This window comes from Sinorhizobium meliloti (assembly GCF_017876815.1).
Lineage (GTDB): Bacteria > Pseudomonadota > Alphaproteobacteria > Rhizobiales > Rhizobiaceae > Sinorhizobium > Sinorhizobium meliloti.
The window spans coordinates 1,250,491-1,308,161 of record NZ_JAGIOS010000003.1; the positions used below are offsets into that span (position 1 = coordinate 1,250,491).

Annotated in this window: 45 protein-coding genes and 8 pseudogenes (1 of these 53 running past the window's edge); 21 read left to right on the top strand and 32 right to left on the bottom strand. The window is 58.4% G+C overall.

Translation table 11 applies throughout. The features are described from left to right. Window positions 1-12: 12 nt before the first annotated feature. Both JOH52_RS32520 and JOH52_RS32525 read right to left on the bottom strand, forming a co-directional pair. A complete protein-coding gene (locus JOH52_RS32520) occupies window positions 13-1,719 on the bottom strand; it encodes a peptidoglycan D,D-transpeptidase FtsI family protein (RefSeq protein WP_014530915.1) in 1,707 nt (568 codons plus the stop codon). A 33-nt stretch (window positions 1,720-1,752) separates the two neighbouring features. Next, window positions 1,753-4,191: a penicillin-binding protein 1A gene (locus JOH52_RS32525; protein WP_014530916.1), complete on the bottom strand. Its 2,439-nt coding sequence runs from the start codon at window positions 4,189-4,191 to the stop codon at window positions 1,753-1,755. A 310-nt stretch (window positions 4,192-4,501) separates the two neighbouring features. On the opposite strand from JOH52_RS32525, the gene JOH52_RS32530 reads away from it, so the two are divergent. Continuing rightward, window positions 4,502-5,386: a LysR family transcriptional regulator gene (locus tag JOH52_RS32530; protein ID WP_014530917.1), complete on the top strand. Its 885-nt coding sequence runs from the start codon at window positions 4,502-4,504 to the stop codon at window positions 5,384-5,386. A 75-nt stretch (window positions 5,387-5,461) separates the two neighbouring features. Here JOH52_RS32530 and JOH52_RS32535 read toward each other — a convergent pair whose 3' ends face one another. Together JOH52_RS32535 and JOH52_RS32540 are read right to left on the bottom strand one after the other, a co-directional pair. Continuing rightward, the gene (locus JOH52_RS32535) at window positions 5,462-6,574 is read right to left on the bottom strand and encodes an NADH:flavin oxidoreductase (protein WP_014530918.1); all 1,113 of its coding nucleotides are present in this window, start codon (window positions 6,572-6,574) and stop codon (window positions 5,462-5,464) included. 1 nt (window position 6,575) lies between these two features. After that, window positions 6,576-6,968 carry a RidA family protein gene (locus tag JOH52_RS32540; RefSeq protein WP_014528094.1) on the bottom strand — a complete coding sequence of 131 codons (393 nt, stop codon included), beginning with the start codon at window positions 6,966-6,968 and terminating at the stop codon, window positions 6,576-6,578. 125 nt (window positions 6,969-7,093) lie between these two features. Here JOH52_RS32540 and JOH52_RS32545 point away from each other — a divergent pair, with 125 nt between their 5' ends. After that, on the top strand, window positions 7,094-8,041 hold the full coding sequence (locus JOH52_RS32545; protein WP_015445527.1) for a LysR substrate-binding domain-containing protein: 948 nt from the start codon (window positions 7,094-7,096) through the stop codon (window positions 8,039-8,041). 130 nt (window positions 8,042-8,171) lie between these two features. Here JOH52_RS32545 and JOH52_RS32550 read toward each other — a convergent pair. Next, window positions 8,172-9,003 (bottom strand): annotated as a pseudogene (locus JOH52_RS32550) (hypothetical protein). Window positions 9,004-9,157: 154 nt separating this feature from the next. Here JOH52_RS32550 and JOH52_RS32555 point away from each other — a divergent pair. Together JOH52_RS32555 and JOH52_RS32560 are read left to right on the top strand one after the other, a co-directional pair. Further along, window positions 9,158-9,589 carry an antitoxin Xre-like helix-turn-helix domain-containing protein gene (locus JOH52_RS32555; protein ID WP_014528091.1) on the top strand — a complete coding sequence of 144 codons (432 nt, stop codon included), beginning with the start codon at window positions 9,158-9,160 and terminating at the stop codon, window positions 9,587-9,589. Beyond that, window positions 9,586-10,068, top strand: coding sequence for an RES family NAD+ phosphorylase (locus JOH52_RS32560; protein WP_014530920.1), 483 nt, complete (start codon window positions 9,586-9,588; stop codon window positions 10,066-10,068). Before JOH52_RS32555 ends, JOH52_RS32560 begins: the two co-directional genes overlap by 4 nt. Before the next feature lie 538 nt (window positions 10,069-10,606). On the opposite strand, the pseudogene JOH52_RS32565 reads toward JOH52_RS32560, so the two are convergent. Continuing rightward, window positions 10,607-10,835, bottom strand: a pseudogene (locus JOH52_RS32565) (site-specific integrase); the annotation flags it as partial. Window positions 10,836-10,899: 64 nt separating this feature from the next. Here JOH52_RS32565 and JOH52_RS32570 point away from each other — a divergent pair. Further along, entirely contained in the window at window positions 10,900-11,175 is a 276-nt protein-coding gene (locus JOH52_RS32570) for a ribbon-helix-helix domain-containing protein (protein WP_010968170.1), read from the top strand. Continuing rightward, window positions 11,156-11,506 carry a type II toxin-antitoxin system RelE/ParE family toxin gene (locus JOH52_RS32575; RefSeq protein ID WP_010968169.1) on the top strand — a complete coding sequence of 117 codons (351 nt, stop codon included), beginning with the start codon at window positions 11,156-11,158 and terminating at the stop codon, window positions 11,504-11,506. The genes JOH52_RS32570 and JOH52_RS32575 overlap by 20 nt, the downstream gene beginning before the upstream one ends. Window positions 11,507-11,834: 328 nt before the next feature. Here the strand turns inward: JOH52_RS32575 and JOH52_RS32580 are convergent, their stop codons facing one another. Continuing rightward, the gene (locus JOH52_RS32580) at window positions 11,835-12,179 is read right to left on the bottom strand and encodes a P-loop NTPase family protein (protein ID WP_234705615.1); all 345 of its coding nucleotides are present in this window, start codon (window positions 12,177-12,179) and stop codon (window positions 11,835-11,837) included. 186 nt (window positions 12,180-12,365) lie between these two features. On the opposite strand from JOH52_RS32580, the pseudogene JOH52_RS32585 reads away from it, so the two are divergent. After that, window positions 12,366-12,802, top strand: a pseudogene (locus JOH52_RS32585) (VOC family protein). 154 nt (window positions 12,803-12,956) lie between these two features. On the opposite strand, the gene JOH52_RS32590 reads toward JOH52_RS32585, so the two are convergent. The 6 genes from JOH52_RS32590 to JOH52_RS32615 form a co-directional block, all read right to left on the bottom strand. Then, on the bottom strand, window positions 12,957-13,442 hold the full coding sequence (locus JOH52_RS32590; RefSeq protein ID WP_014530926.1) for a nucleotidyl transferase AbiEii/AbiGii toxin family protein: 486 nt from the start codon (window positions 13,440-13,442) through the stop codon (window positions 12,957-12,959). A gap of 122 nt (window positions 13,443-13,564) precedes the next feature. Then, window positions 13,565-13,834, bottom strand: a complete 270-nt coding sequence (locus JOH52_RS32595) for a hypothetical protein (protein ID WP_017271873.1) — start codon at window positions 13,832-13,834, stop codon at window positions 13,565-13,567. A gap of 223 nt (window positions 13,835-14,057) precedes the next feature. Continuing rightward, on the bottom strand, window positions 14,058-15,215 hold the full coding sequence (locus tag JOH52_RS32600) for a site-specific integrase (RefSeq protein ID WP_017271872.1): 1,158 nt from the start codon (window positions 15,213-15,215) through the stop codon (window positions 14,058-14,060). Further along, window positions 15,212-15,550 (bottom strand): hypothetical protein, encoded by a 339-nt coding sequence (locus tag JOH52_RS32605; RefSeq protein ID WP_017271871.1) that lies wholly within the window; start codon window positions 15,548-15,550, stop codon window positions 15,212-15,214. Before JOH52_RS32605 ends, JOH52_RS32600 begins: the two co-directional genes overlap by 4 nt. Window positions 15,551-15,552: 2 nt before the next feature. Then, window positions 15,553-15,930: a type II toxin-antitoxin system VapC family toxin gene (locus JOH52_RS32610; RefSeq protein ID WP_017263206.1), complete on the bottom strand. Its 378-nt coding sequence runs from the start codon at window positions 15,928-15,930 to the stop codon at window positions 15,553-15,555. Further along, the gene (locus tag JOH52_RS32615) at window positions 15,927-16,217 is read right to left on the bottom strand and encodes a type II toxin-antitoxin system Phd/YefM family antitoxin (protein ID WP_014528082.1); all 291 of its coding nucleotides are present in this window, start codon (window positions 16,215-16,217) and stop codon (window positions 15,927-15,929) included. The genes JOH52_RS32610 and JOH52_RS32615 overlap by 4 nt, the downstream gene beginning before the upstream one ends. 348 nt (window positions 16,218-16,565) lie before the next feature. On the opposite strand from JOH52_RS32615, the pseudogene JOH52_RS36370 reads away from it, so the two are divergent. Next, window positions 16,566-16,885 (top strand): annotated as a pseudogene (locus tag JOH52_RS36370) (hypothetical protein). Window position 16,886: 1 nt separating this feature from the next. Here JOH52_RS36370 and JOH52_RS32625 read toward each other — a convergent pair. Then, a pseudogene (locus tag JOH52_RS32625) lies at window positions 16,887-18,553 on the bottom strand (IS66 family transposase). Window positions 18,554-19,061: 508 nt separating this feature from the next. Between JOH52_RS32625 and JOH52_RS32635 the strand changes: the two are divergent. Continuing rightward, window positions 19,062-19,325 carry a hypothetical protein gene (locus tag JOH52_RS32635; protein WP_234842743.1) on the top strand — a complete coding sequence of 88 codons (264 nt, stop codon included), beginning with the start codon at window positions 19,062-19,064 and terminating at the stop codon, window positions 19,323-19,325. A gap of 97 nt (window positions 19,326-19,422) precedes the next feature. Here JOH52_RS32635 and JOH52_RS32640 read toward each other — a convergent pair whose 3' ends face one another. The 5 genes from JOH52_RS32640 to JOH52_RS32660 all read right to left on the bottom strand — a co-directional run bounded on the left by JOH52_RS32640 (window position 19,423) and on the right by JOH52_RS32660 (window position 25,815). Beyond that, window positions 19,423-20,844, bottom strand: coding sequence for a hypothetical protein (locus tag JOH52_RS32640; protein WP_017265499.1), 1,422 nt, complete (start codon window positions 20,842-20,844; stop codon window positions 19,423-19,425). A gap of 37 nt (window positions 20,845-20,881) precedes the next feature. After that, complete coding sequence (locus tag JOH52_RS32645; protein ID WP_017265500.1) at window positions 20,882-21,982, bottom strand: FAD-dependent monooxygenase; 1,101 nt, start codon at window positions 21,980-21,982, stop codon at window positions 20,882-20,884. Beyond that, entirely contained in the window at window positions 21,979-23,922 is a 1,944-nt protein-coding gene (locus JOH52_RS32650) for a LodA/GoxA family CTQ-dependent oxidase (protein ID WP_164855819.1), read from the bottom strand. Before JOH52_RS32650 ends, JOH52_RS32645 begins: the two co-directional genes overlap by 4 nt. A gap of 269 nt (window positions 23,923-24,191) precedes the next feature. Further along, on the bottom strand, window positions 24,192-24,695 hold the full coding sequence (locus JOH52_RS32655) for a hypothetical protein (RefSeq protein WP_017265502.1): 504 nt from the start codon (window positions 24,693-24,695) through the stop codon (window positions 24,192-24,194). Between the two features lie 52 nt (window positions 24,696-24,747). Further along, window positions 24,748-25,815, bottom strand: coding sequence for a catalase family protein (locus tag JOH52_RS32660; RefSeq protein WP_017274259.1), 1,068 nt, complete (start codon window positions 25,813-25,815; stop codon window positions 24,748-24,750). A 1,131-nt stretch (window positions 25,816-26,946) separates the two neighbouring features. On the opposite strand from JOH52_RS32660, the gene JOH52_RS32665 reads away from it, so the two are divergent. The 5 genes from JOH52_RS32665 (at window position 26,947) to JOH52_RS32685 (ending at window position 34,194) form a co-directional block, all read left to right on the top strand. Next, on the top strand, window positions 26,947-27,378 hold the full coding sequence (locus tag JOH52_RS32665; protein WP_017265504.1) for a hypothetical protein: 432 nt from the start codon (window positions 26,947-26,949) through the stop codon (window positions 27,376-27,378). Window positions 27,379-27,439: 61 nt separating this feature from the next. Further along, window positions 27,440-27,655 carry a hypothetical protein gene (locus tag JOH52_RS32670; protein WP_017265505.1) on the top strand — a complete coding sequence of 72 codons (216 nt, stop codon included), beginning with the start codon at window positions 27,440-27,442 and terminating at the stop codon, window positions 27,653-27,655. 455 nt (window positions 27,656-28,110) lie between these two features. Next, window positions 28,111-29,067, top strand: a complete 957-nt coding sequence (locus tag JOH52_RS32675; protein ID WP_017265506.1) for a hypothetical protein — start codon at window positions 28,111-28,113, stop codon at window positions 29,065-29,067. Between the two features lie 18 nt (window positions 29,068-29,085). After that, window positions 29,086-29,418 carry a hypothetical protein gene (locus tag JOH52_RS32680; RefSeq protein ID WP_017265507.1) on the top strand — a complete coding sequence of 111 codons (333 nt, stop codon included), beginning with the start codon at window positions 29,086-29,088 and terminating at the stop codon, window positions 29,416-29,418. A gap of 720 nt (window positions 29,419-30,138) precedes the next feature. Further along, window positions 30,139-34,194, top strand: coding sequence for a hypothetical protein (locus JOH52_RS32685; protein WP_192937080.1), 4,056 nt, complete (start codon window positions 30,139-30,141; stop codon window positions 34,192-34,194). Here the strand turns inward: JOH52_RS32685 and istB are convergent. Together istB and istA are read right to left on the bottom strand one after the other, a co-directional pair. Then, window positions 34,098-34,835: an IS21-like element helper ATPase IstB gene (istB, locus tag JOH52_RS32690; protein WP_012477343.1), complete on the bottom strand. Its 738-nt coding sequence runs from the start codon at window positions 34,833-34,835 to the stop codon at window positions 34,098-34,100. The two genes, JOH52_RS32685 and istB, sit on opposite strands and share 97 nt — an antisense overlap. A 12-nt stretch (window positions 34,836-34,847) precedes the next feature. Then, on the bottom strand, window positions 34,848-36,377 hold the full coding sequence (gene istA / locus JOH52_RS32695) for an IS21 family transposase (protein ID WP_107010529.1): 1,530 nt from the start codon (window positions 36,375-36,377) through the stop codon (window positions 34,848-34,850). 82 nt (window positions 36,378-36,459) lie between these two features. Between istA and JOH52_RS35650 the strand changes: the two genes are divergently transcribed. From JOH52_RS35650 to JOH52_RS32710, 3 genes are all read left to right on the top strand, one after another. Continuing rightward, complete coding sequence (locus JOH52_RS35650) at window positions 36,460-38,694, top strand: hypothetical protein (protein ID WP_234942948.1); 2,235 nt, start codon at window positions 36,460-36,462, stop codon at window positions 38,692-38,694. Window positions 38,695-38,803: 109 nt separating this feature from the next. Beyond that, window positions 38,804-39,049, top strand: coding sequence for a hypothetical protein (locus tag JOH52_RS32705; RefSeq protein ID WP_017266195.1), 246 nt, complete (start codon window positions 38,804-38,806; stop codon window positions 39,047-39,049). A gap of 122 nt (window positions 39,050-39,171) precedes the next feature. After that, window positions 39,172-40,527: a hypothetical protein gene (locus tag JOH52_RS32710; RefSeq protein WP_017266196.1), complete on the top strand. Its 1,356-nt coding sequence runs from the start codon at window positions 39,172-39,174 to the stop codon at window positions 40,525-40,527. Between the two features lie 442 nt (window positions 40,528-40,969). Here the strand turns inward: JOH52_RS32710 and JOH52_RS32715 are convergent, their stop codons facing one another. From JOH52_RS32715 to JOH52_RS32740, 6 genes are all read right to left on the bottom strand, one after another. Further along, on the bottom strand, window positions 40,970-41,854 hold the full coding sequence (locus tag JOH52_RS32715; protein WP_234842738.1) for a hypothetical protein: 885 nt from the start codon (window positions 41,852-41,854) through the stop codon (window positions 40,970-40,972). Window positions 41,855-41,865: 11 nt separating this feature from the next. Next, window positions 41,866-42,825: an nSTAND3 domain-containing NTPase gene (locus tag JOH52_RS32720; RefSeq protein ID WP_017275014.1), complete on the bottom strand. Its 960-nt coding sequence runs from the start codon at window positions 42,823-42,825 to the stop codon at window positions 41,866-41,868. A 1,015-nt stretch (window positions 42,826-43,840) separates the two neighbouring features. Continuing rightward, window positions 43,841-44,239 carry a hypothetical protein gene (locus tag JOH52_RS32725; protein WP_017266201.1) on the bottom strand — a complete coding sequence of 133 codons (399 nt, stop codon included), beginning with the start codon at window positions 44,237-44,239 and terminating at the stop codon, window positions 43,841-43,843. Between the two features lie 81 nt (window positions 44,240-44,320). Then, window positions 44,321-44,740, bottom strand: coding sequence for a hypothetical protein (locus JOH52_RS32730; protein WP_017266202.1), 420 nt, complete (start codon window positions 44,738-44,740; stop codon window positions 44,321-44,323). A gap of 480 nt (window positions 44,741-45,220) precedes the next feature. Further along, window positions 45,221-46,252 (bottom strand): hypothetical protein, encoded by a 1,032-nt coding sequence (locus tag JOH52_RS32735; protein WP_017266204.1) that lies wholly within the window; start codon window positions 46,250-46,252, stop codon window positions 45,221-45,223. After that, window positions 46,242-47,906, bottom strand: coding sequence for an HsdM family class I SAM-dependent methyltransferase (locus tag JOH52_RS32740; RefSeq protein ID WP_026030471.1), 1,665 nt, complete (start codon window positions 47,904-47,906; stop codon window positions 46,242-46,244). The genes JOH52_RS32735 and JOH52_RS32740 overlap by 11 nt, the downstream gene beginning before the upstream one ends. Window positions 47,907-48,364: 458 nt before the next feature. On the opposite strand from JOH52_RS32740, the gene JOH52_RS32745 reads away from it, so the two are divergent. Continuing rightward, window positions 48,365-51,199 carry a tetratricopeptide repeat protein gene (locus JOH52_RS32745; protein ID WP_017266206.1) on the top strand — a complete coding sequence of 945 codons (2,835 nt, stop codon included), beginning with the start codon at window positions 48,365-48,367 and terminating at the stop codon, window positions 51,197-51,199. 206 nt (window positions 51,200-51,405) lie between these two features. Continuing rightward, a complete protein-coding gene (locus JOH52_RS32750) occupies window positions 51,406-52,779 on the top strand; it encodes an RNA helicase domain-containing protein (RefSeq protein WP_234896701.1) in 1,374 nt (457 codons plus the stop codon). On the opposite strand, the gene JOH52_RS32755 is transcribed toward JOH52_RS32750, so the two are convergent. Further along, on the bottom strand, window positions 52,731-53,564 hold the full coding sequence (locus JOH52_RS32755) for an IS5-like element ISRm4-1 family transposase (RefSeq protein ID WP_013851057.1): 834 nt from the start codon (window positions 53,562-53,564) through the stop codon (window positions 52,731-52,733). The two genes, JOH52_RS32750 and JOH52_RS32755, sit on opposite strands and share 49 nt — an antisense overlap. 91 nt (window positions 53,565-53,655) lie before the next feature. On the opposite strand from JOH52_RS32755, the gene JOH52_RS32760 reads away from it, so the two are divergent. Together JOH52_RS32760 and JOH52_RS36705 are read left to right on the top strand one after the other, a co-directional pair. After that, the gene (locus JOH52_RS32760; protein WP_234896654.1) at window positions 53,656-54,435 is read left to right on the top strand and encodes a P-loop NTPase family protein; all 780 of its coding nucleotides are present in this window, start codon (window positions 53,656-53,658) and stop codon (window positions 54,433-54,435) included. Between the two features lie 381 nt (window positions 54,436-54,816). After that, entirely contained in the window at window positions 54,817-55,287 is a 471-nt protein-coding gene (locus JOH52_RS36705) for a transposase (protein ID WP_162145869.1), read from the top strand. Between the two features lie 85 nt (window positions 55,288-55,372). On the opposite strand, the pseudogene JOH52_RS32770 reads toward JOH52_RS36705, so the two are convergent. From JOH52_RS32770 to JOH52_RS32780, 4 genes and pseudogenes are all read right to left on the bottom strand, one after another. Next, a pseudogene (locus JOH52_RS32770) lies at window positions 55,373-56,121 on the bottom strand (carbonic anhydrase). Between the two features lie 2 nt (window positions 56,122-56,123). Then, complete coding sequence (locus tag JOH52_RS32775; RefSeq protein WP_234705655.1) at window positions 56,124-57,008, bottom strand: pectate lyase family protein; 885 nt, start codon at window positions 57,006-57,008, stop codon at window positions 56,124-56,126. After that, a pseudogene (locus JOH52_RS36840) lies at window positions 56,960-57,160 on the bottom strand (hypothetical protein); the annotation flags it as partial. The gene JOH52_RS32775 and the pseudogene JOH52_RS36840, both read right to left, overlap by 49 nt. Window positions 57,161-57,214: 54 nt before the next feature. Beyond that, a pseudogene (locus JOH52_RS32780) lies at window positions 57,215-57,671 on the bottom strand (putative bifunctional diguanylate cyclase/phosphodiesterase) (it continues 1,177 nt past the right edge of the window).

Here is a 57,671-nt window from a genome sequence, read left to right on the forward strand (position 1 = left end):
AGCATTCACATGTCAGTCGCTTGACGAATCATCTACGGACGGTTCTCCCGTCGCGACGGGAACGGCTTCGGCACTTGAAGGGGATGGAAAAACGGGCTTGAGGAGCATTGGGAGGATGCGATGCAAGAGGGCGCCGCCGAGCGGCACGGCATTCCACCCGGAGGTGCGGTTGCCATAGGTTTCCGCCAGGCCACGGGGCTCGTCCAGGAGGGTGAGCAGCAGGTACCTGGGATTGTCCGCCGGTACGATGCCCATGAAGGACGTCACGTTGAGAACCTTGGAATAGCGGCCCTGGACCACCTTTTCCGCCGTGCCGGTCTTGCCGCCGATTACGTAGCCGGGGACATCGGCCTTCGTGGCTGAGCCGACGGCGGCGTTGAGGCGTAGGAGGTGGCGTATCGCCTCACTGGTGTTCGCAGACAAGAGACTCTCCGCTATGGTCCGTTCGGACACGGGACTGTCTTTTATGAAGGTGGGCCTGATCAGCCTTCCGCCGTTCGCCAGAGCGGCGACGGCCATGCTGGCTTGCAGTGGCGTGACGGCGATCCCGTGGCCGAAGGAAACCGTTGCCGTGGTCACCTCGCTCCAAGAGGATGGCCGCAGCGGTGCGGCGCTCTCCGGCAGCTCGGTCGCAAGCCGAGACAGAACGCCGAAACGTCCGAGAAAAGTCCGCAACGCTTCGGGGCCGAGCGTCATTGCCATTTTCGCCATGACGATGTTCGAGGAGTGAATGAAAGCTTCGGGAACGGTGAGCGGCCTATATTTCCCGCGATAGTCATGGATGCGTTGCCGGCCAAAGCTCAAAGGTCTGCTTGCATCCACGACGGATTCGAGATCGAACCGGCCCGACTCCAGCGCCATTGCCGTCGTCAGAGCCTTGAAGGTCGATCCCATCTCGAAAACGCCGGCGGTAACGCGATTTATCCGGTCGGGCTTGAAGGCATCCACGGGATTGTTCGGGTCAAAGGCCGGATAGGAGGCGAGCGCCAGTATTTCGCCATTCGTGACGTCGAGGAGGAGCCCGGCACCCGCAGCAGCTCCGAATTTCGTGACGGCTTTACCGAGTTCCTGCTCCATGGCGTACTGAACGCGCAGATCGATTGAAAGCTCGACCGGCTGGAGATCACGCCCTTTAAGGGCAAGGCCGGCGCCGCGTAGGTCGGCAAGCCAGTTTGCATCGATCCATTTTTCGATGCCGGCGATGCCGAAATTGTCGATGTCCACGGCGCCAAGGATATGGGCAGCCAATGAGCCGTTCGGATAGAGCCGTTGATTTTCTGGCCGAAAGCCGACCGCCGCCAGTCCCGAATCGATGACCGCCTGCTGCTTGTCCGGAGGTATCTGCCGCTTGATCCATGTGAAGGCATCTTTGCTACGGAGGCGAGAGTGGAGTTCGCCCGCGTCGAGTTCCGGGAAGATCGCCGTGAGTTTCTCGACCGCCTCGTCCAGATCGGGAATCGATCGCGGCTCGATGTAGAGTGACGCGATCGGAATGTCGGTCGCGAGCAACTGCCCATTCCTGTCGACGATTGCGGGTCGTCCACCTGGAGCCCTGTCATAGGGGAGGCGGGTTTCGCGGCCTGCCTCTTCCTTCATACCGAGTTGCACAAGTCGTATGAACGCGCCGGCGAAAATGGCCGCAAATGCTGCCATAATGCAGACGATGCGTAACCGCCTGCTGCGTGCCCTGCTCCGCAGGGCGAAGGCGTGCTTCCTCATTTCGATCCCTCGACGAGATAAGAGGCAATTGGCTCAATAGAGGCCGTGGGGGGCGGTCAGAAGCTGCTCGCGCAGCGCGGCAGGGAATTCGGCTCCCTCCGCTCCGAACCCGTCTATGACGGGACATTCCGTCAAGCACGGCCCGGTTCCCGGTTTGAATACCTCGACAGCCGAACCGGGATCTCCTGAAGCGGCTCGCTTGCCCGTGCGGCGGTTTACGCTCGCGAAGGTCAAGCCTTGCGGAACGGGAAAGTCCACGGCAGGTCTGCCGCTCATCGCCACCTTCATGAACTCAATGAAGATCGGGGCCGCAAGTCCGCCGCCCGTTTCGCCATAGCCCATCGGCTTCGGTGCGTCGTAGCCCATGAAGATGCCGGTCACGAGCGTCGGGGTGTAGCCGACGAACCAGACATCCTTCTCGTCGTTGGTGGTCCCGGTCTTGCCGGCGACGGGGGCGCCGAGCTGCGACACTCGGTGCGCCGTTCCACGCTCGACCACGCCGCGCAGCATCGATGTCACCTGATAGGCCGTCATTGGGTCGAGCACCGGCTTGCGGGTGTCGCGAAGCACCGGCTCTTCCTGATGCAGCCACTTTGTGGCGTTGCATCGATCGCAGGCGCGATCGTCGTGACGGAAGATCGTACGACCGTGACGATCCTGGATGCGGTCGATCATCGAGGGCTGCACGGCGTGTCCGCCATTGGCGAGGACCGCATAGGCCGAAACGAGCCGCGTCAGCGTCGTTTCGCCGGCTCCGAGCGACATCGGCAGGTAGGGAGCGAGCTTATCGTAGAGGCCGAAGGCGCGGCCGTATTCGGCAACGAGGTCCATGCCAAGATGTCGGGCGAGGCGCACCGTCATCAGGTTGCGGCTCATCTCAAGCCCTGTGCGCAGAGTGGAAGGACCGCCGAATTTTCCATCGTAGTTCTTCGGTTTCCACAGACGGCCCGCCCCGTCCGGCATCGAAAAGGGTGCGTCCATGACCAGCGTCGCCGGGGTGTAGCCGGTATCCAGTGCGGCCGCGTAAACGAACGGCTTGAAGGCTGAGCCGGGCTGACGAGATGCCTGCGTCGCACGATTGAAGCGTGACTGTGCAAAGGAAAAACCGCCAACGCTCGCCAGCACGCGCCCTGTATTCGGGTCCATCGACACGATCGCGCCCTGTACTTCCGGTATTTGGCGCAGGAGATAACCGTTTCCCGCCTTCTCGACATAAATGACGTCCCCTGGCGAGAGGACCTTGTCGATGGAGTCGACCTGCCTAATCTTGCCTCCGGCAGCAAGCTTCAATGCCCAACGCATGGTATTTCTGCCGATAAGGCCCGTTTCAGGGCTGGTCGCCGAGTGCTCGGGACTAAGCTTTGCACGGCGCAGTCCGATGCCCACACCTGCATCGGAACAGGAGAGCACCACGGCGAGCTGCCATTCCTTCACATCCGTGAATGTCTCGTGCTTAGCCAACGCCGTCGCCCAGTCTCCGGAAATGTCGATATGCGCGACCGGCCCCCGAAAACCCCGCGCTTGGTCGTAGTCGACGAGGCCGGCGCGCAGCGCCATCAGCGCAGCCGCCTGAAGGGTCGGGTCAAGCGTCGTGCGCACGGAAAGCCCGCCATCATAGAGAGCCGCCTCGCCATATTGCCCCGCGACTTCCCGGCGCACTTCCTCAACGAAATAGTTTGCCTCTGCCATGACGGGGTTTTTGGCCTGAGGCTTAACCCCGAGAGGTCTCGCCATCATGTTGCTTGCCTGCGCGGCGCTAACGAAGCCGTTGCGTTGCATCTGGCCAATCACCCAGTTGCGCCGGCTGGCCGCGCGTTCGGGATGCCGGTGCGGGTTGTAGTTGTTGGGTCCCTTCGGCAGGGCAGCGAGATACGCTGCCTCGGCAACGGTCAGCTCGTTGACGGACTTGTCGAAATAGGTTAGCGCACCGGCGGCGATGCCGTAGGCCCCGAGCCCCAGGTAGATGTCGTTCAGATAGAGCTCGAGGATTCTGTCTTTGCTGAGCGAGTGCTCGATGCGGATGGAAAGCGCCGCCTCCTTGATCTTGCGTCGAAGGGTGCGATCCGAAGAAAGCAGAAAGTTCTTGGCAAGTTGTTGCGTGATTGTCGAGGCGCCGATCAACGGTTGGCCGGAACCCAGGTTCACGGCATTGGACCAGGCAGCCTTGACGACACTCAGGACATCAATTCCGGAATGGGAGTAGAAGCTCTTGTCTTCCGCCGAGAGAAAGGCTGCCTTCACGCGCTCGGGGATCGCGGCGATGGGCAGATACAGACGCCTTTCCCTGGCGTATTCGGCAATGGGCGTTCCGTCATACGCGTAAAACCGTGTCATGAGCGCCGGCTCCCATTCTGCAAGCTTGCGGTGATCCGGCAGGTCGTTCGCGACTTCCCACAGATAAACGGCGCCGATGCCGAAGATACCCAGCAATGCAGCCGAGGTGATGCCGAAGATATAACCAATGAGCTTCATGCTGATACCAATGGTTCAGACCAGACAAAAACTTGACACAAGGAATAGGCGCCGTCCGTCGCAGATGCCGCGAAGGTCGTGATTGAATGCATAGAGCGGGATGAAGAAAGTGTGCGGTTTTCTGCTCGAAGCCCGATCTAACCTATTGGAATCGATCACTTTCATGATTTTAGGTCGACCCGGCCTAAGATCATCGTGATCTTGTGTTGCCTTGAACTGCGGGGAGAATGGCAGAAGCGATAGCACTCGACAAACGAGCAATCTTGCGGCTAGGCATGAATCAGATTTGGCCTTAACCGAAACTGATTCCATGGAACTCCCAAAACTGCCCCTCAATGCATTGCGTGCCTTCGAGGCATCGGCGCGGCACTGCAGCTTCACCCGTGCGGGACTGGAGCTACGGGTTTCGCAGACTGCAATCAGCCATCAAGTGAAGTCGCTCGAGGATCTGCTTGGCGTCAAATTGTTCCGCCGGCTGCCCAGGGGCCTTGCCCTCACCGATGAGGGGTCGGCGCTTGCCCCGGTAATGAGCGATGTATTCAAGCGCATGTGCGCGACCCTAAGCCGTTTCGAGGAAGGAAACTTCCACGAAGTCGTGACCGTTGGCGTCGTCGGCACTTTTGCAATTGGGTGGCTCATGGAGCGGTTGCCGGATTTTCATGATGCACATCCGAACCTCGACCTGCGCATCCTGAGCAATAACAACCGCGTCGATCTGGCCGGCGACGGTCTCGACTTCGCGATCCGGTTCGGCGACGGGTCGTGGCATGGCACGGACGCAATGCACCTGTCGGCCGCACCGCTATCGCCAGTCTGCTCGCCTCAGATTGCCGTTCGGCTGAAGGAACCGGTCGACCTCGCTAGAATCGAGCTGTTGCGTTCGTACCGATCCGATGAGTGGGCGCAATGGTTCCGGGCAGCGGGAGCCCAGCCTCCAATCCTGCGCGGCATGGTTTTCGATACCTCGCTGGCGCTGGCAGAGGCGGCCGCCCGGGGCTCAGGTGCAGCCCTTCTGCCGATAACCATGTTCGAGCATTATCTCGAGAGCGGGCGTCTGGTGCAGCCTTTCGACATCACGATTGCAGCGGGTGACTACTGGCTGACATGGCTGAAGTCACGCCAGTTCACCAGGGGTATGATCGCGTTCAAGTCGTGGCTGAAGCAACAGTTGCCCGACCCTTCCGGCGTGCTATAGGCGGCAGCGTGGCGGCGAGGTAGGCACGCCTGCTCTCGCGATCTCTGCCTTCAAGCTGGTCGCCGCGCCCTCATATTAAAGGGCGAGCTCGCTGTCCTTGATGTCGCTGATCGGTGCGAGCATCGAAAGTTCGAACGGGCGCAACGCGCTGCGGGCGGCTGTGAGGTGCGGCCAATCGGGATTGACGAGCGCGCCGCGGCCCAGCGCGATCATGTCCGCTCCTGATTCCATCACCTGTTCAGCGCGCGCAAGCTCGTGCAGGCTGCCATTGGCGATGAGGAAGAGACGCGGCGCATGGCGGCGGGCAAGCGACACGAGAGAAATTTCGCCCCCTTCGAAGGCCGGTCGCCATGCTTCGAACTCCGTCACATGAGCGAAATCAGCCGGGCTCTCGGCCAGTGCCTCGAATACTCTCGCCGCGCCCTGTTCCCGCTCTGCCCATTTGTGCCGGAAGTCGTTGACCTTCCCCTGAGAGAGACGCAGTCCGAGCGGCACCGATGGGCCGATCGCCGCGCGCACGGCCTTGAGCACTTCGAGCGACAGGCCGAAGCGAGCGACGATGTCGCCACCCCAACGGTCCTGGCGATGGTTGGTGTAGTCTGTGAAGAACTGATCCAGGAGATAGCCGTTGGCGCCGTGGATCTCGATGCCGTCGAATCCGGCGACCTCGATCGCCAGGCGCGCCGCACCGGCGAAGCCCTCAATCGCCGCGGCGATCTCTGCTTCGCTGATCTCGCGCGGCATGGCATAGGGACCGTCGCCGCGGTAGCCGGTCATCTGACTGCCCTTCGGGCGGATCGCCGAGGGACCGATTGTGTCGGAACGATAAGGATTGCCCTGCGACAGCGCGCCGCCATGCATGAGTTGTGCGAAGATGCTGCCGCCGGCCGCATGGACCGCATCGACGGCGCGGCGCCAGGCATCCGCCTGTTCCCGGTCGGTCAGGCCAGGCTGACCCGAATAGGTCTGCGCATAGGCCTTGTCGGTGTAGATGCCTTCGCTCGTCACCAGGCTGAAGCCGCCGCGTGCGAAGCGCTGATAGTAGCGCACCATGCGTTCGCCCGGCACACCAGCGCACGAGGCGCTGATGCGTGTCATCGGCGCGACCGACAGGCGGTTGGCGAAATCGAGACCTTTGAGGCTGGTACCGGTGAAGACCGGTGAGGGGATGATCGCCGGTGCGTTCATGTCAGTGGCTCCCGTCGAGCGCAATCGCCTCGATCTCGATCATTGCTTTTGGCGAATAGAGCGAGGAAACCTCGATGATGCTGTCTGCGGGATAGGGCGCGGAGAACCACTTGCGGCGCAGCTCTACGATCTTTGCGAAGTTTTCCATGGAGCGCAGGAAGATCGTGACCTTGACGACTTTGTCGAGCCCAGAACCGGCGGCCTTCAGGGCGCGATCGAGATTGCCGAAAGCCTGCTCGGCCTGGCGATCGAAGTCGCCTTCGCCGACGATCTCGCCATTGTCACCGATCGCCGCCTGACCCGAAACGAAGACGAAGCCGTTAGCCTTGATTGCCTGCGAGAGCAGGAACGGCGCATAAGGATCTGGCTTCGTGACGACCTGTTCGAGAAACATGGGTGTCCTTTCATGCTTGAGTCTTTCTCAGCTCGGCACTGTCGCCTTGCTTGTCGAGGGCAATATGTTGGTCCCTTCGTGCATTGACAAAGGAACATTTCTCAGTCGATACATGAGATGTACTCATGCGTGGGGAAGTGATGAGAAAGCTGCCGCCACTTGGCGCATTGCGCGTCTTCGAGGCTGCTGCCCGCCGGCTGAGCTTCAAGGACGCTGCCGAGGAACTCAACGTTTCCGCGACCGCCGTCAGCCACCAGATCCGCCAGCTGGAGGAGATGCTGAACGTCAAGCTCTTCGAGCGCGCAACGCGGCAGGTGCATCTGACCGCCGCGGGAAAGACGCTGTTTCCAGTGCTGCGCGAGGGCTTGGATCGCTTCGAACAGGCGATCGCAGACGTGCACCGCCAGCAGGCAGGGCAGGTGGCGCGGCTCACTTCCACCGTCGCGTTCGTAGCGAAGCGGCTGGCGCCGCTCGCGGGTTCGTTTCGCGAGATGTATCCCGATTGGACGTTGCGACTCGACGCCTCTAACCGGGCCGTCGATCTGGAGGCAGATGCGGACGCCGCCATCCGTTTCGGTGGTGGGAACTATCCGGGCCTCGTCACGGAGCCGCTTTTTGCGGATCGCTTTGCGCCGGTCTGCGCGCCGAGCCTCGCTCAGACCAGCGCTGCTGATCTCCGGCTTGCGACGCTCATCCATTTCGATTGGGGTCCGGCACGGCGTGACGATCCGCGCGCACCTGTGTGGCGGCAATGGCTGGCACGGGCCGGCGTCGAGGACATTGACGCGAGTGCGGGTATTTCCTTCACCGACGAGATCCATGCGGTCCAGGCCGTGGTGGCCGGGCAAGGGATCGGGCTGCTGAGCCTTACGCTGGTGGCGGAGGAGCTTGCCTCCGGCATCCTCGTCCAACCATTCGAGTTATCGCTTGAAGGCGACCGCTACGATCTCGTCTACAGCCCGCGCATGGCGGACCGGCCTGCGACGCGCGTGCTGCGCGACTGGGTGATCGCGCAGTTCGGCGGCACGGTCCATCAACTCGGCCCACGGCCAGCTTCGCAGCCTCGCGCTTAGAGTAGAGCGTTGAAGCTACGCCCATCCGCACGGAAAACCGTTTCGCCCTTTCCTGGAAGTGCTCTAACGGACCTCAGGCATCGTGACCGGCATGCCAGCCGACAGCGCCTGTATCGTAGTTCGCTGCCAGTCAGATCAGCAACCGTGCCGCTCGTCCTTGCTTGCGTTCCGCATTGTTGTAATAGGTCGCCGCCTGCATCACTGACTTATGCAGTGACTGCTGCATCGCTTCACGCCGCGGTTTGCCGCCCCGGTCAGATAGCCGGATCTTAGGCCATGAGCCGGCCGGGTCGCCAAGTACAGGATCGTCGTCAACGAGGTTATCTACACGCAATCCTGCAACTTCGGACCGAGGCCGCCCGCCAGAAGCAAACGCGGTCAAAAACAGCGCGCGATGACGCACGTCAACCAGCCGATCGCTGGCACAGGCTTCGAGAAGTTTTGCGAGTACGTCGCCGGTGACTGCCTTCCGGCTCTTGCGCTGCCGTGGTCGAGCGCTGGCGAGGACGGCAAGCCGCAGGGCGGATTCCAGCGACGGCGCGCCGAAAGCGCCGGTCAGGCCGCGCCAGCGGGTGAGGATCGACCAGGTGGTCAGCCGGCGGCGCACCGTCCCCGGTGCGTGCGGGCGCAGGGCACGCAATCCAGCCGCGGACCTCCGCCGGCATGCCGTGGGTAAGGTCCTCCTTGCGCTTAACCGGATGCCACAGGTGATGGGCAACGAATTCCGGGGGCAGCGATTCCGGCGCAGGCCCGGGGAGGGCGCTCCCGTTGCGAGCCGGCACCAGGCCTGGATAGCCGAGCTCCGTGAGCGTATTTTCGCCCATGCCCTCACTGGCGAGGTGCTTGAGGGTCGCCAGGTCGTCGTCGGTCAGCAGCGCGGCGAGCTGGTCGCGCCGGTCGAACGGCAGTATGGCGTCGAGCGGCGCGCCGCGGCTGGCAATGGCTGTCGATGGCACGATCATCGCGGCAGCCCGTCTTCGTCATAGAGATCATCGTGCGCCGACGTCATATCATGTTCCCGGCCCGGCTTTGCTTCCGCAGCGCGCAAATGGCGTCAGTCTTGCCAGATGCCTCACGTGCGACTATATTTCGCCTCAAGTGAGCGGAGATCAACAAATGTTAGCTTTTGAGAATGTTGCCGATGTCTTGGGTTTGCCGGCGAAGGAAGCGGCGGCCCGCTCTCCGCTCGGACTGATTACGCGCATAGAGGGAGGGTTGCCCGTCGCGGCATTGGAGCGCGTGGTCCACCTTCTGGCTCCCAATGACAGCCAGTTCAAGTATCGCTTGGTGCCGAAGGCGACCTATGAACGCCGAAAGGCGACGCTTCGGCTCTCACCGGACGAGGGGATGCGCGTCGCGCGTGTCGCCCGTGTCTGGAATCTGGCGCTGGATGTTTGGCAAAGCGAGGAGGAGGCCCGTGATTTCCTGTTTCGGCCTCACCCCATGCTTGAGGACAAACGTCCGATTGATGTGGTCATTCAGAGTGAGATCGGCGGCGAACTCGTCCTGGAAACCCTCGCAAGCCTGAAGTACGGCAGTGCTGCGTGAGCGCCCAGATTCTTGATCGGACGCTGTCGGCGTTTCGAATAGGCGACCCGAAAGGGACCTATCCCATATTCGACGCAACCGGCTCAACCATAGCCCCGGGGCGCTGGAACACGCCGGCAGGTCCGATCATCTACAGCAGCGAGCACTATTCAACGGCGGTGCTCGAAAAGCTGGTGCATGGCAGCGGCCGATTGCCGCCAAACCAGCACTACGTTGAAATCACAATACCGCGCGGCTTTACCTATGAGGTCTTTTCGCCGCCGGACATCCCAGGCTGGGATACGATGCCGCCAACAGTGAGCAGGGGATTTGGCGAGCAATGGTGTCTCGAAAGGAGGAGCGCAATCTTGCTGGTCCCCAGCGTTGTCGCCCGGCTCGACCAGATTATTTTGATAAATCCAGCTCATCATGAGTTCCCTGAAATACAGGTCAGCCTGCATCAGCCGGTTTACTGGGATCGGCGCCTCTTCGGATCGTAACTGTGCGGGTCACCGCGCCTGCTCGGCTCAGATGATCATACTGGCCGCTCTGCCCTGGTTACGGTCGGCGTCATCGTCTTTGTTCGCCACCTGCGTGGCAGGCTTTGCTTTTATCGTTTCCGCAGGAGGTCTAGCGCGATTTTGCCACTCTCATTGATCAATTTCCCAATGAGGAATTCCAAGGAGGAGGGATCGTGGAAGTCAGCGCCAGTGACAGTGAGCTCGTTGCGGTGATGAGACAGTATTTGTCGCCAAAGCCGAGCTGGAGAGCTTGAAAGCACAACTGGACGCGGCACGACAGAGCCGGCGAGGCGATCGCGTACTCCACGCTTCTCGTTAGAACGCTGAGCACGCCGCCGACCTGCAGCGCTCGCATCGCCTCAAGAGAGAGAGGGCGTCGCTGATGCAGCGTGCTGAAGTCTGGGGCAGGGCAGCATCGGGTGCTGACGAGCACGATAGATGGGACGCGGAAGCGGAGTCGGAAGAATTGCGGTCGTTTGAGAAGCGGACCGATGCTCTCTTCCGTACTTAGTCACGCTTAGACGATCAGCCGGGCCGCTCGTCCATTCTTCGCTCCGCGTTGTTGTAGTAGCTCGCCACTTGGGTCACCGATTTGTGCAGTGACTGCTGCCTCGCTTCCGGCAGGGAAACACCGCGGTTTGCCGCCTCCGTCAGATAACCGGATCTCAGGCCTTGTCCCGAAAACAGCGCCGGATCGAGGCCGCCTGTTTGCAGCGGGCTTTCAGGACCAGGTTGCGCCCTGCCGGATCATCTCGTCAGATTGACAAACGTGCTACTGAGTAGCAAATTAGGCTCAAAGGAGTTAAACCGATGAGTGTCAAATCGTCGATTTCGCTGACCGACCAGCAGGATGCGTTTGCCCGTTCGCTGGTGGAGAGCGGCCGGTATTCCAGCATGAGTTCCGTTCTTCAGCAGGGCCTAGAACTGCTTCGCCAAAAGACGGAAACTGAGACCGTCGAAACGGCAGCGCTTGGCGAATTGGTCCAGCGGCGATTGAACGGACCAATGATTTCTGCGACGGAAATGGAAAGCCGCGTCGCGGCAATGATTGAGCGGAAGCGACGGGTTGTTCGTGTGGACTCTTGAATATTCTGAGGATGCCGAACGCGATTTCGAGTTGATCTTCGATCATCTGTTTGACGCCTATGTCGAACTCGGGGACTCGCCTGACGAGGCTGTGGAGCGCACAGCTGAACGGATCCGCAAATTGCGTGTCGAAATCGATCGTCTAGTCGATACGCCCTATATCGGGACTCTGCGGCCTGATATTCATTCCGGAATCCGGTTTCTTCGGCGGGACAAGGCGGCTATTTGGTTTCTACGGGCAGAACATAGCCGCACAATCATTGTCGCGGCAATTTTCTACGGCGCGCAGGACCACATCAGAAATATGCTCGCACGTATGCTTGCGGGATAAGGTCCCTACAGCCCCGAGGCCGTCGTCAGATTGACCCTAAATCGGTCGCGTCGGCGCTGCGATTTGCGGGTCATGGCCGAGCTGCTTTTGCACATTTCTCTCCGCCTTTGGCATGGAGACGCTGCGCGACTTGCCCGACCTCGAATGGTTGGAGGAAGCGGTACTGCTCAGCTCGGCCGGCAGGCGCTCGTAGAGGAGGAGTTCGCGGAGGCAGGTTCGGATGGTGACGACCAGGGCTAGCCCAACCTCATCTGGTTGCGGCGAACCGGCCAAGTGCACTCCGCTTCCCGCAGAGGGCGGCTACTCGATCATATAGCCCAGCGCCCGATCACCCGCGCGTCGCTTCGCAGCCATGCGGGCCAGAACCGGAATGGTGTTGCGACATAATCAACGACCACGACGTCTTTCTGTCATCGTGCTGGCGATGCAGACGGCCGATATACTGTGCCAGGGTCCGCTTCCAGGCGATCGGCATCGTCAAGAACAACATGTCGAGCCGGGCATCATCGAAGCCTTCGCCGATATAGCGGCCCGTCGCAAGGATCAGGCGCTCAGCGTCGTCAGGGACATTCAAGCCGCACTGGCTTGCTTGCGGTCTTTTGCGGACATGCCGCCGCGCAGCACTACGAGATTTCTCACCAACTTTGATGCCTGGCCCGGGCGACCATTCCATTTTCGTTCGCCTACCCGCCTATAGCGGCATCGAGTCTAACGGCGAGTGAACCACACAAATTGAGGAAGACCCCAATCAAATGCCAAACGACACCCGGATGCCCGCCCGGTGTCGGGGCACCTCAAGCGTCCGTTGTTAGACCAGACGATACCTTGTAGGTTGGAACGACACCCTGGAGATTGGAACGTGGCGCTCAAGCGGATGGACAACGTCGGAATCGTCGTCGAAGACCTCGAAGGAACGATTGAGTTCTTTCGCGAACTCGGCCTCGAGCTCGAAGGAAAGGCCACGATCGGAGGAGAATGGGCCGGACGTGTCACTGGGCTGGGCGATCAGCATGTCGAGATTGCGATGATGCGCACGCCTGATGGACACAGCCGGCTTGAGCTCTCACGCTTCCTCACGCCACCTATCGTCGCAGATCACCGGAACGCCCCGGTCAATTCCCTGGGCTACCTGCGCGTCATGTTCACCGTAGACGACATCAGCGAGACGCTGGAGAGGCTCGCACCCGCGGCGCGCAGTTCGTAGGCGAAGTCGTCGACTATGAAGACGTATATCGGCTTTGCTACATCCGTGGCCCTGGAGGACTTCTCATCGGACTCGCCCAGGAACTCGGCTGAGCGCGATGTTAAGACAAATAGCGAAGGGTGACCCAATGTCAGCGAGCGCGTCCGGGACCCAGTTTACTCAACTTTGGTCCGCGATGGTCGCTCTGAGTGGCCGACGTGGCTGCACGGGATGAAGGTTCGTAGTGGCAGCTGGACAGGAGCAGGATCATGAAGGACGAGCGTCTCTCGGTACAGAAGTCTCGTCATGATGGTTTCGGCGAACCTGCGGGTTCATCTGGCGAGCAACTTTCAGCGCGGCTTCGCATTTATCCTGGAAGGCCTTTAAGACCTCATCGAGGTATTCCAAGCCGTGAGTTTTCATGACGCAAGCGATGTCGAACATGTCGCGGGCTGCATCGCGCGCCGCGGTGTAAACCTTCTTTGCCATGATCTCGCCGGGGGTCTCGAGCAGAACCTGTCGGCCGCGCACCTCCGCTCTCACGGCCGGGTTGCCGGCAGGCTGCGGGCACAAGTCGATCTCGCCAACATTCTCGAAAACAATCTTCAATGTCCGCGATCCATCGGACTCATAGCCGTCAGGGTTGATGTCGAGAGCGTATCCCTGTGTCTTCGGATTCAGATATGGCAGAAGTTGCGGATCATCTAGGAAAATGTCGACGTCGAAACTCTCATGGTGATGGATCTGGAGCATCGGGCCGTACCGCCCCCAAAAGTCCAACCGTCGATCATAGTAAGTTCGGAGTTTGCTTGTTCGATGATGCGGCAAGCCTGTTCAAACAGGTCGCTCCATCTGCTGACCGGGTTTTCGACCAACTACGCCGCCCGCGCCAAAGGGAGGGGGTATCCGGCAAGTACGGAGAACTTCCGTCCCAGATCGGAGGCGGCCGTCGGATCAACGTGCATTTCGTCCAGGAACGAGATCTGAAGACTCTCGTCGGCCTCGGAAAAGAAGGAAAATGCTGAACGATCGAAAGAGACTGCGCCGGCAGGATCGGAAATCTTCGACGCCAGCTGCTCAGCCGAAAGGGTTGTCCCATAAGCGGCGTTGACAGTGGACAGAACCTTTACTGCAACGATCGACATCTTCCTGAAACATAGAACACCTGGAATTCTACACATACCGCGGCGATGTCTGCGAAACAAGGATCGCAGGCGAAGAGGTAGACTCCGCCGAACTTGAGTTCTGCCGGGGCCGCACGCGACGGCCGCAGGCTTTCCGGATGGTTTTTGTTTCGGCGAAGCGGAGCCGGAAGAATAGGGGTCGTTTGAGAACCGAGCCGATGCTCTCTTCGGGGCGTAGTTACGCCTAGACGATCAGCCGGGCCGCTCGTCCATTCTTTCGCTCCGCATTGTTGTAATAGCTGGCCGCCTGGGTCACCGATTTGTGCAGCGACTGCTGCATCGCCTCTGGAAGAGGGATGCCGCGGTTTGCAGCCTCGGTCAGATAGCCGGACCTCAGCCCATGGGCCGAAAACAGCGCCGGATCAAGGCCGGCCTGTTCACAGCGTGCTTTCAGGACCAGATTGACAGACTGCGGCGTCAGCGCCCGTCGGTCGATGTTGCCCCACTGATCGATGCGCCGGAACACCGGGCCGTCCTTGATTTGCGCGTCGGACAGCCATCGCTTCAACACGGTCACCGGCCGGCCGATCAACAGCACATGTTCGTTCTCATCGGCGGTCGTCGTCTTGGTGCGGCCGAGGCGGATCGACAGGCAGGGCAGGGGAGGGGAGTTTTCGTCGGCGGGATTGGCGCGCACCGGCTCCTCGTCGGCGAGATCCTCGACGCGCAGCGCCGCCACTTCCGAACGGCGCCGGCCGCCGGAAGCGAAGGCGGCTAAAAGCAGTGCCCGGTCGCGTGCATCCACAAGTCTATCACCGGCGCAGGCCTCAAGCAGTTTCGTCAGGATATCGAGGGTTACCGCCTTCTTGCTCTTGCGCTGGCGCGGGCGGTTGCTCGCCTTGACCGCCAGCCTCACTGCGCTCTTCAGCGACGGTGCACCGAAGGCGCCGGTGAAACCGCGCCAACGGGTGAGGATCGACCAGGAGGTCAGCCGCCGCCGCACCGTGCCCGGCGCGTGTGGCCCGTCGGCCCTGAGCAGGCGCTCGGCGCGCAATCCGACCTCGACATCCGCTGGCATGCCATGGCTCGAATCCTCGGCGCGCTTGACCGGATCCCAGAGGTGATGGGCGACGAACTTCAGGAGCAGTGCTTCCGGCGCCGGCCAGGGGAGGGGGTCACCGGTGGCGAGGCGGCACCAGGCCTCGAGGTAACCGAGGTCGGAGGCCAGCGCGCGTAGCGTATTCTCGCCCATGCCCTCCTGCGCCAGGTGTTTGAGTGTGGCGACGTCGTCGTCAGTCAGCAGCGCGGCGAGCTGGTCGCGGCGGTCGAAGGGCAGGATGGCGTCGAGCGCGTCGAGTTCTTCGGCGCGGCTGGCAATGGGTGTCGATGGCACGATCGTCATCGCGGCAGCCTGTCTTCGTCATAGAGATCATCGTGCGCCGACGTCATATCATGTTCCCGCCTCGGCTTTCCTTCCGCAGCGAGCATCCAAACCGCGTCGACCGAAGAGACTTTTCCATCCTCAACCAGTTTGCTGCCCGGGCGGTGGGCCGTGTCAGGAAGAGTCCCTGCGATTTCATCTGAGGGGGAATCATCCCCTCCCGAAAAGAAGCTGAGCTGAGCGATAGGCCATCCGGCCCGGCACACATAGACTTCGTCCTGCCGGCACGCCAAATCGATCAGCTCTTCCAGCCGTTCTGCCGCCTCCTCGACGTCTATGAATATCTTCATCGGCATCGCTACCAAACCCGTTCATGCAGCACCGCATCGAAGGCGCCGTCGACTGAAACAAGGGCGCAATGTTCGAGCCGCGCCTGTGCGGCGAGTATGCGGTCCCACGGATCGCGGTGATCCCATTCGAAAGCGGCCGCCAGTTCGGCATGCAAATCGGTGATGGCAAGGGTCTGCAAACCGCTAGCCGAGACTGCGGCACGCAACTCCTGTGGTTTGAGATCAAGCTTTTTCAGCCGCATCTTGTTGTCCAGCTCGTAGAAGGAGACAGCGCTGACAAGGATGGTGTTTGCCTTGTCCTCAATCAGCGATCGTGCCGTTAAGGAAAGGCGGTCACTGCCGATTGTCCACCAGTAGACCGCGTGGCTGTCGAGCAGCACCTTCATTTGGAGGTCTCGCGGCCGTCGGGTCCGCCCCGCCAGATGCCGACATCGTCATTCCAGTCGCCGGCGTCGATTGCAGCCTGCTCAGCGTCGACCTCGTCGAACAGGTCATCAGGCAGACCGCGCTGGCGAAGGAGGCCGAAGGGGCGTTTTCCGCCATCGGCCGGCCCGATGCGTGCATAGACTTCGTTGCCGCGCATAATCGTGATTTCCTCGCCCTGGTTGGCGCGTTCGAGCACCTCGGCGAAATGCTTGCGGGCTTCACTGATCTTGTACGTGGTCTGGGGCATCAGGGCCTCCGTCGTTCGACGCGTATGGCCACCATATCAATGGTTTGAGAAGCGTACAACCACGATGTACATCGCACTATCGATACTTGAATACTATCGATAATGAGCGGGTGCGGAAATGACCGTCTGACTGGCGGAACTATACCTCATACTGCCTTCTGTTTAGGGAATTCTATAGGTTAATTCATATAGTTAATGTATTGCAAAAAGCGCGCCACTAGCGCGTTTGCTGGGTACGTGGGGCAAATCGGGTGGCGGGCCGGATGGGAGGATCTTGTGGGTTGTTTGTGCAGCGCGATTGCGTTGGCGCACGTTCGGGGCGACCATCGTCAGGAACGGAGGCCCAGGATGCACGGGATCAACCTTGACGGCTTGAGTGAAGCAGAGCTGATCGAATTGCACGATGCGGTCGCCGATCGGCTCCACTTTCTGCATCAGCAGAAGACGGCGCATGCCTTGCTTGAACTGGCGATCGGCGAGCGCGTGGTGTTCGAAGACAATTACGGCCAGACGCAGCTGGAATCGTCATCCGCCGAAACCGCAAAACGGTGACGGTGCACGGCGACAATGGTCGGCAATGGAATGTCTCACCGCAGTTGCTGCGAAAGGAAAAGCGAACTGATGAAGGCCAGAGCGGCAAGCTGGTGCCGTTTTCGAGAAAGGCTTGATTTAGCTCGCCATCATGACGAGCTGCGACAAAGGCGGTATTGGCCGTATTGAGCTTACAAAGCCGAGGCGATCTCCCAAAAAATGATAGAATGAAATACCAAGCTTTTGGCAGCTCTTCATCAGCCCGAGCATGACGTCGCGGGCAATCCGGCCGTTAAGGCTTATGGTGCCGCCGGAGATCTTTCGCCTGGTGACGAAGGAACGAATATCGTTCTCGGACGCGTTGGTGTGCAGTGGAATATACGGGTGTTCGAGCACCTTGAGCAGTTCAGCCTTTCGTCGATGGAGGCGCAAGAGCAGCTTGTCGAGCGCCGCATAGCCGGTACGTCGCGCGAATATTTTGTCGAACCTGCGCCGAAACCCGGTGATCAAATGCGGTGAAGGCCGTTGTTTCCAGACCTTCAGCGCCTTGTAAAAGCGCCAGACGAGATCGCGGGTCGTCGTGACCAGCCGTTCCTGTTTCGGCGTCGCCGGCATCAGTTTCTGCAGCAGGCGTTCCGCATGGATCCAGCACAGGGCGTGGTTGGCGACACGGAATTGACCCGCATCGTCCGAAACGATCACCGTGTTGCCGAGCAGGCCGTGATGGCGGATGGCGCCCCAGATCGCCGCCTCCGCAACAGGACGAAGAAGCTGTCGGTCGAGGATATCGATGTCCTTGCTGGCCAAATGCTCGAGGAACGCGACCTGATCGGTGAAACTGCAGGGGGTTCGGTCTTGAGCCTGGCCATGATCGCGTGCTCGACGCCCTGCGCCTTCAGCCAGTTCATCGCCTCGTCATTGAGAACATAGTCCTGATGACCCGCCCGCAGGACGGACAGGAAATTAAGCCGCGACTTCGACAGGCTGGTTCGAAAGGTCGAAAAGCGCTCGCCGCCAATCTGGGAGGTGAAGGCATTGCGCCGATTGTGCCGCGCACCGGTATCGTCGACCGTGATGAACGGCGCCGAGACCAGCCCAGCATGGAGAACCGCACTGTCTTCCTCGACGAACTGCTCAAGGTCGGTGGTGAGTAGCCGGACGACCTGCCACTTCGAGATCTCGACGCCGATGCTGTTGAGGATCGCGGTCAGGCGCGGCGTCGTGATCTGCCCCTGGGCATGCAGCGCCAGGCAGGCGCGGCGCAGGTTCCGACCAAAGCCGCTGGAGACCCCTTCTGGCAAAGGCGCGATGATCACCTTGCCCTCTGGTGTCAGCCAACGTTCGCGTCGGTAGTTCACAAGTTCGGCCGCAAGCACCAGATCGCGCACGAAAAAGCTCTTGTAGCCTTTGAACCGAGAGCCTTCCGGCGCGTCTGCCCTCAGTGTCACGGTGCGCGTGATCCGGTTCGTGTCACGCTTGGGACCGCGTGGCGATTTACCAGCCGCACGATCACCGTTACCGGGTTCTGTCGCCTTCTCCATACCCGACGGTCGAAACGGCGGACGCGGCGGCAGGTTCTTCAGGCGGGCAATCTCGTCGCGCAGCTGTTGGTTCTCAGCCTTGAGACGGGCTTTGTCGAGCCGAAGTTGGGCATTGTCTTCCCGCAAGGCTTCATTCTCGGATCGCAGCGTTGCGACCTCTGCCTTGAGCGCGTGCAGTTCCTCGACAAGGCCACCGACGAGGCGGCGCATCGCGAGCAGCGACAGCGTCTCAACATGCTCGACCGAGGGCAGCCGCTTCTTCATGGCTGGAGGGAATCATGATTTCCCCACTCGGCGGAATCAGGCCAACGCACTTTGGAGTCAAGCCCGAGCATTATGCACAACTAACTGAAGGTCGCGCTCTGTCAGCGCGTGCCACCCAATTTGCCCCACGTACCTCCGAGGGGATTTGCGGTCAGCACGACCTACCCAGTGGAAACGCGAGCTAGCGGCCAGTCTGCGGGCACGGCAAAATTTCCTAGTTTCCTGAGTTTCCGGAGCGGAGCCGCGCAGATGTCTCTGCCGCAGCTGCATCCGGGCTCCAAATGTCCAATTGGCTTCGGCGCCGGCTGCGATGATCATGATGGGGTAACGAACTCGTCGCGAAATGCGTCTAAGCGTGGAGCGATCTTCGGAGCTCATCGCTGCGACCCCGCAGGGATGCGTGTGCCAATCCCCTAGACTATAGACTAGGATAGTCGAGGTCGCCCTGGGTTTTCCTGAAAGCTTCACTGATCTGTCCGACTTGCCAGGAATGGTCTAGGATGAACGCGTGGCGGTCGTGAAGCGCCCTATGGCCAGCACCCAGCACATCAACGACAAATCGGTCCGCGCCATCCCTCCAGCCGAGGGGGACGCCGCCGGTTTCAGGGGAAAGAACGCGGTGGCCTGGGCAATCATTGATGCGACCGCGTCTTGTCCGAGCCAGATCGTCACCCGTGTGACGCTCCGCAATAACGGGGAATGCGGCTCCACCGTCTCGGAACGCCATTGCAAAGCCAGCGGTCGCAGTCGCTTTGTCTCTAGTAAGGCTTAGGGGTAACGTTGCGCATGGCAAAGAGTTCTCGGCTCGACGGAAAGAAGGATGATCCGAGGGGTTTCAACCCGCTTTGACTTGAAGTCGCTCCGGCGCATCACTGGCGAGGGGGAGGATCGGGCTGAACGGCTCCGCCGACGATAACTTCCGCGCCAAACGGACTTGCGGTGGAACACATGGGCGTTGACACAAAATCACGGACGCCTTCGACTCGACAGACGCGAGGCGTCGGTCCTTGCAGTGCGCCCTCCTTGCATGCGCGGCAAAGACGCGTGAATGCGGCCTCCAATTGCAGCGAGTAATCCAACGCGGTCGCGCCACCCCATCCATGACCCGGTACCGATTCCGATGGGATCGTGAGATTGCCGCCGATCACGTTAGTCAGATACTTCATGCGCAGATCGTCCCGTACAGTTTTGTCGCTAAGCGTGGTGAGGTTGTATTTGGAGGCGCTGGGCACGATGCCGAGCACCTTGGATCGCGGCCATTGCGCCAACGCGTGACATGACATGCACGAAGAGCGCAGATTATCGGCCGGACCGTTCAGCCGCCCCTGAAATCCCGGCCAGGGACGTTCACTCCAAGTCTGATTGGAGCCACGCCAGACGACCCCGGCAAGATCCTGGTTCAGTTGCGTCTCTGCGAGCGCGGCGAACGCGTCACGAGATTGGGCGGCAGCCTCCGGGTCATTACCCCACATCAATCCAACTGGAACAAGGTTCTGAAACAAGCCATCGCCCACCTTTGGGCCTTTCCATACGAAGGTTCCAAAGACCCATTTGGTCGCCGATCGCGGATCCTTAACTGCAATATCGACCTGAAGAAGACGAAGCTTTTGCTCTCCTCGTCCACCACCCGTCGCCTTGTCGATAAATGCGAGGACCTCGGGAGCGCCATCCAAATATGGAACCTGCTCCTTCGTCGCATTCGTGAACAGGAGTTTGAACGAAGCAGTCTGATCAGGGAAGGTCCAGTTAGCGGTTGGAATGAATGGATCGCAGGGTTGAGCGAAGACCTGCGAGAGGGCGTACGCGCCTTCCTGGTTGTAGAATCCCACAGCCCATACCTGCAAACCGCCGGGAGATCCGGGGGCCAAATCTCCTGAATCGGGCCCGCGCTCCTTGGTGAGTCCGAGATTTCGTTCACGTCCGTTCAGAGTGTAATCCATCCATGGTGAAATCCACCATTGAGCGTCGCTTTGCATCCGAATCATATTGTCCTCGATCACGAGGTCGCTAATCTTCACCTCACTCAGAACAGCAGCCATGTAAGTTCGCCAGTCGCCGAGTTCTGTATCAGACCAGGCATGGCTGATATTCGGTGGCAGCGACGTTGGTAGATCCGTACGCCACGGAACATCGATCCGCTTGGTTTGGGGGTTGTAGGCCGTGCTTCGATCCGTCGCCATCCGGGCACAGAACGAAAGCGGCTTTGCATGCCCCGTCGCCAGATTCATGGTCCCTACCGTCGCAAAGATTATCGCGGTACCTAAGCAGCAGGCACTGATGCTGAAGCGCATTTTTCTCTCCGAGACGATTAGAGGAGATTTGCCCAAATCATGAGAATGACCCTGCGTGCGCGAGGGCGTTTTCCGATGAACACCGTCGTGTCCAGAATCCTGTCTTAAACCGATCGCGCCCCGCGCGGTACGAGCTGAGACGCTGAGCCAGGTAGCGTTGATAGGAAGCCCGTGATTTTTGTTCGAGGAGCGCTAGCTTATCCGGACGTGTGTCGAGCGCTATCGAGATTTCTTCTGCCATGCGGATAGCTGACCAAAGTCCGCGCCCTGCAAGCGGATCAAAGCTCGCCTGGGCATCGCCCAGTCTGAGGGAGGTGGGATCAACTTTCAGGGGCAACCAACGACAAGGAATGGGGATCGCTTGGAACGCGATAGGCTGCGACAACTTGGTGACCAAGCTTGCAACACGGTCTGTGGCGTCTAGGACTCTCGAGACAATGGCGCGTGGCGTTTCACCAGCCAGCGATTCCGCGTCAGTGATCACACCTAAGCACGCAAGGTTGTCAGGGCCGACTATCCCATAGGCCCATCCGTCCGCGGCAGCTTCAATTAGCAAGCGTGTGTCGAGCGAGTCGTCGACACCATCTATCCTGCCAAACGTGACGAGCGCGATAAGTCTGTCATTATAGCCGGTCGCGGACCGCAGACCTGACCGACTGTTGACGCACCCCGACGCCAGAATTCGCCAGCTGACTTCATGCTGTGCTGCCGAGGCGAGCGTCCCAGTGTTTTCCGACAAGACTGGCTGCTCGTTGTCCGAAGCAAATGTGACGCCCGCCTTCGCGACGTGGTCCCGAAGCAGAACTTCAAAGCTGGCGCGATCGACCGCCCATGCGGAGCCGAATGGTCCAGTCAGGTAATCATGGCAGTGGGCGTCGTCGGTATCCCACCGACACCAACTTCCTGGACATGGCCTAGCAACAGTGTGGATTTCGTGGGGGGAAAGTCCGAGCCTGAGCAAAACCGAGAGGGCAGAAGCTCCAAGGACATCGATACGGGACTGGCGGGATTGGCGTCTCGACGGGTTGATGAGCCTGACCCCCCAGCCGCGTTGTGCCAATGCCATGGCCGCCACCAAAGCTGCAGGTCCATCGCCGACAATGTCCGCCTTAGATGTGGCGTGGGCGGCGATGTTCATTGACCAAACCTCATTTTGCGAACCGCAATGCGATCGGCCTCGTTGGAGAAGCCCGCCGCCCGTGCTCGCAAATCCGCTGCCGACAAGGTCACCAGTGGTGGAGCGGGAGCCCTAATGACACCATCAGCACCAGCGCCGGAGACCTTGTTTTTGGTGCCAGGATGTGTTTCCACATAGATGATCGACGGGATCTGGTCGTCTCCTGCAACGCTCGGATAAGCCTCGACTACACCCATGTTCCCGTATTGATGAACGAGATATTCTCCCCAGTCCTGACCTGGGCTATTGAGTGGCGCAAACCAACTCCTCCGTTGGTTGAACGCGTTCAGCCGTTCCTCCCTCGGAAGTGAGGGGTTGATGACTTTCAGGTAGTTCTCATGGGCGAGCACGTGGTTGGGAACCCGTGAGGGCCAGAAGCTTGGCGCATCGAATGCCAGGCCATCCTCATACCCTGCGAGGCAACCACCAGTGTCTATCTGCCATGGGAGCAGCATCCATCTGGATAAGGCACCCGGGTGCTGACCGTGCAGAGGTCCCGTCGAACCGAGCGCCGTGCCGACGTCCAGATGCGTACCGTACTCAGGTTCCGGCTTGGTAGCGCGCGCGATGCGGAATGCCTTTGAATAGATCGACAGATGGCGCATTGGCCAGGTCAGCTCAATCCCCGGATGAAACGCGTCCGCCGCACAGAACTCCAGCGCCGCGCGATCCAGCGCGGCCGGCTGATCGCCGAGTGGATGCTGACCGATGGAGGACGGGGAAGGTGGGAGCGTGCCCCAATCGGCAATGAAATTGCCTTCGCTCCAGGCCTTGAGATAGCGCAAACGCTCGCCGCCTAGAGCGAGGTTCTGGTAGCGGTCGCTGTCGGGTCCCGTCCCGTAGGAATCTCCATAGAGCCATGGCCACGCAGCTGGATCGGAGACGTGATCTGTTTGCTCGCGAAACATCTTGAAAATCGCCATGCGCAGCGGTTTGAACACGTCGACTGCGGCGCCGCCATGAAGATGATTTATCTGGTCGATTCTGTCCTCGTCCAGAAAATCGAACGGTGCAGTATGGCCGAAAACGGCGGCGAACGCCTTGTTGACCCACTGAAGGCCGCTCAAGCGAGCGAGAATGGGGTAAATGTCCTCCGTGAACGAGATCGTTGACTTCTGGGGAAGCCAATCCGCCTCCACAAAAAGATCTACAAGCAGGTCATATAGCGTCCGCCACGATTTGAGATCGGGGGCGTAGTTCGGAGGGGCGGAGACGACCCATGCTCCCTCGGTTGGTATCTCGTTGCCGTTGACGCGCACGGTTGCGTCGACGGGCCCGTCGGCGATGTCGTCATGCCAATCTTCCGCGTTGCCGAATGCGTCATTGTCTGAGTCGACGTAAGGTGGGGCGCCACTGGGCGAACTCGATACGCCATGACCACCAAGGAAAAGCAGACGCCCTTCCGCGGTTGTTCGGAGCTCACCGAGGTCTACGGCCACGCCCTTAAATGTACCCGTATCAAAGTGATGAGCTTCCGAACCGGCCTGATTGCGGCCCGATATACAACGGCTGCCTGGATCGATCACAAGTTTGCGACGTTCATCAGGATCCAGGATCTTGGGATTTCGGCGTTCGACGATCGTATCCTTGAGCGTGTCCAAGTCCATCGCGTGTCGGAATTTGAACCAGGCGGCCTTGGCGTTCGCAACGTGAACGTTCCAGACGATATCGGCATTATCAGCGGTCAATTCGGCAACAACATTGTCATCCTTGTCGTATCCATAGATACGGAACTCCACAGCTTCACGCTTGAGATGACCGCTCCTATCATGGGAGGTGTCGACTGGCCTCGGCGGGGGGGTGGCAACTTGCGGCGCCAGCAGATACTCATCCTGGCTGCTGCCGAGCCGGGCAATACCAATAGCCGGGTGTATTGACGCCCGGACGATCCTGTTGACCATGCTATTCCCCTCACGTCGATGTCTTGCAGCCGTTTTACAATTGCAATTACTTCCCGAATTCGCGCCGCTCATGAAAGACCTCGACCGTCTCCAGGCCGTAGCTGCGTAGGACGCGTACACTTGATGTCGACGTCAGCCGCGTTTGGTCGCTCCAGGCCGGCAGCCATCGTATGCCAGCGTGTGTCGCCTTCCGGAACTTGCTCACCAGTTCGAGGCCGGGAACATCATATACCCCTTTCCGGCGATGCTTGTCCTGGACGGGCTCTGGGTCAGTATAGCGAATGCCCAAAGTCCGTGCGAAGGATTGGTGCAGAAATGAATTCCACGTTGAATTCGTTTCCGTCCGGTAGAACCGGAAAATCGCTGCCTCCGGAAACAGGAGAGGCACGCTTGAGCCCAACCGTCAGGGGGCCCAAGGGAGGCGAGGGGAGAAGGAAATTCAAACTTAGGGCGGCGTCACGACGTTGTTCGGTGAGCGACGGATGCTGGCTTGATCGAAGCGAGATCTCGTTCGCCGAAATGACGTATGTGCGCGGGGCGCCGGGACCTGGCGATATCACTATTTCGCCGCGCACGCGCAGATTTGAAGAAAGACCGCGCGGTTCGACATAGACGCGCAGCACAGTGCCCTTACCTGCGATCAGCCTGACATCGTGAGCCACATTCTGGATCGCGCGCGTCGCTTCAAAGCCCAGAATCCGGAGCCCCGCTTGCACGGGGCCGGCGGATATCTTCCAGCGGCGGCGGGCTGTCGGAACGTCGATGAAAACCATTTCAGCAGCCCCTTTCTGTCATGGCAGGTGCAAGCGTTTGTCTTGTCGCGGCTCAGCGCGGGCTCCGGGGTTCGACGGTTGGCACACCGTTGGTGTTGCGACGCAAATACGCGGATGAACGATATGTGATCCGGCGAGAGTCAGCTATCGACCCCAATGGACGATTGGCTTCCGGCGTTCGCCACGGGTGTATTGAGATGTTGTCTCCGTAGATCGACTGTCCGATCCGGTTGATATCCTGTTGCTCGATGGTCAGTGTGCCGATCGCGTCGAACGGCGTTGGCCAGCGGCGAGTTGCTGCGTCGATCGGCGTCTCGCTCTCCATTGAAAAGCCCTGGACAGCAAACTCGAAAACCGCCTCGCCTGAAGAAAGGTGTTGCGCCAGATCAACCTTGAGAAAGTTCGGATCTGATCCTGCGGCTGGGGTCTGTTTCGGCGCGTCGAGTGGGCGCAGACGATACTTAACGATCGCTTCAGGTCCGCAAGCATAAGGCAGAACGCTCCAGTAGGTCGCGGTCAAGACACTTGCTTCCGGTTTTGCCATCTCGTCCAGAACGACTTTCGTTTCTGGGTGAGCAGCAAGGTAAGCCTCGATATCACCAAAGACTGCCGCTTCCGAAAAGGCGCAGAAGTCCTGACCGGTGTCGACGAAGAACCGATCATGGTTCTGCATCACCAGATCCGCCGTTCCGGCGTCCGGATCGTCGGCGTCCAGCGTGTCACCGTGCACCCCGAAAAGCTTGATGCCAATACCGAGCGTTGAATTTGCACTGTCCGGAGTGTTTGGGGCGGTATCGCTGGAGAACCGCACCCATGCGGCAAATTCACTATGGGCGAAGAGGCCGTGTCTGAACCTGTCAGGGATGGCTGAGCTCATCCGAAGGCTCGCTCTCGCGACCCCATGGACCTTTCGAAAAACCGGTCTCGGAGCAGGCCTTTCCCCAGCGTCGATGAAATGCTTCTGAACGACATCGACGAAGACACGACGTGTTTCCTCGCGAAACGAAAGTTCGCATCGTGGGTTTGACTGCGAGGTTTCGTTCTGCTGCGAAGCAGTTGATTGCTTGTTTGTGAGAAGCGCCTTCATGTCGGCGTGAAGTTCGGTAAGCGACCTAGCCATTTCCTCAGCCCCTTCCGAGAATTGGACAATCGAAAGGCATGCGCATGCGCTGCGGCACTCAATATACGTTGGTAGAATTACCTTAAGAACGCTAGTAACGGTGGTATAAAACTCGGCGACAGTCAAGTGGGCTCTAATATTAAGCTGGCTTGCGCCGCGAGCCAATCTGGCGCGCGGCGGGGACGACCGGAGGATTCGGAGCTTATCTTGCAAGCCCTTGAGAGCGTCTCTTGCGGACTGTACGGCACGCCCGAGGTGGTAGATCAGGCCGAAACCGAACAGATATTCATCGGCTTCGACAACAGAATGGCTCGATCTGCCGCAAAGCTACAGCCTCCATCCCAACGACATGATGACGATGATGCAAGGGTCAGAATGAGCTGAACGTGACCGCTCCCGCCGTTACGCCGGTTGTTGTTCACCCTATGCTAGAGTGTCAGCTACTCCAAAGGTTTAGTCCAAAGGAGGAAACTACTTTGAATTGCGCTTGACTGATGTTATGCTAAATTAGTGATGAAAAACCCAAGGCTTGCAACGTACAGGTTTTTTGCTGCCGTAAATGCCTGACTCTCACCAGAATGGGTCGGGATTGCCCAGCGTAGTATGTGCTGAGATTGTTGGGGGTCATGCAGGTAGAAAAATGCAAGGACAAGATGGACGCTCCAGCTGTTTGGCGTCCGCCCCTCTTATGCGGTTGGTCGGTCGGAGGCTAAATTGCAATCGCGCTGCGCCCAAGCAAGACGGCTACAAACACACGCTCACGAAGTTTGCTCATTTCAGCAAAGGGCGTCCCGGTAAGGAAAATGAAGGTGACTTAGTTTCAATTCGGGAGGCTTTTGGAAATGACCGATGGCATGCCTTTACCCTGGCCCTTTCCCTGGTCTGTCGCGCCAGCTTCGACGACCTTGTCGAAGGTGCGAGACGTGACGGGTTTTACGCAAGCAATGCAGGTCGATCCAGTCGGCATGGCCGGCCAGGGGTTCGTCGAGCAGATCCACGCCGAGGCAAACAAATGCAGCCAGAAATTCGGTAAGGATCTCCCTCCCTCCCTTAGCAGGATCCGAACTCTACCTCATCGAAGCGGTGTCGACCGGGCCGGCAGGGGGAGGTGGTGCATCAGCTGCACCCTATGTGGTAATCTATCCGCCTGAGTTCCTCTTCCTTCTGGACGTCGGATTGGAGCAACTGGTCGGTGGAAGTGTGCTGTGGAAACCTGCCGGTTACGGCGATCCCGGATTCCCCGAAAAGAATGAAGTCACACTCAGGAGTGTGACTTCGCGTTCCTCCTCGCACCTGATCTTCCCCCGCATTGCCGGCAGCCTGATGATCGGCATCAAGGAAGACGCGGACCGCGCGGCGGCGAAGCAAGCCCTTGCAGATTTCGGGCTGCAAGACATCGACATGGCCGGCACTTTCGCCACTGCGACATGCGCGCCCTTCGTGGAGCCCTCAGTATGTCGGGAGCTCGAACGCGATCTCGACTTCATCAAATACGCCGAGATGAATGGCGTCGTCCGCCTGATCGATTTCAGCCCGGGATGGATGGTGAAACGGCTGATCTAATCGTCGGTCGCCTGATTTAGTGAATCGGGAATATCAGGCAAAAACAGATGAGGCGAAACGAATGAGTACTGCCCTGGAGACTTTCGAAGGCGTCGGTGGAACGATCGAAGAGGCGCTGGCGGCAGCGCATCGTCAGATACTTCCCCGAGAGGGCAGGGATTTTACGACCTCGCGAGTAGTCGACTGGGGGATGCAGTTCGGTGGCTTTGTTGGCGAGACACTTTTCTACGTACGCGTAGTTGAGGACAGAGACGCATCTTTCAAGACGAGGACCTGACTGGCGGTCTTCATCACGGCTCTTGCGAAAGTGTACGTATGCTTCTTTGCCCATTGCTTTGACCTTGGTGGTGAGATCCAAGATGTCGGTGGTCAGTCGGAGAAGCTTGATTGGGGTATGGGGGGTAGAAAAATGCCGGAGTTGTGATCGCACATCCTTTTTGCGCAGGAAGCAAGCGCACAGCGAAACGATCTGTTCCCTGGACTGCACACCAACGCACTGAATTTCGTAGCGGTCGGGCCTGACGTGACGTTGTTCATGTTTGATCCGGCCACAAACAAGCCGGAACTGCGTTTAGGCATCGAGACAGCGCTGAATGTTCTGGAGATTGTTCAAGACGTCAAAGACAAGCGGTGCATTTCGCAGCTCTCTGCACGAACAAAACTGCCGCCGCTCAAATATAGTAGATAAACTAGGCGTGCGATGAAGCTAAATGTTTTGAGCGAGCGGGGGGCATGAAAACCTATTTTGTCGCTACAGGGCTGTTGTTGAGCGGTTGTACGGTTCACCCGTTGCCGGAGGGGGTATCCCATCTCAATACGAGACAGATTGTTAATCAAATAAGGTGCGAGGCCCGAGAATCCATCATTACCGCCATTGGACTTTACCTAACGACGTTTAGCGACAAAGTGACGTACCAAGCCGGAAAAAATTTGCTAGACAAGGACATTCAAATATCAGAGCTCAAATTCGATACTCTTGACCACGATGCGCAGTTTAACATTAAAAAGTATATCCCCGCCGCAATTGCGTATGATTTCACGTTTGACATGTCGGAGGGCGGCGAATTTTCAGCGGATGCCGGGCTTCTAAACACCTTCACAAGGGGAGTTGTGAATGTTAACTTTGGAGCTGGAAGTCAAAGACAACGGCAGACTATTAGAAACTTTAGTGTCAGCGATACGTTTGGAGATCTTCTAGGATACGAGGTTGCGAGCCTCTGTGGGCGAGATAACTCGACACAAAGGGCCGCAAACTACAACTACCCAATTACCGGGAAGATAGGCCTCGATGAAGTGGTGAGGACGTTCGTCGACCTCAATGAGTACCACCATCTTAAAACCAAGGAAAAGGATGCGGTCCCTGTGATGAGCGACACATTCCATTTCCAGACGACGATTGGCGGCTCGGTGGCGCCGAAGGTAACGCTCAGCCCAGTTGGCAGTGGACCCCATTTGTCCGAAGCGGGCCTAAGGCTGGCCGGCTCGAGAACCGACATACACACGGTCATCGTCGCTCTCTCCTTGGCGCCGAGCACAACAGAACAGATATTGCGACGTAAAGTTGATTTCCTCGGCGCCCCATCTTCGAGGGAATTTGGGAGGACACCGGCTGAGGTAAATGCGTTGGACGCCATCGACACCCAGGTTCAACGCCAGATCATCACAAATCTTTCGGGACGCGTCCAATAGAACAGGGGAAATACGATCATGATTAACGAATATGAGGGGACAGCGCCGGTTGCTGTTACCCTGGACACCGTGATCAACGCAGTAAAAGCTCTGGTTGAGATTGGAAAGGATCGTGAGTTCGCCGAGCTTTGCGAAAGGCAGGGCATGAAGGTGGTTGCGCAGCCAGAACTAGTCAACGCACTAAAGCGGTTTCTCTTTGACAACAAGGCCCATGAGACGAACGACGCCGCGATGGTGCTCGTGCGGTCCCCCCGTGGGTCCGGCAGCTGTTTTCCGCTTGCGATGACTGCGGAGGAAAGTGATAGTCTGGTGAATCTGATGAAGACTGCTCAGCCGCCTCTGGCGCGGTAGGCCAGTGGAGCCACTTTTTATTGCGCTGGTGACTTCGTCCGCTTCGACCTAGCTCCGCTCACTGCCGGCGCGGCAGCTGCTCGGGTAACGGCTTGCGGGAATGACGCCTGCGCTCGAAGCCCGAACTGTCGAGGAGCGTGCCGCCGCCTCGACGGCGTCAGCCTCCAGTTGCTCGCGCTGCAATTCGATCTGTTCGAAAACCCTTTCCCTTTCCATCAAACTCACGCTGAACCCCCTCAGTTAAAGTCGCTTGCCGTCTGTATCACTGCAGGTCATGCCCCCCTTCGGGCTGCGACACAATGTTGACACACAACTATCCGGGCACGGTAGATTCTTCGATCGTCGTGTTTTCGCAACCGTAAGCGAGAAGACCTGTAGCTGATCTCATCGTCCTGGCGCTCGCGGCGCATCGAAAACGCTGATTTGCGCCAAAGGTCTTGGTTGCATTTCATTGGGGATATCACTCATTCTGATTGCAGCCGCGGAGCCAAGCATACAATAATCCCTCGACTCAACGAGGCAGAAATGGGCGGCAAAAAGAAAAGCAAAACCAAGGTATCGCCGGAGCCGCGCAGATATGAAACTCCGCCCGCGGACGCAATCACGCTCCCTTCCTTGAAACGACATTCCGTGCTGCCCCTCGTCGATGTGGGAAGCCGACAGTTCGAGGAGATCTGCCGCGACCTAATGCGGCAAAGCTATCCGGATTTGCGCCCCGTAATGAAGAGACGAAGCGGGCAGCCGCAGTTCGGTGTCGACGTCGAAGGATTCAACGACCTGCAGGAGCCAGCGGTCGTTGTCTCGGCAAAATGCTACAAGGACATACAGCCCTGGGAGTTTCGGGCCTGGATCGAAGACTTCACCACGCACCTTGAGGGTCACTGGAAGGGAAAGGGCGTAAAAGAGTTCATCATCGCTGTATCGATCGAGCGAAACAACGACGATATGAACGATGCGGCGAGGGAACTCGCTCGCGTACTTGCCAGCAACAACATCAAGTTCAAGATCTGGGACTCGGTCGAAATATCGGAAATGCTCGGAAAAGATCCGCGCTTGATCGACCGATATTTCAACGAAGCCTGGGTCAAGGCTCTTTCCGCTGATTTCGATGTAGGCACTTCGACTGCCGCAACCGGAGCCTTGGTCTCGGCGCGAGGTCCGACTGCGTCGCAGGGGGCGATCCTATCTCAGATCGAAAGCCTCTACGTCGGCCCCCTCAACCAGATGCTCTCCGCCACCTTGGAAGACGCGGTCTCGGATCTTCGCCGCGGCAAACCGTCGAAGATAAAGCGGTGGTTGCAAGACGCCCGATCCGACTTCATCACATGGCAAGGCGCAGAGCCTGACCTCAAGGCGAAGGGGCTTCGCGCATCGGCAATGGTGATCCTGGGCGAGGGGGATCTCGATGGGGCCGAGCAGCTTCTCGATGAGGCGGACGCTTTTGTGCCACCGCCGGACCGAACGGCCCGAGCATACCTGATCAGAGCGCGAAGCGGCGGCGCGGCGGCCAGAAAATACTTGCAGGATCCGGACGGGCGCCGCGAGCGCGAATTGATGGCTGCGCTCCTGATCGAGGCTCGCCAGCCGAACAAGGCGCTCGAGCCACTTGCGCCGCTCATCGGTGACGAGGCCTCCGCGGAGGTGCTGCGGCTGCGCGCCATTGCCACCCTGTTAACGGGTGGGCGCCGATCAGAGGCTATTAATCTGGTAGTTTCGGCCACTACGAAGGAACCTGATTCGGCAATGGCGTTGTTTGCCCGTGGCGCGGTCCGGTTTGCCTGCGCGCTGGTCGACGGGGTCGATCTGCAATTCGGCGGGGTGCCGAACCCGATCGGGAGGTCGTTGGTTCGCTCGACGCCGGAAGCCCGTACGCACCTGTCACATGCGGCTGCCGATTTCGACCGTCTCCTCGATACAGTGGAAGGCGACTTCAGGCGAGAAGTCGAAGTCTGGAAGCTGGCGGCATTGCTTCTCAATCCTGACACCAGAGCAGCGGGAAGATCGTTTGCCCGATCGTTGTTTGCTCGTGACGACTACGACCCGTCCGCAGTAGCGTGGGCACTGTTGAGCGGGCTGCCGCTGCGTCAAGGTCGGATCAAGAAAACACTTGGAGATGCCTTGCGCGAGGGGAAGGGAACTCCGGGCCATGTCGCCATCCTTGCGCTCATGGCAGCCGGCCCCAGCCACCCGGAGCGCGGGATGGCCGTGATCGAAAAGTTCGCCAGCATGTTCCCTGATGCCGGTGACTTCTTTGACCATTGGCGCGGTCAGTTCGCAACCAAGGATGGCGAAGACGCCGAAAGCTTCTCGGCGGTCATGCGACACACACTGGCTACCAAGGACGTCGGCCAGTTGTTCACATTCCTGACTACAGGCGACGTTCCCATCGAGAACCTGCTCGCGGGTTCGGAGATGCTGGCATCGATGGACGCGTTCAGAGAGCTTGACGCTCTCCGGGGCAAACTCGCCCACCTTGGTTCCGGCCGCGCAGTCGAGCTTGCGGCGGTCGCCGCGCTGAACAACGGAAATCCGCGTGCTGCGATTTCAATCCTCAATTCCGCGCGCGCGGACGGCATCGACATGTCCAGGCGACTGTCATACGTCCGCTTGAAATCGTGGGAGGCACTGGGCAGTCATCGGGAGCTAATAGACGACATTCAATCGCTGCTCAGAGAGCATGAAGATCCGCTTCTGCGGGACGAGCTCCTCAACGCCTACCTCCGGATCGGCTCTCTCGACGGAATTAGAGAGCAGGCGGAGTTCGTTCTGAAGCATGGCGAAATCGACCAGCGGAAGGCCGTTCAAGTCGCCCTTGCGCTTCGTTCGTATGCTCCGGAGATCGCAAGGCAGGCGCTCGAAGGAATTGGTACGGAGGGCCTCCCGGAGGATCTTTCCGGCGCCGTCCTCGAACTGTCTAGCAGGCTCGGTCTTGCCACGCTTCAGGACGAAATAATCCGGAAAATGGTCGCCAATTCGGCAAGCAAGGAGACCGTTCAACGATTCGACAGCGTCGAGGACGTCCTCAAGGTCCTGGAAGAGCACGCCAAGGAATACCGCTCACGTCTTGATCAATGGATGCACGGTCGGCTGCCTGCGGCCGCGGCAATGCGTGGCGATCCGAAAGACTACATTTCGCTATTCCTCGCTCAACCTGCGACGCGGCATAACCGGTTAGGAGACGCCTTGCCGATGATGCTACTATCCGGAAAGCCGCATGACGCAGGCGCGCTGCCAGACGGAGAGCGTCCGGCGTTGCGCCTGGATCTCAGTGCTCTCCTGATTGCGGCTCGCTGCGAGTTGCTGGATGACCTCGAGCACTGTTTTCAGATTCATATTCCGGAGTCGCTTCCGGAAGTCCTCGTCCTAGTCACCGCAGAATTTCATCAGGTCCTGCCCCTGGTGGCCGGGGCTGTAAGGACCCTTGCGAGCGGCGACAGCGCGGTCGAAATCTGCCAGAGCCCTCCCGATGGGGTCATGGAGTTGTTCGCGTTCCAGTCGGGCACGGACGAGGAGCAGAAAGCTGCCGCAGCCCATGCGCTCCACGAGGCCTATCTCGCCGGGCATATTCTGAAGTCGCGGATGGATGAACTTCTTTCGATACTGAGTATGTCGTTGCCGTCCAAGCCGTCACAGGTCGACCGACTGCTTCTCGGCCGCGGCGCGGTCGTGGAGCTCGCGCAGCTTGAAGTACTCGAGCAACTCGCTCGCGGCTTCCCGCTGATAGTCTCGCAGAAAGACATCGACTGGCTTTCCGGGCAGTTGGTCGAGGCGGAAGACGAGCAGCGCATGCGGACGATGCTGCTCGAGCTTACGAAGACAGTATCGGAGAAACTTGCAGCATCGACCTGGAAGACCGTGCTGCCCAAGCGGTCCGCCGAAAACATCGAACGGTCCAGAAATATGCCACCCCATCTGCGATGCCTGGTGGAGACGCTGCCCGAAGAAGAGGAGCTCGGGAAAACGCTCTTCTGGATCGAAGACAGGACGCTCTCCCAGCAGCCCATTGGCGGCTCCCTTACGATGCGGGAGATCTTGTCCCATCTATCTCGAAAGAACAGGCTGTCCCGCGCCCGCATCTCGAAGCTCCATGGGGAGCTCCGGCAGTGGGGTTACCTCTTCATGCCGATCGACATCGAGGATCTTGCGACGATAATCGAGGCCTCGCCGGTGGTCGATGGAGAGCTTGTCGAGAATGCTCGTGTCTCGGAAATACGCCGGTGGTTTGCGCGAGACGTTCAGCATCTCATATATCTCGAGCAGAAAAGCGACGTCGACAAGCAGGGCAGGGTCGTCGGTGAGGTTCGAAGAACGCTGGACCTATCGGGCCTGTCGCGCGATCTTCTGGCGAGGATCTGGCGCTCGCAGGTCGGCACAGACTCGGATCGCGCGGCGCGGTCCAACTGGATATGGCAGAACCTCCGAGTGACGCATCTGCCTCCTCCTGTCGGGACCGGTGCCACTGAAGGGCTTCGTTCCATTGCTGCTCTGGCAGGCGTCCAGGCCTTCACCTTGCCTATCCAAGCGGAGCTGTACAGCGCAAGGCTCTCTTCCCGTGCCGATTCCGATGAAGCCGCCCCTTTGTTCCGAGATGATTGCGCCCCCGGTTTCCGGGATGATCTCGCCCCCTGTTTAGTGGGGTCTGCAGGCGATGATTGTTGTCAGTTCATTCAGGCGAGGTGTCAAGCTTTGCGCGGTAGATTTCGGCGCAGACTATCGCCGCTCAATTCGATGCGGTGGGCATTGTGGACCAACCTGTCGAGTATGGCATCGGCGTAGGTTGGGTCGCCAATGACGCCGTGCCATGCGGACACGGGAAGTTGGCTGGTAATGATCGTTGATTTGCGTCCATAGCGATCTTCGAGGATTTCCAGCAGGTCGTGGCGGGCCTGTTCGTTGAGCGGCTCGAGCCCCCAATCATCCAGTATCAGGAGCTGAACATGGCCCAAGGTTCGTTGCAGGCGGGCGTAGCGGCCATCACCACGCGCGAGCGCAAGCTGGGCAAACAGCCTTGGGACACGCTGATAGAGAACTGAGCGATCGTCTCGGCAAGCCTTGTGGCCGAGAGCGCAAGCCAACCAACTCTTTCCGACACCCGAGGGTCCGCAAATGGCCAGATTGTCATGGGCGTTGATCCAGTCGCCACCGAGCAGCTTCATGAAGAGAGCACGGTCGAGGCCGCGGTCGGCGCGATAGTCGACATCTTCTGGGGTGGCCTGGTGGCGAAGCTTGGCAAACCTGAGGCGTGCCGCAAGCTTCCGATCGTAACGGGAGCTCCACTCCCGTTCGAGCAGCAGTCCGAGCCATTCGGCGTGCGAGAGATGTTCGGCTTCGCCGTTGGCAACAAGTTCGCCAAAGGCCTTTGCCATGCCGGCCAGGCCCATGGCATTCAATTTATCCAGTGTTGGATGGGCAAGCATCTTTCGTTCTCCTTAGTGGTAATAGCGAGGTCCGCGGATGTTGGCGTGATGGATCGGTTCATGCGGCGCCGCTCCATTTGAGGCAGCCGTCCGGTCAAGGTGATTGTCGAGGATGGATCGCACCGAGCCATAGGTTCGTGCGCCAATCTCCAACGCACGGCCGCAAGCGGCATTGACCCTGTCGCGGCCGAAGCTCTTGTTGAGGCGGATGATGCCGAGGCAAGCTCGAAAGCCCTGCTCGGGATGAGGCCTGTCGGCAAGAATGCGCTCGCACAACAGCGCAACATCCGGCCCCATCGCAGAGGCTTCGCGTTGAATCCGTTCAATCGTCCAGTCGGCAAAGCGGCGATGCGCAGAGGGCATATGATCGGGGATCGTCGTGTGCTTGCCGTTGCCGCTGGAGCGCCGGTGAGCGGCAATTCGCTCGCCCTTGTGGAAGATCTCGATCGTATTGGCGGTGATACGAGCCTCGACCTGCTCGCGGGCAAAGCGATAGGGAACGGAATAATAGTGCCGCTCGATCTCGACGTGATAATCCAGCCCGGCGCGCCGGATACGCCATTCGGCAAAGACATAACGTTCGACAGGCAGCGGTCGCAAAGCCGGACGATCAAGCTCCTCGAACAATTGGCGGCGCGTGGCGCCGACACGGCGCAGAACGCGCTTATCATTGAGATCATGGAGCAATTGGCCAATCGCCGCATTGACCTCGGCCAAACTATAGAAGATGCGATGGCGCAGCCGGCCCAACAGCCAACGTTCGACGATACGAACCGCAGCTTCCACTTTCGCCTTGTCCCGCGGGCGTCGCGGCCGCGTCGGCAAGACGGCGCTGCCATAATGGGCCGCCATCCCGCAATACGTCCGGTTGACCTGGGGATCGAAGTGGCAGGCCTTGATGATCGCTACCTTGGCATTGTCGGGAACCAGCAAGGCTGGCGCACCGCCAAAGAACTCCAGCGCCAGGATATGGCATTCAATCCAGTCGGGAAGCGTCTCGCTCCAACGTGCCTGCGCATATGAAAGGCTGGATGCTCCCAGAACCGCCACGAACAGGTGCGCCTGCCGTGTCTTGCCGGACAGCCGATCAACGACAACCGTGACCGTGTCGCCGGCGTAGTCGACGAACAGCTTGTCGCCGGCCGCGTGATCCTGCCGCATCGTCACAGGCAACTTCATCGCCCAGCCGCGGTAGAGGTCACAGAAGCGACTGTAACGATAGCCCTCCGGATAACGGCTGATGTATTCGTCCCAAAGGATCTGCAGCGTCATATGCTTGCGCTTCAGCTCGCGGTGGACCTGCGTCCAGTCCGGCTCAGGGCTCCGACGATGACCCGTCTTCGTCCCGCCTGCCTTGTAAAGCGCCGCTTCCAGGACTGCATCGCTGATGTCGTCACCCAACGGCCACGATAGCTCCGCAATGGCCGCACGCCGAAGCGTCTCGCGCACCGTCGATGGCGCAGCTCCAACCCGAACCGCGATCGACTTGTGGCCAAGTCCTTGTTCGAAGCGATATCTCAATATCTCGCGGACACGCCGCATCTCCAGTCTCTCCGCAGGCATCCCGTTCCTTCCTCGTCACGTCGAAGGAAGAAACTTCACACCAGCAGAACACCCACGCCAGATGCTTTCCGATGGGGGCGGCATCATCTCGGAATCAGGGGGCGACTATTTCTCGGAATTGGGGGGCGAGATCATTTCGGAATCAGGGGGCGGATTGCCTCGGAATTTGCACTCTTCCCGCGCCAGCAAGGCCTACATGGAATGGGCGCTCTCGTCGGCAATCGGTCCGATGGTCGATGCGGACGCCGAGATCCTAGAGACGATCTCGGACATGACCGCAGCAATGCTGGCCCGTATCGTCGAACGGGATGAAGCCACGAAATCCGACTCCGACGGCGAGGAAATCGCCAAAGCATTTCGCCTGATTGTGCGGAGGTTCCTCGCTCTTCTGCCTGACGAGTGGGAGGAACGGGTCACGAGCCGACGTGACCTCAAGCGGACGCTCGGGATCGAACGCGTGATGCTCATTACCATCGATGGCAAGCTCCAGGTTTCGGTTCGAGTTCTGCAGGAGGCTATCGAGGGATGCCTGCAGAAGGGGACGAATCGCGCGGACATCAAGCTGTATGACGGGAAAACTAATGCCCGCCTGGAACTCGGCTCCGACGATGCTGATCTGCCGACTGCACTGCTCAAGATCGGAAAGCGGAAGCTGCCGCTCCATAGGAGCACTCTGGCACTCGTGCATCCAGTGCAAAACGTTCGCGAGCAGCTTCTGGCTGATCTGGAGGGTAAGGGCAGCGTGGGACGTCCATTCACCGCAGAGTATCTTGTCGCGTTAGGGAGCGAGGAGGATGTCGAAAAACGGGTGGCCGATTTCCACCATCGCTTGAGCTCTGACTTTGCGAGGCGCAAGGAACTCATGGCGGAAAGCCTGTCTAGGTCAGGAACTAGCCAGGTCTCGGATTTGGACCTCCCGCCTGTCGGCGAGATGCTGAACTATCTCGGTCTGCCCGCAGAGTTTCGAGGATCGCCACATGAGTTGGCCGAGGCCTCGTTGAAGGCGCTGCGCGGCTCCCTGGGCATCGAACGGGCCATGTGCCGGGTATCAAGTCTTCCTGTCGAAATACCCAGGAACGAGATGGTCGAATTTGCGAAAGCAATTTCCGGCAAGGCCGACGACTGGCCCAGGGAAGAGTCAGTGCTATCCGCGCTCTTCTGGCTAATGTGCCAGACGGCGACCGGGCAGCCTGTCACGGACGACGAAGCGTGGTTGAAGCGCAGCATTACGAAGGAACGCGCAAAGCTGCTGACCACCTTCATTCGGCACAGCGCTCGACAAGCGCTAGAAAGTGACGAATGGAGGGCCCTGTCTCCCGATTTCGCTTTTTGCCTAATCTGGGTGCACGCCGACCAGCTTGCTCGAGCCTTCGCCTCGTCAAACATCGATCTTCCTCAATTTACAGCGTGGCTCGCGAGAAAATCCCGGTCCACGTTTTTCGATTTCGAGCGTGAGGCGATCTGGGACGACTGGGTAGTCAACATATCCTTGCAGCTTCCAGCTACCCTTCTTATCGCAAAGCTCGTCGGGCGTCTGTTGTCCGGCGGGGTTTCAATCCCTGAGCATTTGAAGGATCTACTGGGGCAGCAGGTGGGCGAACGATGGACTCCTTTCCCGGAGGCGATCGTTCCAACACCTGAGGGTGCGCCGGAGAACTTCTGGGCGGCTAAGGATCCCATGCCGCCCATGATCAAAGATGGCTGGCTTGGAGAAGATCATCCCTTTCAAGAGCGCGACCAGGAAAAGCTTCTGTCGCGCATTTTTGAAGAGGCTGAGGACGGCGACCCGGCTTTCTTCGCGTCGATGGTCAGTCTCCTGATCGACATCGACAAGGTGCAAGCCGAGCGTTTGGACTTAATTCTTGAGAGGCTTGATTTGGCACTCTCGGCGCCTGGGGCGAAATCGGAACCTAGCTACGGTTTGGTAACCGATCTCGTTGCGCAGGTGTTGGGTCGGAAAGGGGACCCGGAAGCGTTTGGAAGGTGGCTTCGAAAGGCAACCGAGGAGGGCGCGCAATTGAAGCCTCACGGCAGGCTGACCTTATCCGACGAACATGAAGGCGGTCGCGTTTTGGTCGCATTGCTCAACGCCATCTATATCTTCGCGAAATGCGGGCAGCATGAACTACCAGAACGGATACGGACGATCACAACGCATTTTAGAAGTGTCGTGGAGATTTGGCCGGCGTCGCTGCTACCGGTAATCGGTTGTCTCAACAGAATGGCGCAGGAACTCGGCGTGGACATTTCCAAACATGACATCCTGCCTGCGCTTCTCGATTTAAGAAGCCTCTGAAGTCGCGGTATCGGTGACGATACCTGTAGGCTGATCGACCGCCAAAACTATCGAGGGAATCGACAAACTGATGTGAACCATCGACCCTATGTGCCACGGAGGATTGCGCATGAAGGTAAGGTCGATACAAACCAATGAGCCGGGGATCGGCATCAAGGAACACCCTAACGCTACAACGCCAGATCATCGCGGCCGTTGCAGGGATCTCGGCGAGGCCCACGCTTACACTGCTCGCATGATAATGGACCAGATGGGCGGCAATCGCAGCCTTGATCTGGGATATGCCCTGGAGTGGCGCTACGGGTTCATATCCTCCTTCGCAAGCGGCGGCGAAATGTTCCTTGAAACGGGTTAGTTCGCCTGACTGAAGCGATTTTGATTCCCTCACCGCACTAATGGTAAGTTGATCGAAACGGGGCGCTGTCGGAGGCCCCATTAGTTCACACATGCTTTCAACGACGAAAGCTCGGAAATCGCTTGATAAGAATCTTATATACGTCAACGAAATACGAGATTGGCTTCATGATATTTGCGCGAAGGGCTCTGCAGCGACGATTGAGAGAGCTGAGAGCTAAGATAGGCGACAGTGCGGTCGACGGCATCGTTGCTCGCCTCAATCTACCCGGCCGGGACCGCGTCGCAGCAATGTGGGAAGTCGTTGTCCTGCATGGACTGGCGGAATGCGGCAACCTTGTTAGTGAGCAACCACTGCCTTCAGGTAGGCGCCCGGATGCTTGGTTCGACAACGGGCGCCTTAGGTTCACTGCCGATGTGACGACCGCCTCTGACGAAGGGTTGGACAAACAGAACCCCTACTCGAAGCTCAGCGACCTCATCGAGCGAGCGAAAGGGAAACTGGGTTTGCCGATTGGTGGCGTTGACGTGCAGGTCCATTCCAGAACTCACGAAAGCTCGCGAGGGAAGCGCACCTTTCTCAAGCTCCCGCCCGTCGGGAGACTCGAGTCTTTTGTCCAAGACAATCTCATGCCTCGATTTCGAGAGCAACTCGACGCCGGGGAAGCGGTACTGCGGGCGTCCATCGACGACGATCAGCTTGGTATCGAAGTCGCCATTGATCCATCGAAGTCACCGTACAGTTCCGTCGGCTTCACCGCATATAACCTTCCAACAATCAAGGATCGAAATCCGCTCTATAGCGCGCTTAAGGAAAAAGCAGAGCAGCTGCATGGCGCAGACGGTATCACCGGCGTGATACTTGGAGATGGCGACTGCGCCGCACTGGCCGAACGAGAGGCCTCGCAGCACTACGTGTCAGCTGACGCGATCGCCAGAGAGTTGCTGCGTCAATATTCCTCGGTTAACTTCGTTCTCCTGCTTACCATCCGTGAGAAGCGGTGGCACTATTTCCCGCCGAATGATCCCAGACGCCGTGTCCACCCAATTTTGGTATGTAGGGAAGGGGATCCTCTGCGAACGGAACTGGAAGCGATATTCGGCGCGATGCTCGAACAATTCCCACCGCCGGTGATGATGCCAAAGAACGGGTCGCTGCGGGCGCGGGAAAAGGGCTTCGATTCCGGACATCATGGAGCATATCAGTTGGAAGGCTGCAAAATACGAATGAGCTCGCGGGAACTGATGGAGGTTCTCGCCGGGCTGCGAACGCTTGACGACAATGGGGCGCGTAATGTGGAAGCCAGCCGTCGTCTTCCATCGGCACCAAACCCGACGAAGCAGGCTTTTCTCCGCAAACTCCTAGACGGGCGGCTTCCGGTTCGCATCAGTGTTGATGAAACAGGCGAGAACGACAACGATGATTGGATCGAGTTTGAGTTCGGCGAGGCCGATGCGGCGATAGCGCCCTTCGAGTGATATTTCGGCTAGGGTGCTCGGCGCGTGACCTTGCCCCAAGGTGCAGGCCATCGCCGCAGCCGTTCTGGCGTGCTGCGACAACCGCGTCCAGCTTTAAGGCGCGAATTCCCACCTCGTATGCCCATCGCGAGTGTCTCGGCAAATGGGCGGTACCATCTCTACAGGCTGATCGACTTAACGTCCCCGGCCTGCGGTCTCCCTGGCACCTTCTAAGACGCCGTCCAGAGGAGCGGCAAGTGATATGGCGATAGCACCGCGGATCTCTCGTGGCCAGCGGCCATAGGCGTTAGATAGGCCGGACGGGGCCTTGCGCAACAAATGCCTTGCTAACCGGGCCGTTCCACATATGAGGAAGACCCTAATTAGTTCCAAAGCGCCAGGGCAATCCGCGATCCTCAGCCCAATGAGATTGGCCTGAAGCCGTAATTAGGTCGTTGGCTAGTCAGGTTTTCAGATTTTCTAAGCGACGAGGACATCGACTGAAGGTCCGCGTTCGAAAATGATCCGCCGAGGGCCGGACGTCGTTCGCTCGGAGATTGCGAGCGCGGTGCCGAAGTTTGCATATCCCCCGCTGCTGCCTACTTTCTCTAGCCTGCTGGGTTGCAGCGATGCGTTCCTCGAAATCACTCTTCTTCCAGTAGAATGCCATTGTCGATGTGAGACCTTCGATTTTCTCGATGTGCTCCAGCCATTCGCCGACCAATTGCTCTGGATCCTCGTTGCGGCCAATCGAGTTCAAATCAAGCACATCCGCCGCTTCTTCGGTCGCTTGGTCGAAATTGCTGTAGAACTGGTCGGACATCCCGACCTTGGATGACGCTAGATTTGACGCGAGTGTGGCGAGCTCCATTGCATACTCCCGTTCGGGCGACACGTATCTAAAGATTTGGAGGCGAAGGTATCTGGCGTAGGCTCGCGCGTGGGGGAGATGGCTGTATCTTCCACCGGCAAGCTCGTCGATTAAAATGGGAAGCTTTCCCTCATTTGTCCAAAAAAGCTTCGCAATTCCCCGTTTCCGGAGTGCTTCGCAGATTTCGGTGTCCCCTTTCGCGAGTACGAGGTCGCCAACGAGATCGGCGAGCTCGTGCAAAGGGAGTCTACCCTCGACATCACCACTGACTAAAGTCTCCAGCAAAGCGTCCGCCACCTTCGCTCGCATCTTGCGGGAGGCTGTTGCAGTCATTTTCTTCCATAGAGACAGAGCGCTGGCAATGGATGGCACGCAGCGGGCAAGCGTCGAGAGAACCGTGGTGTCTGCCGTCTCGCGGGACAGGTAGTCCTGTACGGAGGGATTGATGAAGTTGGTCCGGCCTCCATCGATCACCACAAACGACGATTTCACCTCGCGAAGCGTATTCGGATCACCGCACGTAGCTCCTCCCTCGTGATTGCGCCGAATCCCACGACCGCTCGTTCAAAAAACAACCCGAGTGTGTCCATTCTGACGCCAGGCTCGGAGAAGCGCTCCTGCTCGGCGAAGTACAAACAATAAAGAAGGATGCGGGCGTTGAGACTGATGTGCTGCCTGAAGGCCTTGTCCCAGATCTTGTCCGGGTGTTCGAGGGTCTGCAGAAAAACTTTCGGATATTCGGACGGAGGTACGTCGCGCGGTCTAATCTCGTCAGTCATCCATTGGATGATGCGCGGCATGTAGTTGCGATGATCCACGATCTGACGCACCGAATCGCCTGCCAGGAGGGCCTGTATCGAATCCTGATCGATTTCCGAATGGTACAGATGATTGTAGAGGATCCGCGCCTTCAGTTCCCTGGTATAGGTCGCAAGGTTCAGCACCATTTCCGACACCTCGACCTTCTGGTCGTCGAGTGCCTCGGATAGCGCCCGGGCAGCCTCCAGGATGTAGGCGCGCGTCGTGAGGATAAGTCGTTTTCCTTTGTCCTTGTGGATCATGGACATGAAGCGCACAATTCGCCCGTCGTCTCGCGCCAGTGACGCGGGATCGAGCCTGATTTTGCCGAGAAAATCGTCAAAGACGAATACTTGCCGATTGCAGCGTTGGAAGGCGCGAAAACCGTCCTCGATAGAAGTGATCGAGACCAGTTCCCAACCCTCGTCGCTGTACTCCGCTGCGAGAACCTGGGCCAACGTCGTCTTGCCGACACCTGGTGGCCCGGAAACAATCAAGCAATGGGTTGGCTCAAGGATCTCAGCGGATTTATTGAGACTTGGATTGACGACGAAGACTTTTAGAATTCGCTCGATTTCATCGTAGGTAGCCTCCGTGAAAACTGCGATGTCGTTCTTCAGCAATCTGTCGAGCACCGCGGCGCTGGACAACCATAGTTTGATATTCCTCTTTTCGACGTCGGTGTTTGAGCTCCACGCGGCCCCAGATATTCGATGCGGCCACCGAAGGGTGATCCAGGAGCGTAACAAGCGTCTTCTTCCGCGCTGGCGTAAGAGCCTGAGAGGTAAGAAGGTAGTAATCGGACGGCTTCAGCTTGGCGACGTTGCTCTTCTCACTCTTGACGGCCTTCTGAAGATCCGACCATGTGCTGTTCTTATAGTGCTGGCTTGAAGGATGATGTCGCCATTCGCTCGGCCATGCCGCCCATCTATTCCACCATCAGCGCCTTCGGAAAACCTTTCAAACCTGAGACCTGTTTCCACCGACACCAGATCCATGCAAAGCCCCTCGAACTCGATCGGTGACAGGTTGGCGAAATCGTATCGTTCAGGCATGGAAACCACTCCAATAAGGTACTCGTGCAATGCTACTGATAACTCTGAACCAGTCTACCGTTCGGCCCTGGTTACGGCTGCCAGACCCCGGCCTTCCCCCAACTAAAATTCCCTACGGCGAGAGCGCTCGACACCACTGGCACCGAAATAGGGCAGGCCGCTCAATCGAAGTCATACCGCGATCAATACGTGAATATCCCGCCGAACAATCTCTCACGGTCGCTTGTGATTGGGGTCACGTTCGACGCCGACGAACTGGAGGGGACGCTGGCCGCGCAAGATGCCATTCGCACGACGGGTGAATGCGCGAGCAGGCGGCGGCCTGCGTCGCCGTCTATTGGGGAGAGGAGGATAATAGCGAGGAGGATGAAGGGCCCGAAGGCTCGCCGGATGTGCGGTAGACGCATGGAAAACAGTATGGGCTGATCTCGCCAGCAAGCTCGAATACAGAGAACAGGAAAAGGCAGAAGGCCAGAACAACAGAAAACCAGAAAGCCCGTTTTGCGGTTTACTGTTTTTCCCGAAACACAGATACACAGAAAGCCTGCTTGTGTGTTGCGAACAAAGTCTGGAACCAATTTTGATGGCGTCTCAAAAGCGTCCGAGAAGCTCACTCGTCCTTTTGATCTAGAAGTCCACCGATAGTCTCGAGACCCTTATTCGCAGAGGTCATGGCCAGTTGCTTGCTCGCGTCACTGCATGGCTCAGGGCCGCTCATCAATCTCTCCATGTCGTTCTTTGCCTTCACTGCGGCGCTTCTAATCAAGTCTTCGCCAAGTGAAATATCGTCACCACTTAGCCCCGCTATGCCCAACATAGCGAGATCGCGGCGCTTGACAAACTCCGGGTCGGATTGATCGCCAGTACACTTCTTGTACCAGATACCCAGAGAGAACACGTATGAAACCGAATTCAGCGCGTGCCTGTAGCGCTTCTCGCTGTCTAGCGGATTTTCCGCCCTTGCAGACGTTGCAACTGTGATCATTAAACCAAAGAGAAGGTACCGCATTTCAACTCCAAGCTACGCAGGGTGCCTAGCACTTACCTCCACGGGTGAGCAACCAAGTTCGATTGCAGTGGAAAAACATTTTCAGCCCTCCCGTTGCCGCTCCAACTCGTTCAGCCGTTCTTGCACCTTTCGTGCAAAGTCCGCCTTGGCCCGTTCCTTGTCTTTCGCACGGAATGCACGCGCAGCTTCGAAATCAATGCGGTATTGTCGGACTGTCGCGGAAATTCGATCCCACTGCTTTGCGATGACAACGAGGATCACCAGCGCGACAAAAGCATTCCCTCCCAATACGGCTAGGTCAATGTATTCCTGCTGCTTTGCCAACTTGCTGTTATAGCTGTCGTATCCGCGTTGGAGGCATCTCTGATGTGCCTTGCCGGTCTGTTGGATTTCTTCGTCCGTCTTGGCACGATTGTAGGCTTCGCCGCTCGGGTCGCAAATGATCTCGATGTTTTTGTAGGGCGGATCGTACTCCGCATTGATGCCTAGCCAATTGCTCATGTGCCCCCCTTAACCATTCATAGATCGCCTTATAAGCAAAATCGGAAAATCTGCCTGCAACTCAACCGGAATCGCTCAGTTGTATTACCTCGAATAAATGGCCCCATCTTTCGATCACAGCATTGAATGGGGAAGGGTAAGGGGGCCAAGAGCAGGTGAAGGCATGCAAATGCGCCTAGCTCTCTGGTGAAGTTGGAGTAGGCGTGTCGATTACCGGGTTCACGACAAGTCGGATGTCCTCGGCTGTGTAGATCATGAAACCTCCTCGAAGGTTTGCATGGGTCACCATGCCACCGAATACGAGATGGAGTGGCCGGTCATCGTCTTGCCGCTCCGCTCCAGCCATCCGGAACACCAATTTCGCCGTGATGTTTCGAATAAGCGCTCAGCGAAGCCCGGCTGACAGGGCGATGTGACCCTGTTCGCCGTCGGTCAAAATGCAGGTATCCGATGCGCATCTTTGAGAGTCGACCCAGAATTCTATTTCTTTGCCAGAACAGAACCACGCCGTCGTCTCGCCTCCTCGTGCATGTTGACGGGCGTCGCTGCGAGAACGCGGGTGACCAGCGACGTGAGAAAACGGGCCGGTGAGAGGTCATCTGGCGTACGCTCTTCGAGGATCGATACCCTAGGCAGGGCCCTGACGATACTCTCGACCGTGCTTTCCGCAAGGTGCGCGATCTCACTCTCGTCTCGATCCGTTATCGGCTGCGGGCCGGGCTCCAATATGCCGTCGCTGGGTTCTTCCTCGTCGACTGCCGGTAGTATTTGATCAGTTGAATATTCCATCAACACCAGGCATGTGGAGTGATACGCGTCGTCCTCGCGGCCAAGCTTGGACAAAAGGTCGAACAACCACTCTGCCGTCTTGGGCTCCTTCTCCAGGATGTCCGAGCGCAGGCCGAACAAGAACCCCAGGGCCGCCAGCGGGTGGCGCAGGCGAAGATTCTTGGCGTCGCCATAAGACTCCTCGATGCGGTTCGGCGCATTTTTTCCATAGGAAGAATCCATTCGCTTCGTCGAAATCAACAATTCCGGGCCGGTCACCCAATCGGTGATGATGACATCTACCTGTTTCAGGTAGTTTTTGCCGAGAATCGAAGCCGAAGAGGAGGTAACGCTCGGAATGGACGTGTTCGATATCAAATGGGATTGCGCCTTGGCTCGAATCGCCGTGGGAAGTGACTTGACGAATGCCGCGACAGGCGCAGGAAGAACGCGTGGGCTTGACGGTCTTGGCCAGACTTGGTCCGCGCCGAAACCAGCCCTGCGAAGTTCATAGCTGAGCCAGACATCCAGGGCGAGTGCAGGAACTCCCGTCTGAGTTCCGACTTTCAGGTGGAGCGGGACGCCGAGCAGAAGCGCAAGGGTGTCGTAGTCGGGACGGAAGGTCGGCTGGCCGTCCGATCCAAGAACCCATGGATTGCTGTGTTCTCCGCCAGGTGCGGCAGCTTCGACGATGTGATCAAAGATTTCCCACGCTTCTGCTTTCGAACTTGGTTTAGCGGCCACTTGCTGCCCTCAAATTACGACGGTTCGCCAGTTCCGAGCGAGCATTTCGCACAGCTGCCATCTGCGTCGCCGAAACTTCGCCATCGCCCAGCAGCACCTGGTCAACGATGTTGACGGCGTCGAGCAGCCTCCCCTTGTCCAGGAGCTTCGCAACGCTTCGCTTGAGGTTGCGAAGCTTATCGGCGCGAGACGCAACCAGGGTCGGGGAAGGCATGGCCCAAACGTCGGCTTCCTTTGGCTCGATTTTCAGGATCCCGCCTCCATAGGCGCGGCCAACCATTTCGGCATGCAGCAAGGTAATCGAGTTCAAGCTGGCGACAGGGAGGAGCGCGCGGCCCAGCGCCCTATATGCCTCGTTCAGGTAAATCCCATGCACCGAATTGAGGTGACGGGCCCTGGCCGCGTTTTCCGTGATCCGGGGCGTGTCCGCGTTCATGCATGTCAGCAGAAGGTCCGCGGGCGGAACAAGTGGCACCCGATACCAGGTCTTGCGAACCCGGCATTTATAGGCGGTGTCGACGCCTGTCCTGTGGCCATCGGCAATATATGCTGCCGCAGCTTTGGAAGGCGGGTCGGTTGGATAGAAAAGGTGAATCGCGTTACCGCCCTCGCCAAGCTTCCTCAACTGGGCACTCGAAAGCGAGAGGCCTCGCAAATGGGAACTTCCTGGCGGTGACACGCTGAGGAGCTCGTCGGGGCGAAGTCCAAGCTCGGCTACGCGCTGGGGGGACAGCGTGAAGTATCTGTTGTTCCCGGTTACCATCCCGAGCGTCGTGTCGCCCCAACTCTCCAGGTTTGTGTAGAGGCCCGTTTCGCATAGGGACTGCAAAAGATGCACCGCCTCGACGTCGATGAGACTGCTAGTCCACTTGGCCGCCGGGTCGGCCGGTGTCCACGTCTGTCCAGGACCGAGCGTGTCGAGCGTCGCTGCGTTCTTCGTCTGGCGAACGGTTGCGTGATCAGTCGGCCCCTCAAGGTACCCATCCGCAAGAAGAAGCACGACATCCGCTTCCGCCTCAGGGAACACTTGCTCGTCGAACAATACGAGCTGCACGTCTCGGAATCGACTAAACAGGAACTTGCGAACGGGAGCGGCGTAGTTCACCGAAAGCAGTTCGGCGGGAAGGACGAAGGCCAGGCGGCCGCCGGGCTGAAGGAACAACGCCGAGTGCACGGTGAATGCAGCCCAACTCGATGCGAGCCCGGTCAGTGAGATGCCACCCCTGATGGCCGCCGCGCGCGCACGCGCGCGAGCTTCCCCGGTAAAATCCTGGTATCGAATATAGGGAGGATTCCCGATGACAACGTCGAACTCCGGGTGGGGCTCGACGGAAAAGAAGTCGGATAGCTGGATATCAGCCTTGCCCCCGGCATCCGAGACCCGCTTGCGGGCTACGTCTGCGCTGTGGGCGTGTATTTCCACGCCGTGGACCGTCGGGGGGCTGCTCCTGCGTAGAGCGAGTTCACGGAGGCGATCGACGGCGGAAACCAGGAATGCGGCGTCGCCCGCCGAAGGCTCGAGTACGCGATCGTTAGGAGCGCGAATGGCCCATTTGGAAATGAAACGGGTAATCTCTGCGGGTGTGAAAAAAGCGCCTCTCTCCTTGCGGAGAACGGGAGTGTCGATAGGGTCGCTGTGGGTAACGAAAGTCACGTCTGGCTCCCGAATCATGCACTCATTGGTTCGCTCTCTTGTTGGTTACCTATCCTATACAGATAAATTTCTGTCTACTCTTTGTTCTTATTTTTAACGTCTCGATCGAGAGGGAAATAGGGAAATTGCGACAAGCCATTGCGTGGCAAGGGCTATTCCATCCGGAACCATAAGGCGCCAACATCGAGGCTGCCCAATCCGTTAGATTGAAGCGCTCGGCGCTTTAGGGGTCGCGGGTTCTGATCCATTCAAGGCGAGAGATGAAAGTCGGCTCTGGGGCCGGAAGCTATCAGTCGGCTTTCGGAGCACATTAGGCTGAAGCGGACATTCCGCAGGCGTGCCGTGTCGGACAGAAATGCGCTTGTGCTCTAGCGCGAAACCGACCATCTAGGTGAACAGAGATCGGATCGTTGCGCCAACAGCGTCCATTTGAAGAACTGAAGAGATTTGGAGGCGGGTTGTCGGAGTTCATTAAGAAGAGGGTCATCCGCGATCTCATCGAAGAGATCGCGGATCTTGATGCGGCATCGTTCGAGCTTATGGGCCACAAGGTCATTGAATTGATCGAGTCCAAGGGCTTGGTGCATCATGGCCTGAACAAAGATCACAGACCGGTTGGTTACACTGTTGACACCTTCTCACAGGACTTCACGATCGTCGGTGAGTACAGCACCGGCCAGGACTATTTCGAGGACGCCTCTGGCGGCAAGAACGAGAACAAGTTCACTAAGATCGAGAACGACATTTCCCATGCGATCGACAAGGCGGGGAGCATTACACCTGCCAAGATCTATCTTGTGTCAAGCGCTGAGGAGCCTCCGTCATTTCGTGGGAAATTCAACAAGACCGATTTGGCCGCCAAGCACTCGGACAAGACGGTGTTCTTGGACTCCCGGCAGTTGGCCGAGAAGATATTTGAATATTCGCGTGACAGGCCGCAGGCAGCAGAATTCTTTCGCTTTTACCTACCTGACTTCTCACAGAACTTGGACAACTACGAATATTACGGATTGACTCCGCCGGTATGCGCTAACCACCAATCCGAGCCCCTATTCCGCGAGGCGATCCGCGGCCATTTTGCATCAGGAAGACCGGTTTGCGTGCTGCATGGGCTCAGCGGTTCGGGAAAGACACAAGCCGCGATCGACTTCGTCCATTCCGAGGGGGCAGCATATGGCAACTACTTGTGGGTTGCCGGCGATGACTGGGGAGAAAACGTCCCGCTGACCGCCATCAAACGGTCGCGCGGCGGCGTCGACATCAACGTCGCGGGTGTATTCAATTCCACCAGGACGCTGCTGGTTGTGGACGATCTTTCCCGCCCAGTTACCGCCGAAACGTTCGCCGAGCTTGAGCAAGGATTTGCCTTGGGCGGATGTGTACTCGTCACGTCCCAAGTCGGCGAACCGAATAGTAATATCCATCTGCCGGTGCCGCTTCTATCAAGCGAAGTCGCCTACGCGATACTTGGGGAGAACCGGAGCGCGGCAGAGGATGACACCCGCGAATTCGTCGAAGCCTGCCGTTTCTGCCCTCTCATCCTGGCAGTCACACGGGAAGTCGCCAAGACGGACGGCGTCGACAAGGGGGAGCTCTACCGCGAGGTCCTGACCATACCCGACGTTGCCCATCAGCCCGACGGCCGATCGGTCATGGAGAGGATCCTCCAGCGTCTCACCGATCAGAACCGCAAGGCGTTGGTCAAAATAGCAAACAGCGGCTGCACCACCTTCGACTCAAAGTTCCTAACCAAATTCATCGGAGCGAACGCACGTTTTTCGTTGCAAAGGTTGGCGATCGTCACCCGCACAGAGGTGTCGTCCGCGCTGACGGTTCACGACCTCATTTGCAGCGCTGTGCGCACCGGGGAGCCCGACGGGACAGAACTTGCAGCGGAAGTGGTGCAGTACGTTGAGCGGTATCGCGGTGAAATGGTACCGAGCGTGCTCAGGCAGATCCATCTGTCGGCCGGGCAATTGCTGGCCGCCCATCGGGCTCGGGCAGAGTCACCATTGGATTGGTTGACTTACGCGCTGTTGCAGCTGGAAAGCGGGGACCGGCTTGGTCTGGCACCGGGATCGCATTCGCGGCCCATACGGGTGAACATGTCTATCGCTGAGCTTCTGTGCGTCATAGACCTTAGGGAGGCGCATTCGTACACCCTGCCCGGAATGCAGCGGACAGCTTACTACTCGGAATGCGCGGAGGAATACGGCAAGATTGCCGCGAAAACCGGTAATGCCGATATGCGGGTTGAGCTTCGCCACCACCAGGGCAAGGCGCTGCGGCGGAGCGATCAACTCGACGACGCTCTCGACTGCTTCAGGGCCGTTCTTCGCGAACGACCGGGCTGGCATGCGGCGCACGGTCAGATTGCGCATGCTGGAACCCAGCGAGGAGCCACCGAGGCGGTGAAGATGGAAGGAGAAAGCGCGATCAGACACCTGATCGGCCAAGTCTTGGCCGATGTGGATTCAGTGCCGCTACGCGTCTCCTTGGCCGCCTTGAGCAAACTACGATCCTATTCTTCCCTGAGCAGAGAGGTTCAGGACCAAGCAGCTTTGGTAAAGCACCTGGCCGATGTTGTGGCGATGGCGGCCTTGGCCGGGTTCCAGCAGTTTTACGAAGGCTTTTTGGCATTCACGAGCCTGTTCTCATATCAGTTCGGCGAGCATGCAGTAGCGATTGCCGAAATTTTTCCCGATATGCTAGCTATCTACCCCGACGCCGTCGACGAACGGCAGTGGCCCAACGCGTGTGAGGCTCTCGCCAACGTCGCCACAGCCGCAGCCGCAGTGGGCAAGCGGGATTTGGCAGCCCGACTGAATGAAACAGCGTGCGCTTTCGCCGAGGCTCTGAGCCAAACTGATGGAATGACGTGCTTCAAGTTGCGGGTGGTCGCTAAAACCTACGTTGGTGCGGGAAAGGCGGAAGCCGCCATTACCGCACTCGCCAAAATGCCGGACAGTGAAAAAGACCATTGGGTGCTTTATCAGCAGGCTAAGGCAGAGTTGGCGGCGAACCGACCAGAAAAGGCTCGTGAGAGTGCTCGGGCAGCACTTGATCTGGCGTCGAAAGACACTAGGGCAACGAATAGGTTGGGCTCGTATTCCGACCTCGTGGGCCAGTGTCACGAGGCCTCGGGGAACATCGAACTGGCTTTGTCGGCAACGAAAGAGGCCCTGGGTCTAACAACCGGCGAAAAATACCGACAGCAACTAACTGATCGTATCGCCCAGCTGGAAAGACGCAACGCGGCAAACGACGGCTCGGATTCAGCCCGTTTGGCATGAGAGGTGCAGTGCTGGCAGGCGGCCCTGGGGAAAGCTGTCAGACCGCTTGTCGCAGCTAGCCAAGGAAAGCTGACGCAGGTCTTATTGCTCGGCCCTGCTTATCGCCCGCTGTCACCTTGCAGTTATCCGCCTGTCAGGTTCTGAGCGAGTTTACTCTTCTGAGTAAACCTGCCAATCCTGCGAAGGCATAAGGCATAGGGGGATCCATGGCAGAATTCACGGTATCAATTTTCAACTGCAACAGCATCGATCGAGCAGAGATTGCCATCGCCGAGGGCTCACTCAACATCAAGTACGGACCAAATGGGGTTGGAAAGAGCACACTTGCAAGAGCCATCATCAGCCAAATCCGTGCCGACGGATCTCTCGATGAGCTGTTACCCTTCAAGTGCCGCGGCAAGGACGGCGCCGGGGCGCCGAAGGTGGATGGCGCGGATCACTTAAAATCGGCGGTGGTCTTTGATGATGCTTATGTGCAGCAATTCGTCTTCCAAAAGGACGAGGTGGTCAAGAACAGCTTCGACATCTTCATCAGGACCCCGGAGTACCTCGCCGAAATGGCGGAAATCGACGAGCTGCTGTCGGGCATCCGGAAGGCCTTCGCCGACAGTGCGGATATCGCACAGGTTACCACCGACCTGAAAGAGCTGAGGGACGCCTTTGGCAAGCCCGGCAAGGGTGGTGCCATTCCCAAGTCCAGCAAAATGCACAAGGCATTTGGATCCGGAAACAAGCTTGAGAACATTCCGGAGGCGCTGAAGCCCTTCGAGACTTTTATCAAGAGCCAGGAGCCCGCGAAGTGGATTGCTTGGCAGGTGAAGGGCAACGAGTTCCTGCAGCTGGGGGACAACTGCCCCTACTGTTCCAGTGTATTGTCCGAAGCAGGCAAAAAGGATACCGCTCTTGCCGTTGAGAAGGAGTACGACGCAAGTGCCGTCGGACACCTGAATACACTCCGGGCCATCATTGAGCGTCTTGGCGCCTATTTCAGTGAGAAGTGCCGCGAGAATCTGGAGAAGGTCACAAAGGCGAAGATTGAGCTGACAGCACAGGAACACAGTTTCCTAACGGGCCTCAAAGCTGAAATCGATGCTCTTATCGAGAAGCTCGAAGGACTGCGCACCCTTTCTTTCTTTTCGCTCCGCGATGTCGAAGAGGTGGGTGACCGGCTAACGCCGCTCAAGATCGATCTGGGGATGATGGACAAGCTGGATTCGGACGAAACCAGAAAAACCGTCGACCCGATCAACCAGCAGCTCGATGCCCTCATCGCTAAAGTTGGCAATCTGAAAGGAAAGATAAACCGGCACAAGAGCAGGATCAGAAAGGCGATCGACGAAAATCAGGACAGCATAAACGGCTTCCTGAGGTCCGCGGGTTACAAGTACGCCGTTGAGATTGTGCCGGAGCCGGAATCATACAAGATGAAGCTGGTCCACCAAGACCTCAGCAACCACATCGAAGCTGCGACACGGCACCTCAGCTACGGCGAGAAGAACGCCTTCGCCTTAGAGTCGGACTCGAAAAGGTTTCAACGATATCCATATCTTGCAAGGCGTCTGGTGAGCATGCGGATGTGAGCGATGGTGATCCACGCTTCTGCTGAAGCGACGGATTTTTCGAAGTCCTTGGCCAGTCTGCGGCATCGACCCAGCCAGGCGAAGGTCCGCTCGACGACCCAGCGGCGCGGCAGGATTTCAAAACCCTTGGCCTTGTCGGAACGTTTGATGATTTCGAGTGTCCATTTCCCGATTTTCTGCAGCCGCTTTTTGAGCTTGTCGCCCGCATAGCCGCCATCAGCGAAGACATGAAGCAACCACGGCCACCGGTTTTTGATGGATTTCAGGAGATCGGGAGCGCCGTCGCGATCCTGAATATCGGCGCTGTGCACCATGAGGCCGACCATCAGCCCGAGCGTGTCGACAATGATGTGGCGCTTGCGGCCCTTAATCTTCTTGCCTGCATCAAAGCCACGGATACCGCCGCTTTCCGTCGTTTTAACGCTTTGGCTGTCGATCGCGCCCGCTGTCGGCGAGGCTTCTTTCCCCTCCAATTCCCGCGCCTCCATGACGAGGTGATGGTTGATCCGTGGCCAAAGACCCATTGCCCGCCATTCATAGAAATATCGCTGCACCGTCGAACAGGGCGGAAAGTCCTTCGGCAGCATCCGCCACTGGCAGCCTGTCGAAGCGATATAGAGAAGGGCGTTTAAAACATCGCGCAAATCAGTCTTGCGCGGACGACCCAGACGCCGTGGCGCAGGCATGAACGGTGCAACAAAATCCCATTCGCGATCCGTGACATCGCTTGCATATCCGCTCGTCCGCCGGACATAATTGCGCCGGGTGGTTTCAGTCCAGGCCATCGTGATCTCCATCGAATCTTTGCAAATCCGACGGAATCACAACTGGCTGAAATCACTCAATTCTTTTTGAGGCAGCCTCTTAGTGTTGTTCATGTATCAGGTGCTGAGTGAGAAGCCGGATCTCGTGGTTCTGGACGATCCGATCTCCTCGTTCGATAAGAACAAGAAATTTGCCATCCTTCATGAACTCTTCCGAGGTAAGGCGAGCCTTCGCGGCCGGACCACGCTGATGCTGACCCACGATCTTGAACCAGCGATCGACGTTATAAAGAGCACAAGTGCGGTGTTCCAGGGAGCGGCGCCATCAGCCTACTTCCTGTCGTCCCGGGCGGGCGTCATCAAAGAAGTGCCCATCGCACGAGACGATCTACAGACCTTCGCGAGGATTTGCACCGACAACATCGCAGCGCTGGGCGATAGCATTTGCAAGGCGATCTATCTCAGGCGGCACTTCGAGCTGCAGAACGATATGGGGGAGGAGTATAACCTGCTTGCCAGTCTGTTCAAAGGAAGGGCTGTTCCTACGATCAAGTGGGGCGGCGCAGTCCGGGACATGACCGCTGAAGAAAAGACGTCGACAGAGGAAATCATCCGAGCCAGCTATATTCCTGGTTTCGACTATGACGCGCTTGTGGCGGAGGTTACCGATACCGGAGCCATCAAAGCCAAATTCCACGCCACCAATGTAGGGTACGAGAAGATCCAGCTATTCCGCATCATCAGTGACGAACATGATGATGACGTGGTCAGGAAATTCATCAACGAGTCCTATCACATCGAAAACGAGTACGTGATGCAGCTCAATCCCCACAAGTTTGAAAGCATCCCTGAGTACGTCATTCAGGAGTGTGTCCGACTGCTCCCCGATTGAGGTGTTGCCGGCGGTGTTCGCGCGCTTCAAATGAATGCCAGCTTTTCAGGCGACGGTGATCCCAAACTGAGCGGCCAAAATGCGGGCGCAGTGCTGCCGTTCACAGACTTAAGCGTGGACGCCGCCTTAGGGGTGGACGGGATCGTGCTCCCGCGAGCCTTGCACGGCTTGTTGCTGTGATGTTCACCTTTTCGGCCAAGAAGATCGCATAATGTATCACCCGGAACTGCGATCACCCGAGCAGTTTACAGTTCCGACCTCTCGAGCCAAACCGTGTAGAACGGTAAGCGTGGCGTGATGACCGCCTACCGGCGCTACCGTGGAGTGGGATAGTGTCCACCAACTGCTGAGTGGACACTATGGCGGTATTTGATGTCGGGAATGAGCGAAGCCGCGAAGCGCGGTCGACGAAACTGGTCGCTGGAAGACAAATGGCGAATTGTTCAAGCAGCGCCGCTTCCCGGCAACTCGGCAGCGGAGGTGGCGCGCCGGCGCGGGGTCAACAGCAACTTGCTTTTCCGTTGGATACGGGCAGCTGAGGCCGGACAGCTGGGTCACAGGCCGATTCCCTTGTGCTTCTGCCGCAACCCGCTTTGGACTTCATTCCGATGGGTGTGTTTGGACGAGGCGATGACGAAGGGACTGCGACGACGATACCGGTCGCCCCTCTGCGGCGGCCGCCCCGGTGGCGAGTTCGGCGCGGCCCAAATCGGTGTTGCCGGCCAAAGGGCCCGACAGTGGACGAGCGCCCTGGCGTCATCGAAAGTGTTCGCGTTCGCGTTGACGCCTTCGTTAATGAGAAGGCATTGCGGCGTGTTCTTGCAGCGCTGGGCGCGTAGCCCCCCGTGGTGAACCTTCAACAGATTGGCGCCGAGGAAGACCAGTTCGAGACTAAACAGGGGAGCGGTCGAGAGGCTGCGAACTCTTCTCGCGTCAGCTAAGAGCTCAGGATATAGCGGCGATTTGCAACGAGGGCTGGACGCGCATTCATTGAATAGAGCGCAGTGAACCTATCGATATCGGCCGCGTCCACCTCTATCGGTTCCTGCGCTACCATCCAGTCGACGATCTCGCTGCAGGGTGGTGTGGTGAGAGACCCTTCATAGGCCCAATACTTGAGTGACGTCGGCAGCAAACCGCTCGGGTCGACATTAGGGAGTGCGGTCTGCTCGCCGGTCTTTTGAGGGAAAGTCGCCGCCAAGCTGGCGAAGGTCGCATTGGCGGCGCCTGGCACAAAGAAAACGCCCAGCACGCCGAGTGCACCCGTTTCGGCGTGTTTATGGACAAAATGGACCTCCATCGGGAAGCGATGGCCCTCGACCAGATGTTCGCTCGGGGCGTGGAATGGTACTGCACCAGCTCATAAGGCTTGTCGCCGCGGCGGAGCGTGCCGCCGGGCGCCGCTTTCACCTGGATCGTGTGCCCATTGTTGAGGATCGCGCCGCCACTTTTCCAGTTTAACGCCAAGCCTGGGATATCGGCCTTGATCGCACCCCTGATGTCCAGCGGCGACTGCTGCGAACCGGCCGAACAGGCACTGTTCTCGTTGTTCAAAGACCCCCAGTGCTCGGGACCCGCTTCGCCTTCATAGCTCCAATGTTCGGCTTCGGCTGCATAAGCGGTCTTGGCGCAAAGCGGACAAGCAGCAAGCAAGGCCAAACGTTTGATGAATTCACGTCTTTCCATATTCATTCCCTTTCGGACGAGACGAGCAATAGATCTCGGCCTCGAAGATACTCATAAAAGCGATTGTCAATTGTCCCATCGCTCGCAGTGGCGGTGATGATCGCCGCTTCCTGTTCAGGGCGCTTACTGGACGGATCGATTAGTAGTAGTACACGCTTATTGTCGTCGCTTGAAGTTGTTGTAGAGATGCACTTGGCCGAAGCGGACGCGCGGCGCGCCCGCGCGGAAATGTTCTGGAAAAGAGTATTGTGAATCGTAACCTTGAGCCGACCACTGTCCTCACCGTCGGCGCCGTCGCTTGAGCCGATCAAATTGTTCTTCTCATAGTCGCGGAATATCGAGTACGAGATGGTTACGAAGTTCGCTGCGTTTCGCACGTCGAGCGCGCCATCGTGGTGCTGCTTGGGCCTGCCGTTTTGCATTCCGTTTTGGTCGTCTGTCCGGCGGCCGTCGGTGAAGGTGACATGATCGACCCAAACGTTCCAGGCCCCATCGATCGTCACAGCATCAAATCGCGAATTCGAGTTCCCGTTTTCTCCATCATTCGGGTTACAGGCGGGTTGTGGATCCCAAGGGTTTTCGATCCTTAGATTTCGAATGATTACGTCGTTCGAGTTTACGATCACATATGCCTCTTGAAGTTCCGCCCTTCTTCCGACCCCAATCAAGGTTGTCCAGGCGGAATTTGGAATTCTTGCCCGTGATTCCATCTCTGCGGACGTCCGCCCCTCGCTGACGTCGATCAACCCGGTGACGCGGACGATCCGCCCACCCTGGCGGCGCGAGTCGTCAGGGCGTTTTTCAATTCTCGGGCGTTTTTCACCGTGAACACAGCGCTTGCAGCCGCATGTGCTCCGCCTCGGGTGCTGCCATTCTGGGTGGCCCATCCCGTTGTGGCGGTCTCCCTGCTGGGATCCGATTGAGCAGCGACGGGCAAAGGCATGCACCCTAGGGCCAGCAACAGCCCAGCACCCAGAACAGAGGTTCGATCGATGCTGTTCATATATTTCCGAATTGGTTTGATAGCATTTGGTACCATCGAAACTGGGAACGACAGTGCCGCCAGCAGCTAAAATTCTTCCAGAGTCGACCATTAACTTGTCATTGATGATTGTCGCAGGAAATTTCTTATCGAATCGGGGGGCATGGCTGCGCCCAACAAATTTCCCTGCAAGCGGTCGCACCTTAGCTTGCGGAGCCACGCCGCCTGAGCTGCGGTCTCTCGACACCTTCCGCTGTGACCCGCATTCCCAATCCGTGCGCAAGTGCGACGATCGCGCGGACGATCGCCTGGCTTTTCTCGTAGGTCTCGACGTCCTTGATGAAGTAACGGTCGATCTTGATCGTGTCGAACGGGAAGTTCTTTAGGTACGCCAAGGACGAATATTGCGTCCCGAAGTCATCGAGCGAGATGCGGATACCCATCACCTCCAACGTATGGAGGGTGTCGAGGTTGTTGGCGGTGCGCTCGAGCAATACCGACTCGGTGATTTCCAACTCCAGGCGTTCTGGGGACAGACCCGCAGAATCAAGGGTGTTGGCGACACGGT

Excerpts from the sequence above, each read along its gene's own strand:
- JOH52_RS32725 (WP_017266201.1), bottom strand. The coding sequence starts at position 44,239 with ATGCGGTACCTTCTCTTTGGTTTAATGATCACAGTTGCAACGTCTGCA.
- JOH52_RS32650 (WP_164855819.1), bottom strand. The coding sequence starts at position 23,922 with ATGGTCAACAGGATCGTCCGGGCGTCAATACACCCGGCTATTGGTATT.
- JOH52_RS36705 (WP_162145869.1), top strand. The coding sequence starts at position 54,817 with ATGAGCGAAGCCGCGAAGCGCGGTCGACGAAACTGGTCGCTGGAAGAC.
- JOH52_RS35650 (WP_234942948.1), top strand. The coding sequence starts at position 36,460 with ATGCTTTCCGATGGGGGCGGCATCATCTCGGAATCAGGGGGCGACTAT.
- JOH52_RS32600 (WP_017271872.1), bottom strand. The coding sequence starts at position 15,215 with ATGACGATCGTGCCATCGACACCCATTGCCAGCCGCGCCGAAGAACTC.
- JOH52_RS32685 (WP_192937080.1), top strand. The coding sequence starts at position 30,139 with ATGAAGAGACGAAGCGGGCAGCCGCAGTTCGGTGTCGACGTCGAAGGA.
- JOH52_RS32645 (WP_017265500.1), bottom strand. The coding sequence starts at position 21,982 with ATGAACATCGCCGCCCACGCCACATCTAAGGCGGACATTGTCGGCGAT.
- JOH52_RS32540 (WP_014528094.1), bottom strand. The coding sequence starts at position 6,968 with ATGTTTCTCGAACAGGTCGTCACGAAGCCAGATCCTTATGCGCCGTTC.
- JOH52_RS32610 (WP_017263206.1), bottom strand. The coding sequence starts at position 15,930 with ATGAAGGTGCTGCTCGACAGCCACGCGGTCTACTGGTGGACAATCGGC.
- JOH52_RS32615 (WP_014528082.1), bottom strand. The coding sequence starts at position 16,217 with ATGCCCCAGACCACGTACAAGATCAGTGAAGCCCGCAAGCATTTCGCC.
- JOH52_RS32675 (WP_017265506.1), top strand. The coding sequence starts at position 28,111 with ATGAAAACCTATTTTGTCGCTACAGGGCTGTTGTTGAGCGGTTGTACG.
- JOH52_RS32670 (WP_017265505.1), top strand. The coding sequence starts at position 27,440 with ATGAGTACTGCCCTGGAGACTTTCGAAGGCGTCGGTGGAACGATCGAA.
- JOH52_RS32640 (WP_017265499.1), bottom strand. The coding sequence starts at position 20,844 with ATGCGCTTCAGCATCAGTGCCTGCTGCTTAGGTACCGCGATAATCTTT.
- istA (WP_107010529.1), bottom strand. The coding sequence starts at position 36,377 with ATGCGGCGTGTCCGCGAGATATTGAGATATCGCTTCGAACAAGGACTT.
- JOH52_RS32605 (WP_017271871.1), bottom strand. The coding sequence starts at position 15,550 with ATGCCGATGAAGATATTCATAGACGTCGAGGAGGCGGCAGAACGGCTG.
- JOH52_RS32580 (WP_234705615.1), bottom strand. The coding sequence starts at position 12,179 with ATGGAATGGTCGCCCGGGCCAGGCATCAAAGTTGGTGAGAAATCTCGT.
- JOH52_RS32655 (WP_017265502.1), bottom strand. The coding sequence starts at position 24,695 with ATGGTTTTCATCGACGTTCCGACAGCCCGCCGCCGCTGGAAGATATCC.
- JOH52_RS32595 (WP_017271873.1), bottom strand. The coding sequence starts at position 13,834 with ATGTCGATCGTTGCAGTAAAGGTTCTGTCCACTGTCAACGCCGCTTAT.
- JOH52_RS32705 (WP_017266195.1), top strand. The coding sequence starts at position 38,804 with ATGAAGGTAAGGTCGATACAAACCAATGAGCCGGGGATCGGCATCAAG.
- JOH52_RS32590 (WP_014530926.1), bottom strand. The coding sequence starts at position 13,442 with ATGCTCCAGATCCATCACCATGAGAGTTTCGACGTCGACATTTTCCTA.
- JOH52_RS32525 (WP_014530916.1), bottom strand. The coding sequence starts at position 4,191 with ATGAAGCTCATTGGTTATATCTTCGGCATCACCTCGGCTGCATTGCTG.
- JOH52_RS32530 (WP_014530917.1), top strand. The coding sequence starts at position 4,502 with ATGGAACTCCCAAAACTGCCCCTCAATGCATTGCGTGCCTTCGAGGCA.
- JOH52_RS32730 (WP_017266202.1), bottom strand. The coding sequence starts at position 44,740 with ATGAGCAATTGGCTAGGCATCAATGCGGAGTACGATCCGCCCTACAAA.
- istB (WP_012477343.1), bottom strand. The coding sequence starts at position 34,835 with ATGCTTGCCCATCCAACACTGGATAAATTGAATGCCATGGGCCTGGCC.
- JOH52_RS32760 (WP_234896654.1), top strand. The coding sequence starts at position 53,656 with ATGTATCAGGTGCTGAGTGAGAAGCCGGATCTCGTGGTTCTGGACGAT.
- JOH52_RS32775 (WP_234705655.1), bottom strand. The coding sequence starts at position 57,008 with ATGGGCCACCCAGAATGGCAGCACCCGAGGCGGAGCACATGCGGCTGC.
- JOH52_RS32545 (WP_015445527.1), top strand. The coding sequence starts at position 7,094 with ATGCGTGGGGAAGTGATGAGAAAGCTGCCGCCACTTGGCGCATTGCGC.
- JOH52_RS32750 (WP_234896701.1), top strand. The coding sequence starts at position 51,406 with ATGGCAGAATTCACGGTATCAATTTTCAACTGCAACAGCATCGATCGA.
- JOH52_RS32570 (WP_010968170.1), top strand. The coding sequence starts at position 10,900 with ATGAGTGTCAAATCGTCGATTTCGCTGACCGACCAGCAGGATGCGTTT.
- JOH52_RS32520 (WP_014530915.1), bottom strand. The coding sequence starts at position 1,719 with ATGAGGAAGCACGCCTTCGCCCTGCGGAGCAGGGCACGCAGCAGGCGG.
- JOH52_RS32535 (WP_014530918.1), bottom strand. The coding sequence starts at position 6,574 with ATGAACGCACCGGCGATCATCCCCTCACCGGTCTTCACCGGTACCAGC.
- JOH52_RS32660 (WP_017274259.1), bottom strand. The coding sequence starts at position 25,815 with ATGGCTAGGTCGCTTACCGAACTTCACGCCGACATGAAGGCGCTTCTC.
- JOH52_RS32680 (WP_017265507.1), top strand. The coding sequence starts at position 29,086 with ATGATTAACGAATATGAGGGGACAGCGCCGGTTGCTGTTACCCTGGAC.
- JOH52_RS32755 (WP_013851057.1), bottom strand. The coding sequence starts at position 53,564 with ATGGCCTGGACTGAAACCACCCGGCGCAATTATGTCCGGCGGACGAGC.
- JOH52_RS32555 (WP_014528091.1), top strand. The coding sequence starts at position 9,158 with ATGTTAGCTTTTGAGAATGTTGCCGATGTCTTGGGTTTGCCGGCGAAG.